General features: G+C 34.1%; 34 protein-coding genes, 2 tRNA genes and 1 pseudogene. 7 read left to right on the forward strand and 30 right to left on the reverse strand.

Going from position 1 to position 40,643, the window contains the following annotated elements:
- Window positions 1-109 precede the first annotated feature (109 nt).
- Window positions 110-195 (reverse strand) — tRNA-Leu (locus tag EGI26_RS07250).
- Window positions 196-255: 60 nt separating this feature from the next.
- Window positions 256-328 (reverse strand) — tRNA-Gly (locus EGI26_RS07255).
- Window positions 329-476: 148 nt separating this feature from the next.
- Between EGI26_RS07255 and hisIE the strand changes: the two genes are divergently transcribed.
- From hisIE to EGI26_RS07285, 6 genes are all read left to right on the forward strand, one after another.
- Window positions 477-1,076 (forward strand): bifunctional phosphoribosyl-AMP cyclohydrolase/phosphoribosyl-ATP diphosphatase HisIE, encoded by a 600-nt coding sequence (gene hisIE, locus EGI26_RS07260; protein WP_255077136.1) that lies wholly within the window; start codon window positions 477-479, stop codon window positions 1,074-1,076.
- The gene (locus tag EGI26_RS07265; RefSeq protein ID WP_255077138.1) at window positions 1,073-1,417 is read left to right on the forward strand and encodes a phage holin family protein; all 345 of its coding nucleotides are present in this window, start codon (window positions 1,073-1,075) and stop codon (window positions 1,415-1,417) included. The genes hisIE and EGI26_RS07265 overlap by 4 nt, the downstream gene beginning before the upstream one ends.
- Before the next feature lie 496 nt (window positions 1,418-1,913).
- On the forward strand, window positions 1,914-2,315 hold the full coding sequence (locus EGI26_RS07270) for a hypothetical protein (protein WP_255077314.1): 402 nt from the start codon (window positions 1,914-1,916) through the stop codon (window positions 2,313-2,315).
- Window positions 2,316-3,007: 692 nt separating this feature from the next.
- Window positions 3,008-4,447, forward strand: a complete 1,440-nt coding sequence (locus EGI26_RS07275) for a capsule assembly Wzi family protein (protein ID WP_255077364.1) — start codon at window positions 3,008-3,010, stop codon at window positions 4,445-4,447.
- Window positions 4,448-4,621: 174 nt separating this feature from the next.
- Window positions 4,622-6,616, forward strand: coding sequence for a T9SS type B sorting domain-containing protein (locus EGI26_RS07280; RefSeq protein WP_255077365.1), 1,995 nt, complete (start codon window positions 4,622-4,624; stop codon window positions 6,614-6,616).
- Between the two features lie 56 nt (window positions 6,617-6,672).
- A complete protein-coding gene (locus tag EGI26_RS07285) occupies window positions 6,673-8,130 on the forward strand; it encodes a capsule assembly Wzi family protein (RefSeq protein WP_255077366.1) in 1,458 nt (485 codons plus the stop codon).
- A gap of 759 nt (window positions 8,131-8,889) precedes the next feature.
- Here EGI26_RS07285 and EGI26_RS07290 read toward each other — a convergent pair.
- The 28 genes from EGI26_RS07290 to EGI26_RS07425 all read right to left on the reverse strand — a co-directional run bounded on the left by EGI26_RS07290 (window position 8,890) and on the right by EGI26_RS07425 (window position 39,373).
- The gene (locus tag EGI26_RS07290; RefSeq protein ID WP_255077368.1) at window positions 8,890-10,827 is read right to left on the reverse strand and encodes a nucleoside-diphosphate sugar epimerase/dehydratase; all 1,938 of its coding nucleotides are present in this window, start codon (window positions 10,825-10,827) and stop codon (window positions 8,890-8,892) included.
- 152 nt (window positions 10,828-10,979) lie between these two features.
- Window positions 10,980-12,353 (reverse strand): hypothetical protein, encoded by a 1,374-nt coding sequence (locus tag EGI26_RS07295; RefSeq protein WP_255077370.1) that lies wholly within the window; start codon window positions 12,351-12,353, stop codon window positions 10,980-10,982.
- A gap of 85 nt (window positions 12,354-12,438) precedes the next feature.
- Window positions 12,439-13,545 (reverse strand): DegT/DnrJ/EryC1/StrS family aminotransferase, encoded by a 1,107-nt coding sequence (locus EGI26_RS07300; RefSeq protein ID WP_255077375.1) that lies wholly within the window; start codon window positions 13,543-13,545, stop codon window positions 12,439-12,441.
- A 34-nt stretch (window positions 13,546-13,579) separates the two neighbouring features.
- Window positions 13,580-14,233: a metallophosphoesterase gene (locus tag EGI26_RS07305; RefSeq protein WP_255077376.1), complete on the reverse strand. Its 654-nt coding sequence runs from the start codon at window positions 14,231-14,233 to the stop codon at window positions 13,580-13,582.
- A complete protein-coding gene (locus EGI26_RS07310) occupies window positions 14,230-15,039 on the reverse strand; it encodes an NAD(P)-dependent oxidoreductase (protein ID WP_255077377.1) in 810 nt (269 codons plus the stop codon). The genes EGI26_RS07305 and EGI26_RS07310 overlap by 4 nt, the downstream gene beginning before the upstream one ends.
- A gap of 7 nt (window positions 15,040-15,046) precedes the next feature.
- Window positions 15,047-16,096 (reverse strand): ATP-grasp domain-containing protein, encoded by a 1,050-nt coding sequence (locus EGI26_RS07315; RefSeq protein ID WP_255077378.1) that lies wholly within the window; start codon window positions 16,094-16,096, stop codon window positions 15,047-15,049.
- 25 nt (window positions 16,097-16,121) lie between these two features.
- Window positions 16,122-16,736, reverse strand: coding sequence for a sugar transferase (locus tag EGI26_RS07320; RefSeq protein WP_255077381.1), 615 nt, complete (start codon window positions 16,734-16,736; stop codon window positions 16,122-16,124).
- Window positions 16,729-17,937, reverse strand: a complete 1,209-nt coding sequence (locus EGI26_RS21230) for a glycosyltransferase family 4 protein (protein ID WP_255077383.1) — start codon at window positions 17,935-17,937, stop codon at window positions 16,729-16,731. Before EGI26_RS21230 ends, EGI26_RS07320 begins: the two co-directional genes overlap by 8 nt.
- Entirely contained in the window at window positions 17,927-19,186 is a 1,260-nt protein-coding gene (wecB, locus tag EGI26_RS07330) for a non-hydrolyzing UDP-N-acetylglucosamine 2-epimerase (protein WP_255077384.1), read from the reverse strand. The genes EGI26_RS21230 and wecB overlap by 11 nt, the downstream gene beginning before the upstream one ends.
- Entirely contained in the window at window positions 19,176-19,538 is a 363-nt protein-coding gene (locus tag EGI26_RS07335) for a four helix bundle protein (RefSeq protein ID WP_255077385.1), read from the reverse strand. The genes wecB and EGI26_RS07335 overlap by 11 nt, the downstream gene beginning before the upstream one ends.
- A 115-nt stretch (window positions 19,539-19,653) precedes the next feature.
- The gene (locus tag EGI26_RS07340) at window positions 19,654-20,769 is read right to left on the reverse strand and encodes an NAD-dependent epimerase/dehydratase family protein (protein WP_255077390.1); all 1,116 of its coding nucleotides are present in this window, start codon (window positions 20,767-20,769) and stop codon (window positions 19,654-19,656) included.
- Between the two features lie 3 nt (window positions 20,770-20,772).
- A complete protein-coding gene (locus EGI26_RS07345; protein WP_255077395.1) occupies window positions 20,773-21,807 on the reverse strand; it encodes a polysaccharide biosynthesis protein in 1,035 nt (344 codons plus the stop codon).
- Between the two features lie 11 nt (window positions 21,808-21,818).
- Window positions 21,819-22,916 carry a hypothetical protein gene (locus tag EGI26_RS07350; protein WP_255077397.1) on the reverse strand — a complete coding sequence of 366 codons (1,098 nt, stop codon included), beginning with the start codon at window positions 22,914-22,916 and terminating at the stop codon, window positions 21,819-21,821.
- Between the two features lie 55 nt (window positions 22,917-22,971).
- Window positions 22,972-24,141: a hypothetical protein gene (locus EGI26_RS07355; RefSeq protein WP_255077398.1), complete on the reverse strand. Its 1,170-nt coding sequence runs from the start codon at window positions 24,139-24,141 to the stop codon at window positions 22,972-22,974.
- The gene (locus EGI26_RS07360) at window positions 24,141-25,427 is read right to left on the reverse strand and encodes a hypothetical protein (RefSeq protein WP_255077399.1); all 1,287 of its coding nucleotides are present in this window, start codon (window positions 25,425-25,427) and stop codon (window positions 24,141-24,143) included. Before EGI26_RS07360 ends, EGI26_RS07355 begins: the two co-directional genes overlap by 1 nt.
- Window positions 25,417-26,604 carry an N-acetyl sugar amidotransferase gene (locus tag EGI26_RS07365; RefSeq protein WP_255077405.1) on the reverse strand — a complete coding sequence of 396 codons (1,188 nt, stop codon included), beginning with the start codon at window positions 26,602-26,604 and terminating at the stop codon, window positions 25,417-25,419. Before EGI26_RS07365 ends, EGI26_RS07360 begins: the two co-directional genes overlap by 11 nt.
- Window position 26,605: 1 nt before the next feature.
- Window positions 26,606-27,250, reverse strand: a complete 645-nt coding sequence (gene hisH, locus EGI26_RS07370) for an imidazole glycerol phosphate synthase subunit HisH (RefSeq protein ID WP_255077408.1) — start codon at window positions 27,248-27,250, stop codon at window positions 26,606-26,608.
- Between the two features lie 3 nt (window positions 27,251-27,253).
- Window positions 27,254-28,102, reverse strand: coding sequence for an imidazole glycerol phosphate synthase subunit HisF (gene hisF, locus EGI26_RS07375; RefSeq protein ID WP_255077419.1), 849 nt, complete (start codon window positions 28,100-28,102; stop codon window positions 27,254-27,256).
- A gap of 6 nt (window positions 28,103-28,108) precedes the next feature.
- A complete protein-coding gene (locus EGI26_RS07380) occupies window positions 28,109-28,792 on the reverse strand; it encodes a cytidylyltransferase domain-containing protein (protein ID WP_255077421.1) in 684 nt (227 codons plus the stop codon).
- On the reverse strand, window positions 28,789-29,832 hold the full coding sequence (locus tag EGI26_RS07385) for a nucleotidyltransferase family protein (protein ID WP_255077423.1): 1,044 nt from the start codon (window positions 29,830-29,832) through the stop codon (window positions 28,789-28,791). The genes EGI26_RS07380 and EGI26_RS07385 overlap by 4 nt, the downstream gene beginning before the upstream one ends.
- Before the next feature lie 13 nt (window positions 29,833-29,845).
- Entirely contained in the window at window positions 29,846-30,910 is a 1,065-nt protein-coding gene (locus tag EGI26_RS07390; RefSeq protein WP_255077425.1) for an N-acetylneuraminate synthase family protein, read from the reverse strand.
- Window positions 30,907-31,761 (reverse strand): glycosyltransferase, encoded by an 855-nt coding sequence (locus tag EGI26_RS07395; RefSeq protein ID WP_255077427.1) that lies wholly within the window; start codon window positions 31,759-31,761, stop codon window positions 30,907-30,909. The genes EGI26_RS07390 and EGI26_RS07395 overlap by 4 nt, the downstream gene beginning before the upstream one ends.
- Before the next feature lie 8 nt (window positions 31,762-31,769).
- On the reverse strand, window positions 31,770-32,366 hold the full coding sequence (locus tag EGI26_RS07400) for a NeuD/PglB/VioB family sugar acetyltransferase (RefSeq protein ID WP_255077428.1): 597 nt from the start codon (window positions 32,364-32,366) through the stop codon (window positions 31,770-31,772).
- A gap of 22 nt (window positions 32,367-32,388) precedes the next feature.
- Complete coding sequence (locus EGI26_RS07405; protein WP_255077429.1) at window positions 32,389-33,378, reverse strand: NAD-dependent 4,6-dehydratase LegB; 990 nt, start codon at window positions 33,376-33,378, stop codon at window positions 32,389-32,391.
- Between the two features lie 72 nt (window positions 33,379-33,450).
- Window positions 33,451-34,479, reverse strand: a complete 1,029-nt coding sequence (locus EGI26_RS07410) for a GNVR domain-containing protein (protein ID WP_255077430.1) — start codon at window positions 34,477-34,479, stop codon at window positions 33,451-33,453.
- Window positions 34,480-34,486: 7 nt separating this feature from the next.
- Window positions 34,487-36,787, reverse strand: a complete 2,301-nt coding sequence (locus tag EGI26_RS07415; protein WP_255077432.1) for an SLBB domain-containing protein — start codon at window positions 36,785-36,787, stop codon at window positions 34,487-34,489.
- Between the two features lie 1,003 nt (window positions 36,788-37,790).
- On the reverse strand, window positions 37,791-38,336 hold the full coding sequence (locus EGI26_RS07420; RefSeq protein ID WP_255077439.1) for a UpxY family transcription antiterminator: 546 nt from the start codon (window positions 38,334-38,336) through the stop codon (window positions 37,791-37,793).
- Window positions 38,337-39,013: 677 nt separating this feature from the next.
- Window positions 39,014-39,373 carry a hypothetical protein gene (locus tag EGI26_RS07425; RefSeq protein WP_255077440.1) on the reverse strand — a complete coding sequence of 120 codons (360 nt, stop codon included), beginning with the start codon at window positions 39,371-39,373 and terminating at the stop codon, window positions 39,014-39,016.
- A 1,035-nt stretch (window positions 39,374-40,408) separates the two neighbouring features.
- On the opposite strand from EGI26_RS07425, the pseudogene EGI26_RS07430 reads away from it, so the two are divergent.
- Window positions 40,409-40,643, forward strand: a pseudogene (locus tag EGI26_RS07430) (transposase); the annotation flags it as partial.

A 40,643-nucleotide genomic window follows, 5' to 3' on the forward strand; every position in this document is an offset into this window, starting at 1 on the left:
ATGTACCGGGGACGGGACAGCGACGGCTGCCGATCGCCACCGTACGAGCAACAATACTCAAGTTAAAAAAACAAAAAAGGCCTTAGAAATTAATCTAAGACCTTCCGAGTACCGGGGACGGGAATCGAACCCGTACGAGCGATAAGGCTCACAGGATTTTAAGTCCTGCGTGTCTACCAGTTCCACCACCCCGGCGGGTGATATGCCCTAAGAAACAAAAAAGTCCCCATTTTCATAGGAACTTTTTATCTCTTGAGCGAAAGACGGGTCTCGAACCCGCGACCTTAACCTTGGCAAGGTTACGCTCTACCAACTGAGCTACTTTCGCTTTTAAAGAACCTCTTTCGTTCAATGTGGGTGCAAAGATAAGGGGTCTTTTTATATTTGTCAAGCCTTCTTTGAAAAAAAATATAATAATTTTAGAATACCACACACAATTAATTAGTACTTAGTATTTTTGCACAATTATTATTTTTATGAATAGACAAGCAGATTTTTCTAAAGGACTCCTTCCGGCCATTATCCAAGACTTTTACACAGGCAAAGTACTCATGCAAGGTTATATGAATGCCGAGGCCCTTGAAAAAACCATTAGCCAAGGCAAGGTGACTTTTTACAGCCGCTCCAAAGAAAGACTATGGACCAAAGGCGAAAGCTCAAACAATTTCCTCAACTATAAAGAGCATCAAGTAGATTGCGACGGAGATTCCATACTCATTAAAGCATTGCCCGATGGCCCCACTTGCCATACCGGCCACGATACCTGTTGGAATGAAACAAACAGCGGCAAGGTCATGTTTATTCAGCAACTAACCGAAATTATAAAGGACAGAAAAAACAATCCTACAGAGGCTTCTTACACTGCATCTTTGTTTAAAAAAGGAATCAACAAAATAGCACAAAAAGTAGGCGAAGAAGCCGTAGAATTGGTCATTGAAGCCAAAGACGATAACAAAGACCTGTTTCTGGGCGAAGCCGCAGATTTACTTTTCCATTATTTAATATTATTGGAAGCCAAAGAAATTAGCCTCGACGAAGTACTCAACGTATTAATAACTAGACATCAATCGAAATGACAAATTACATTGTAAGACTATTGCTTTGCGGCCTAATCATCCTGATTTTGCCCAATTACCTCAAAGGTATCAACGTAGATGGTTACACTACGGCTATAATAGTGGCATTGGTAATGAGTATCCTAAACACTTTTGTGAGACCCATTCTCAGCCTCATTTCTTTACCGATTACTTTTTTAACCTTGGGCTTGTTCTCCTTGGTTATTAGCGTGTGTATCGTTTATTTGTGCGACTACCTCGTGGATGGTTTCAAAGTGGAAGGATTCTTGCCACCGCTTATCTTGAGTTTTATCTTATCTATCGCCAATGGTATAGTTGGGGTGTTTCAGAAGGATAAGTGAGGTTGTTATTGGTTATTGGTTGCTGGTTACTGGTTGCTGGTTACTGGTTACTGGTACTTGGACAATGAGCACAATGAAATTCAGATGATAATCCCCTGGCACATCGACTAACACTTGTCACATCGAGCACAATGAAATTCAGATGATAATCTGAATGAAATTGCGACCGAAACACTTCTTGTCACATCGAGCACACCTGTCACATCGAGCGGTAGTCGAGATGAAGACTGAGATGTTATTAGGATGAGTAAGATGCTGACTGAGATGCTGATTACCACAAATTCAAGAAGCAAATTGAGATGTCGCTTAAAACTAGTTAACTTTGGCAGCAGAAAACGTGTTCTCGAACGGAACGCAGCCCGCTACCGCTCGAACTGACAGGTTAGACCCTTGAACTGACAAAAAAACGATATCAAACAGACAATGAATCGTATTTAATGATACTTTTATATAATTACACAAATGCTAGGCTTTTGCCTTTTGGAAAATTACTCAAATGTCTATTTTAAAATATCTAATCTCTTTTTCGGCTTTAATTCTTTTACAGGCCTGCTCCTACTCCAAGCCATTAGAAATCGATGGTTTTGATTCTGAACTTTTCAAAGGCGATCGAGGGGGTTGTGAAGGGAAAAGAATTCAACAACTGGCTTTATTGAAACAAAACAAAGACCGTATTCTGACTATCTCCGAAAACGAAATCGTAAAAACCATTGGGCGGTACGATTATCAATTGCTCGACAAAAAGTCTGAGAAATATGTCGTTTATTTCTTCGAGCGTGGACCGCAATGCCAAAACATCCGCAACACCACCACCTCCGAAGCCATGATTCTCCACTTTAACTCCATAGGCTTGGTTAAAGAAGTTGTTTTTCAGAAAGGTGGGGCGGATAGTATGTGAGTGGGCGTTATTCCTAAAACCCTAATTGTCTTCCTGGTTAATTATTGAGGATGTTTTTTCTAAACATTAAGTGCATTAAGATATTCTCAGTCGCTAAATGGCCTTAATTTTTAAATTTAAAGTTCTTTTTTCTAAACATTAAGTGCATTAAGATATTAAGTTCATTAAGATATTCTCAGCCGCTTAATGGCCTTAATTTTTAAATTTGAAGTTCTTTTTTTTAACATTAAGTTCATTAAGACATGAAGAGCATTAAGATATTCTCAGCCCCTTAATGGTCTTAATTATCTTAATGTTTTAATCGTTGAAGTTTTTTTTACCACAGAGTCCCCAGAGTTTAGCACTGAGTTACACAGAATAAGACTTGTGCCTATAAGTTTTATTTTATCACAAAGTACCCAGAGCTTGGCAAAGTGGAACACAAAGCTTAACATTCAATGCCTTGTGCCTTATACCCCATAGCCCCAATACCTCATTGCTTCATTACCAAATTGCCTCAATGCATCATTGCCTAAGTGCCTCATTGCCAAATTGTCTAATTGCCAAATTGTCTAATTGCCAAATCGCCTCAACCTACCGCATAATAAATTTTAGCTCTTACTTGGTCAAATCATAAAAAAAATCATTTATTTGTAGAAGTATTTCGTTTCCTTAAGTTCATCCAGCAGTTTCAAAATTACCTTGAGCCTTTTATGAGATATATTTTCTTTTTGTGGATGATGCTCTCTTGCTCCTCTTTGTTGCATGCTCAAAAAATCCTGCACGGCCATACCTATACTTTTAAGACAGGCCTATTGGCGGCCAGCAAAAAAAGCACCCCCTTTTTATTACATACCAATCAGTTTGGGCTTATGCCTACGCAGCCTGGGGTTGCCTATCTCTCAGCAGGCATCGCCAAGGATTATGACAGCTTACTTACCATAAACAAAAAACTAAAAGCCTTCAACTATGGCTATGCCGTTGAAATACATACCAACTTAGGTAACACCAAACAAATTCTCTTGCCCGAAGCTTACCTAAAACTACGTTTTAAGCATCTGGAGTTTTATGGTGGCAGGCGAAAAGAAATACAGGGACTCACCGACTCTACCCTCAGCTCTGGGGCTTATGTGTGGTCGAGCAATGCTTTGCCGGTACCGAAGCTTCAAATATCTACACCCAATTGGGTGGGCTTGGGCCAGCACAAACGAGTAGCCTACAAAGCGGGCCTATCACATGGCTGGTTTGGCACACAGGGCATTATCGAAAACTACTACCTGCACCAAAAATGGCTCTACTTCAAAATCAGCGATAAAAAACAAAAAGTACAACTGATGGGGGGCCTCAACCACCAAACCCAATGGGGTGGATACTCTGAAGAATTAAAAAAAGTTGGGGGAGAGTTTCCTCCTACCCTGAACGGCTATTTAGCCCCAAAGCCCTTTTACAGCTATCAATTTATTCTTTTGCCTTTTTTACAAAAGCTTGTGGATGTTGACCCTACCAAAGTACCCGGTTATGATGGAGGCCTGGCCATTGGCAACCAACTGGGCTCTATAGACTTGGCCGCTACCATCCACCAAAATTGGCAGTTTTACCACCAAAAACCCTTCGATTTTGCCCGTTCCCTGATAAACTTCAACAATATAGAAGATGGCATATACGGTATCTCATGGCAAAGCAAAAAGCCCAAAACTATTTTAAAACATATAGTAGGCGAGTTTATCTTTACCAAAAGCCAAGGTTTGTATCGATTTGGCAAATACCGACTCAGCAACTCTGGAGAATTCGACAATTATTTCTCCCACGGCCAATACCAATCTTGGAGCTACAATGACCGCATCCTAGGCACACCTTTTATCAGCCTTAATTCTAAAAACAGGACCATAAACGGAAACCGTATAAAAGCATTCCATTTAGCAGCAAGCGTGTATAACAAAAAATACTATGTTTTATTAAAAGCTAACCATCAAATCAACTATGGAATTTATGGCAACCCGCTCAAACTACAGTCTACCTCTCTTTTATTGGCCATTCAAAGAAAAATACCATATAACCTGACCCTAGAAATACAAGTGGCTCAAGATTTTGGGTACTTGCTTGGCAATCCTACAGGCATACATTTTTCTTTAAGAAGAAGTACCTTCTTCTGATTTTCTTGCTTAAGGTCATTTTAGACACCATAGACCTTCTTCAAATATTCCGCTAAATAAATTTTACCTAAACTTTCGCTCAAATTCATTAAATTCACGTTTATTTTTAAACTTCTTATTGAATTGAACAGGCAAAGAAAATTTACTTTTCGCTGTTGCAGGATAATCTCACTTATGTTTGCCTGTCAGTTTGTATATGGACAAGGACTCTGCGATAAAAACAATTGGCCAGCCAATGCTGTAGAGGGTGCATTCAAAATTGAAGGAGATATTACCGCAGGTTGCTCTCCGCTCACTGTAAAACTCAAAGACCTATCTGGCGGTACGGATATCCGATATGATTTTTATTACAACGGAAAAACTGCCAATGCCCTAGATAAAGTAGGTAATAAAGACTCCGTAAATGTCCTATTTGCCAATACCACTATAGAAGTTTACAGAATTCTACAATACGGAAAAAAAAACGGCAAAGATATGTACGCCTGCAAAACAGTGAGTGTAAGACCCAACAACAAACCTGTCTTTAGCTACAGCACTTGTAATGATAATTTCCTAAATATTATTATTCCGCAAGATCCCGCAAATGACTTTGATTTTTATACCATTGAATGGGGGGATAGCTCACCTATTCAAACGATTAGCAGTTTGCCTTTTTCTACGAATAAAACTTATGCGGGCACCTCTCCAACCAAAATAATTAGAATTAAAGGTGAGAATAATATACCGACAGGTTGTCCTCCTCCTCCTTTTCAAACCATTGTAATGAATTCGGATGGCAATATCCCGAAAATAACAGAACTGGAAGTGCTACCCGGAGGAAACAAAGCCAAACTTACATTTACAGGTACTTTTGATTCACACCAAATTTATCGAAGAGTTCCTTCTCAAAACTATAGCTTTCCGAATTATACCTACCAATCCAACCCCGGAACCATAACTGTAGATTTGATAAACAATCAGCAGACATGTTTTATGGTATACAAGTATGTTGCTTGTCCACAATTGAGTGGCGAAGTATGCAGCATTAAATTAGACTCCATAGAACCTATTTCGGTAAACTCCAATAGAATAAAGTGGCAAGAATTACAAAACAATCAAGCCTCTTCCATATTAAATACAGCTACGGTAAAGAATGTGGTGTATGACCTAGACTGGCAGATGATTGAAACTAACAGTATTTTGAACCAAAAAATCTACAGTATAAATTCAGATTTTGATCACCCTATATTAAAATGTGAAGCTCAATATTGTTATCAAGTGGTTGCCAAAGTTCAAGGCGAATGGAGTGTAAATCCAACGGTTCCCTACTCTTCTATTTCTAAGTCTGAAATAAAGTGCGTCGATAGAAAAAAAATCACAGCCCCTCCTATATCTGATGGAAAAGTGAGTGTTATAGATGATAAGCAAATAGACTTGTTGTTTCAAGATAATTCCAACTGGCCTGTTAATAAAGACAAATACTATCTTTACAAGTATCTTACAGGAGCCAATGCTAAAATTGACAGCATTGATGCTAGCCAAAATAAAAAGTTTAGCCTAAACGAGAATACAGATGCAGAAAGCTTTTGCTATAAAATCGGCTATATAGACAAATGTGGTAGTGTTTCGCATCTCTCGAGTCCCATGTGCACAATTTATTTGCAAGCCTCCGAAAACGATGAGCTTAATTGGTCGATAAACTCTCCGTTCGGAAATTCAGCCATTCAAAATTTCGAATTAATTAGTGTTGACGAGAATACATCAGCAGAATCCCTTGAAAAAGTTCTAGGCCCATTAGAGAAAAGTTCGACAGTAGATATAAGCAATAATGAAATTGAAGCAAAATATAAGATTCGGGCTCATGGAAACGGAAACTTGAGTAGTGTTTCAAATCAAATATCGATCCCAATAGAAGCTCTATTCTATATTCCTGACGCTTTCACCCCAAATGAAGATAACATCAACAACCTATTTGAAATTAAAGGTAGATTTGGTAGAGTAAACGATTATAATCTAAAAATATATGACCGTTGGGGAAATATCATTACTGAAATAAAAGATAAAACCGAAAGATGGGATGGAAAGCTTAATGGAACCCGATTGCCATTTGGGTCCTATTTGTACGATTTAAAAATTGGCTTAAATAGGGGTGAAATAATTCGTAAATTTGGTAAATTTGAAATTCTTTGAGTCTACCTATAGATTCTACTGGCATTTGTACATGTAAAACCCCTCAATAAATCAATTTGAAATCCAAAATATATACCATTACTTTCTTTTTGCTACTGTTATATAGCCCTATATACTCGCAGAAATTTCTACAAAAAACTCGGATACAAGCCTCCCTCGGTGGATTTGTTTCTAGTGATTCCACTACACCCTTTCTATTGAGAAGCAAACAATACGGACTAGTTCCTTTTAAATCTGGAATTGGTTATTTAAATCTTAATATTCATCAAGAATATGATTCTCTATTTACCATAGAAAAAAGATTAAAGCGATTCGGGTATGGCTATGGACTAGAAATGCATACCAACTTAGGTAAAGTCAATCAATTCTTATTACCAATTGGATATGTCAAAATAAGATATGGTGCATTTGAACTTTATGGAGGCAGAAGAAGAGAAATTCAAGGATTGGTTGATACTCTTGGTACCATGGGCAGTTATATTTGGTCAGGAAATGCTTTACCGATGCCAAAAATAGAGATAGCTATACCGAATTATACGCCCATCATGAAGAATGGCCTGATAGCCATCAAAGGCAATTTTGCCCATGGCTGGTTTGGCAAAGGAGATGCTGTACAAAACGTGTGGTTGCACCAAAAAAGTTTCTATGCCCGTATAGGAAAGCCTGCATGGAAAGTGCAATTGCAAGGGGGCTTTAATCACCAAGTACAATGGGGGGGGTATCCCACAAAACCCTTCTATGATGAGTTAAGCAAGAAGACCATTACCCGTTTCAGTACAGATTTCTCTACGTTTATAAAAGTAGCCACAGGGGTAAGTCTTAATAATAAAGGGCAGGGTCTAAATACGAACTCCCCAGCAAATGATGCCTTAAATAGGGCCGGTAATCATTTAGGTTCAGTGGATATTGGTTTAGACTTAAAACTCACGAATAATTACAACATATTAGTGTACCGACAAAGTTTTTATGAAGATGGGTCTCTTTTCTATCTCAATAATATTGCAGATGGACTGTTTGGGATAACCTTAAATAATAATCTTGGTAAAATTAAAAAAATTATATTTGAATATTTTAATTCAAAAAGTCAAGGTGGAGAGGTTTACGAAAATTTACCAGAATTACGGGGAATGGACAACTATTTTAATAATGGCACCTATCTAGATAGTTGGACATATAAAAGTTCTATTATAGGTACACCTTTAATTTTGACAAATTCGAGTAATAAAAACCATCAAACTAATGATATTAATTATGTTTTCAATAATAGAATCACTGCATTAAATATTGGTATTGGCTATAATATTTTATCATTTGAAAATTTCACGCAAATACTAAAGTCAAAACATTTTGGAAATTATAGCTACCCTTTAAAATTATCACAAACCTCAATAAGTCATACAATTAATAAGAAAGTCATGTCTTCTATTTTTAATGGAAAAATAGCATTGGATTTAGGAGAATTTTGGACAAAACAAATTGGTATTCAATTGGGATTGATAATACCCATCAAATAATATCAATAGAAGCTAAGACAATTTAATATTGAGACCTGTTTTAAATCTATTGTCATAAGCCTCCAAGTATATTACAAAAGAGACATTATTTTGAGTTACTTCGCAAATTACTTAAATGAATATTAAGATTAACGAATTCAGGATTTTATTTCTGGATTTGTAGTTTATCCTCCAGTTGAATTTCTAACATTACAACATTGGTGCTTTGAAGTCATTATTCTATGCTCTTTTGAATAATACAGGCAGCTTTATCTCCCGTTTTAATTTCGAAAACATTATCTAGACGACCTTTTTTATAGTTTGGTCAATCAAACGATAATTTTATGTTGAATATTCCAAAATATATCCACATACTTTACATTCTTGAAATTTTAACTTTGAATTTCTTGAGCATTAATATCTAAATTTTCTTTCTTATTTACAAAAGAGCCAATTAGCCTTATTCTTCTTTCAACGAAAAAAAAAATAGCTCTCGAATATTTTTATTTAGGATGCTTTTGTCCTTATCTTCAAAATCAGTTTGAAGGTTTTTGGATGAGCAAAACATTCATTTGAAATGCCTTAGATAAATCATATATGCAGACGGGTTTGTACATGGAACAATCAGCGAGTAGTATTTGAAATTATTAAGGTGCCTAGGTTGACTGACTGAGTTTAATGCATCGAAACTGTGGTATGGGCAGTTGTCAAAATTTAGGGGGCGTTATGGTTAACATAATTATATATTTATAAACCATCACCCTTTGAATTAAAGTTTGATTACTTAATCTCGAATTCTTTTAAAATGTCCAGCTTTTCAAAAGGAGAATTGTTACTTATGTATTCAGGAACAAGGTTTTTTAAAAAGCCAACAATTTCTAAATTAGACCATTCGTTCAGCTTCAAATCAAAACTATTCAGCTTCTTAGAGATTTGATCATAATCTTCAGGTACTATTTTCGCAATCATTAATTTGGGATTATAGGTGGCCAAATTGTTCTCTGCACTGCCAATCAATTCTTCATAAAGCTTTTCACCGGGTCTTAGGCCTGTAAACTTTATCTCTATTTGCTTATCTACTTCAAAACCCGACAGTTTAATCATCCTTTTGGCCAAATCTACAATCTTTACAGGCTCACCCATATCAAATACAAATACCTCACCCCCTTTGCCCATGGTACCGGCCTCCAGTACCAATTGACAAGCCTCAGGAATGGTCATAAAGTATCTGATAATATCAGGATGGGTAACCGTTACTGGGCCTCCTGCTGCTATTTGTCTTTTAAACAAAGGTATTACGGAGCCATTAGAGCCCAATACGTTCCCAAATCTTGTTACAATAAACCTGGACTCGTTCTTGTGAAAAGAATTTAAGGACTGTACGTAAATTTCAGCCAAACGCTTGCTGGCACCCATTACATTGGTGGGGTTTACAGCTTTGTCGGTAGATATCATTACAAATTTCTTGACTTTGTATTTCGAGGCCAGATCTGCTACCAGCTTGGTGCCGAACACATTCACCTCCACCGCCTTAAAAGGGTTCTTTTCCATCAAGGGCACATGCTTATAGGCCGCTGCATGAAAAACTACATTGGGAGAATGTTTTATAAAGAGTTTTTCCATTTGTACCTTATTGCAAATATTTCTGGTTTCTAGTACTAAGTCGGTCGCAGTGTTACCTTTTTGAGTCAACCTAGTTAGCTCCGTCTCCAAATCATACAAAGGAGACTCCGCTTGGTCAATTAGCACTAACTTACTCGGGCCGAATGGCAATATTTGCCTTACCAACTCACTGCCTATAGAGCCTGCCGCACCGGTTATAAATATCACCTTATTGCTCAGGGTCTCCATTACAAACTTGTTGTTTAATTTTATAGGCTCCCTCTCTAGCAAATCATCTATATTGATTTCTTTGATCTGATTGATGCTTAATTCACCATTGATCCAAGTCTTTACAGGTGGTAAGCTTTTTACTGTAATACCCAACTCCAAAAACTTATCTACTATCTCGTTTTTCCTATTAGACGTTATATATTGGATAGCCAATATGACCTCTACACTAACGTTTTGAAAATCGACACTGTTAATATAAAGTCTCAAAGCATCTTCCAAAGAAACCACCTTCGTACCCTCTATTGACTTCCCTATCTTGCTGCTGTTGTCGTCTATAAAACACAGTATCTGGTTCTTCTTCTTCTTGTCTTTGAGAATGGTATTCTTTGTAATCAAACCCAATTGACCCGCCCCATAAATAATCACCATTTGTTGTGATTTAAACGAATTGAGCAAATTATCAAAAATGGCTTTAATGATAAATCTACTGGCTATCAAGCCAAACAAAGCGATGAAGAAGTCTATGGCTAAAAGCGAATAGGGAATTTTTACAAACTTGGTATAACTACCCAAATCCAGTAATGACAATAGGACCAATTCAATGCTTGAAAGAACAACGGACTTAAAAAGTAGTTTTGCATCCTCTATGCTGGTATGCCGAATGATACCCGAAAAAGTATTGAGGTATAAGAAGGAAGATACTCTAACCAATATCACCGATAGCAAATGATATTTAAAAATCTGAGGGTCAATATAAGTCAATTCAAAATTAAAACGAACTGTAGTGGCAAATACAAATGATATACTGATGATAAATATATCCATTATCAAAATCAACCATTTCGAAACAAATCTCTCAGTATATTTAGATAAAATTTTAGACATAAGCCTTCGGATTAAGATTTAATATCAAAATTAATCAAAAAATAAGCTTTTATTAGAATAGTGGACATAGAATCCTATTTTTTTATTATTCGGCATAAAAAAATCCCAAGCAGTATGTAACTACTTGGGATTTTATATAATAAATCATCAAATTACTTTCTTTTCAGAGCTTCATTCTCCGCCTTCAAGGCTTTTACTTCCTTGTCCAATTCTATCATATACAAGGTAAGTTCCTCAATCTTCTCCATAAACATTTTAGAAGTTTTACCTACATCCAAACCCTCTTTAACCATTTGATCTGCCGAAGGTACATTGGGTAAATGCTTGTTTTTTAGGGTAAACTTCTCAACATCTTCTAATTTCATCATTTTGGCTTTATATTCTGGCTCAAAAACATAATCCGCCCAGTCAGTTGATGAAGTCCTTAAGGCAACTTTAATTTTTTCTGATAAAATCCCGTCTTGGACAATTAATCTATAGCCTGAAGGGGTAGGCATTGGAGTTAAAGCATCCCAATCACCTACTGCCAAAAAACCGGTTGTTTTAGAATTTATTTTTAAAGTGTTCAGAGCAAAGTCTCCCTTAATTAAAGGTGTAGTATTTGCAACCGAAGAATTTTGGATATATAATTGATTGTTTTCAGTACTAGTGGTTGAAGTATAGCCAGCATTGGACCCGATGTAAATATTATTATCGCCATTTTTGCCTCTACCAGCATTTGCACCGATAGCCATAGTATTTGAGCCAGTTGTAAGGTCCAAAAGAGAATTTATCCCTAGGGCCATATTTAACGAGCCAGTGTTTCCGGGAGCACCCAATGCATTAGTACCCACAGCCATATTAAATGACCCGCTTGTAAATCGTAACGAATTTGCACCTATGGCAACATTTTGCGAAACATTTACAGAGTTTTCCATTGCACTAACTCCTACTGCCAAATTCCATTCACCAGTCGTGAGCTCTTTAAGTGATTCGTAACCAAAACCTGTGTTATATCTATTTGTTGCAGAAGGTGCAACATAAGCATTTCCCGAATTTGAATATGTTTTCCAACCTGAATAGGCTCCTATAAAAGTATTTCTGTAAGTGTAGTCTTGTGTTAAATGTCCAGTCATAGCTCCATTCGTTTTAAGAATCAATGGTTGAGCATCCGTTGTCCCTAAAAAATTTGTTACAGGATTGGTTCCTGCATCACCTGTTTTTGACCAATTTTGGACATCTAAAGCCACCGATTTCGCATCATCACCACTTAGAGGCTTCCAATTTTTGCCATTAAAAAAGTAGAAACCAGTAACTTCATTTGTCTGATAAATCATTAATCCACTGGCTGGACTATCAATACTATTTCGTTGCTCAACAGATAGCCTTGGAATTAACAGACCTTTGCTTGTTGATTGAATATCCAAAACCGCAGAATTATCAGGTTGAGTAGTTCCTATACCAATATTTTCTACCGGGCTCTTCTTTTGTCCGAAAGTGATTGCTGTTATTAGCAAGCCACAAGAAAGTAAATAAATTTTTTTCATTTTAATAATTTTTTAATTCTAAATTGAAACATATGTAAAAATATAGGACTCTTCGTCAAGAATAAAGAAATATCTCACTTTTTTATTAAATGGAATTCTCTATTACTAAATTAATTACTCTCTCCAATTCTTCTATTTTTAAATTTGAACCTGACGGAAGACATAAGCCATTTTGAAACAATTTTTCGCTTATTCCATTTCCATAAAATGGATGTACCTGAAAAATCGGCTGCAAATGCATAGGTTTCCATAGTGGCCTTGATTCAATACCATGTTTCAAAAGTTGAATACGTATAAATTCTCTAATTTCATATCCTTCAAAAATCACAGCACTAAGCCAGCGATTAGAAAAATAATTTTCAGGCTCCTCCTGAAAAAGTCCTTTAAGTTTGATATTGTATTGCGAATAATTATGACGCCTTTTTTCGATCCATCTATCTAGAACTTCTAATTGACCTCGTCCAATCCCTGCAGAAATATTACTCATTCTGTAATTATAACCAATTTCCGAATGCTGATAATGTGGTGCTTCATCTCGAGCTTGAGTAGCCAAGAATCTAGCTTTAGCTATTTTCGAAAAATTTGCTGAAACCAACGCACCACCACCTGAAGTAGTGATAATTTTATTTCCATTAAATGAGAAAACGCCAAAATCACCAAAAGTACCTACTTTTTGACCGTTAACTGATGAACCTAATGCTTCTGCTGCATCTTCGATTAGTATTATGTCATACTTTTGACACACTTCTTTAATTTCAATAATTTTTGCAGGCATACCGTACAAATGAACCACTATACAGGCTTTAGGTTTCTTTCCTTGAGCAAGTCTATCTTGAATTGCCTTCTCAAGAAGCACTGGGTCCATATTCCAAGTGTCAATCTCACTATCAATAAAAATAGGAACCGCTCCTTGGTACAAAATAGGATTTGCAGACGCAGAAAAAGTAAATGTTTGACACAAAACTTCGTCTCCAACACTGACCCCAGAAAGTATTAATGATAAGTGCAATGCCGCCGTTCCTGAACTTAAAGCAGCAACATTATCAATACTCAGATAATTGCCTAATTCTTTTTCAAAATTATCAACATTTGGACCGAGTGGGGATATCCAATTGGTATCGAATGCTTTTTGAACAAATTTAATTTCATTACCACCCATATGGGGTGAGGACAGCCATATTTTATTCTCCATTAAGTGTTTTATTTTTTCTATTATTTGATAGTTACTAAAATTGTTTTTTGGATAAATAATAATCAATACAAATTGAAGAATACCTCTCTGATTTCATTTTATTAATCATTTTATTTATACCAAGATTAAAACTTTTCAATTCAACTTCTTTGCTTTTAGTATCCAATTTTATATAACAAGATTGATTTATAAATTGTCTGTTTTGACCTAAACTACCCGTGTTGTATATTTTAAATTTATTTTCCAATCTTTTAAATTGTTGATGAGAGTGGCCAATTATGTAATCATGTTTAACTTCTAAGTTTGATAAATCGGTGTCTTTAAAAACATATTGGTTAAAAATTGTGTGTTGAACAACAAAATTCTCAATGTTAATACTTTCTTCAAATGTATTAATAACATTTAATAATGATTTATTAAATTTATTGTAGCAATGATCAAAAAATGCCTTTGCAATTTGATTTTTACCATCATAGGCCCCTTCTAAAAAATATTTTTCATGATTACCTAACAATAAAGTCCCTTCTTTCTTTTCAGACAATAAACTTATACATTCATTACTCCAAGGGCCATAATTTACAACGTCTCCGTGACAAATGAAGCTGTCAAAACTATTTTCCTCAATAGAAAAAAGCATTTCTAAAGCTGGTAGATTTCCATGTACATCACCAAAAATTAGAATTTTCAATGCAACATTCTTTTTATTCCTTCCGAAATTGTAACTTTTGGAGACCAATTAAGTAAATCAAAAGTCTTTTGAGGATTAAAATGAAATGATTGCCCGATTTCCAATCCGCTAAACTCAATCTTACAATCCACCCATTTTGCTATTTCTTCTGCAATTTCTTTGTTTGAAATTGATAACCCTGTAACACCTAAATAAATTGAAGATTGTTCAATCATTGCACTTTTTAGACAGAAATTCACAGCATCATCAACATAAATATAATCTTGAACCCTACTTCCATTACCAAATAATACAATTTGGCCTTTATTTTTAGCACTATTAATTATTTGGGGAATAAAAGAATTGTTGGATATTGTCGCCCCATAAATGTAGGTAAAACGGATAATTGAAAAATTAGACATCCCACTTACAATAAATTCCCCCGACAGTTTTGAAAGTGCGTATAATCCAGGATTATTATATGTCGAGTTCTCGCTAATAATGTCATCATGAATACCATAAACATTTGTGCTAGACAAATATATAAATTTTGAATTACTAAATTTCAATGAATAGAGGTATAATAAATGATTAAGTTTTAGTAATTCTTTGTGAGTACTTGCATAATTACCAGGGGCAAAAAAAAAGAAATCCGGTTCAAGATTATAATTAAGTAGTTGTTCACTTGAAATTAACTTAGCAAATTTGTTAATATTATCAAATCGTTCGTTATACACTGCCAAAACCTCAATGCCTTGTCTTATTAATTCATTTACAATCCCGCTTCCTAAGAAACCGTTAGCACCTACAACTACAGCTATTGGCATAAAATGATTATTTTAAACTAAAATTATGAAAAACCGCATTAGGGTTCTCTAAAACTCCTTCATTTTTAAGATTAGAAAACTCTTTACTATCAATAAAAATATCAGACCAAGTCCTTAAAACCAATCCATGTTTTAGAGTTGGTGTATCGATTTGTCCACCAAATAATTCATGTTTCAAAATTGCTTCAACTTCATTAAAACCAAAAAAATGACGCAAAGGTGTTGTTCCGCTAAACCTCCCGTTTATTTCAAATATTACTGGCTTATCATTTAAAACTCTAAATTGAAAATTAACTGGTCCATCAGGATTTAGTTTTTCAGCAATAGGAATTATGAACTTATCATATTTAGCAGTTTCCTTATCAATATAAGCTCTGTAGGTATTTCCGTCTCTTAAATCTCTCTTCAAAGTTACTATTGCTTTACATTTCCCTTGAACTACTATACAACCCGAAGTATATTCCCCTTCAATTTCTGGCAAAAATTGTTGAACTACCAAGTTACTATTGATATCATATAGTTCCATTAATTCATTATGATTTTCTATTTTTTTTATTCCAATCGATCTAGCACCATCAAATGGTTTTGCAAAAAGAGGAAACCCAAGGTTTTGTTCAATTTCGATTAACTTTTTTTTATCATTCGCCATCACCGTATATGGAAATGGAAAATTGTTCATTTTAAGAAATTCAGCTGTTAAAAATTTATCATTTGCAATAGTAATGACCTCCTCATTACTTACAATTACTCTACAATTATATTTTTTTAAAAAAAAATCTTTATATTTTGACAAGATAAGTAATTCAACATCAGTTCCTATTAAAATTGCATCAATTTTGTGTTCAATTATAACGTTTTCTATAATTCCTATATAGTCTGGATCAACAACTTTGGGAATGATAATAGCATAATCCCCTAACCAATGTCCAGATGATTTAGGATCGGGATCAGCTGTAAAAACTTTTTTCGAGAAATCCGAAATCTGTAACAGTCTAAGGATTCCTTGGCCTAGCAATGCCCCCGCTCCCGTAACTAAAATATTTTTTTTAATGTTCATTTTATTATTCGATTTATTTAAAATATTATTTAGATTTTGATATTTCATCAAATCGGGGCATAGTAGCATGGTCTTTGGCCGATATATCTTCTGCCACAAATATTTTTTTTATTGTCATGATAAATATTTTAATATCTAATGTAAAGGAGATTGTATTCACATATTTCACGTCTAATTCAAATTTCTCATCCCAAGTAATTGAATTTCTTCCATTTACCTGTGCCCAGCCCGTAATCCCAGGCCTAACTGAGTGCCGTTTTTTTTGAATTTCATTGTAAAAAGGTAAATACTCCACTAATAAGGGTCTTGGGCCTATAATACTCATTTCTCCTTTTATGACGTTTACTAATTGAGGTAATTCGTCTATTGACAACTTCCTAATAACCTTACCTAATGGGGTCAATCTTTTATGGTCTGGCAATAAATTCCCAAATTTATCCTTTTCATCTGACATAGTCTTTAATTTAAAGATTCTAAAAATTTCCTCATTTTTTCCGGTCCTTTCTTGAACAAATAATGGGTTTGCTCTATATTTCAAGTACAATAAAACAATTACAAGAATCAATATTGGTGATAACAATATTAATGCAATTAAAGCCGTAAAAAAATCGAATGCTCTTTTAAAAAGAAGTTTATACATCTAATTTTGAAATTATTTTATTAAATGAGTGCCCAATCAAATAGTTGTTCTTCATATAATTGAATCCATTTTGACCCATTTCCAATCTTGCTGCTTTTTCAGCGATAAAATATTCTAAATGCTTATTGAATGTTACAATATCATTACTTGAAGACCAAAGACCAAAATGATTTTGAACAACTATATCTCCCAAATCTGTGTTGATATCTGTTGCTGCTAGCACCGGAACCTTACTTTCTAAATAAGAAAGCAGTCGGGATGGAAAATTAGGTATAGTGAATCTATAATCTAAAAATATTAATCCCACATCCACACTTTTTACTAACTCATCATACTCTGTTTTTGGCAAAGACTTCAAAAGCCTTATATTGTTAGCATTTGTCCTTTTCAGCCAACCTTCCAACTTGCTATATTCGGTACCGTCTCCAACTATTAAAAAAAAACACTCTTTTTTATTAAGATTGACCTTTAGTATTTCTATTAAAAAATCTATGCCTTGAGGTTTGCCTAGATTACCTCCATATAGAAATACCGTCGAATCTATTGGCAAATTAAATCTTACTCTTATTGTCTTTTTATCCCATTTTTGGTCAAGCTTAAGTTCCAAACTGTTAGGATTTAGCTCAATACTTGATGGGTTTAAAAAAGGATTATGATTGATTAAAAATTCAATATTCTTATCTGACATGCAACCAATTGTGTCCGATAATTTATACAGGCTGATTTCTTTTTTTCTGAAATATTTATAAATAATGCTTGATTTTGAAATCATATCCATATCAACTGCATTTTGAGGAAAAATATCTTTTAAAAGCAAATACGTTTTAGCACCAAATCTTCTTTTTAATTTATCGATTATTCTTGTCAAAGTAATCGGCGGTGTAGAATACAAAATTAAATCAACCTTAATATCTAAAAAAAACCTATCAATGGCTCTCAAAAATAAATATTCTAAACTCAAAGTTGAAACAGCTTTTTCAAAAAGATTTGTTTTCTGAATATTAAGCGTTCTAACATTTAATATTTGAACATTCTCTTCCTTCTTAAGAAACGTTTTTTTTCCATACTTACGCTCTATAGGGCATAAGACATAGACATTATATCCTTCGTTGTTGAATTTTCTTATTAAATCCGTGTAAATTCCTCTTTCGTGAATAGATTTAATCTGAACTAATGTAATGAATAGAATATTACCCTTCACTCCAAACTACTCTTTTAATATAATCAACATAAGATAAAATAATTCTAACGACTTTATCTGATACATTGGGCATCGAATAGTCGTTAACTTCCCTAAATTTACGGTCGCCTAAATACTGGCCTTCTAAAGTTAGGAGCCCTTGAAATACTCTTTCTGTGTTTAAACCTACCATCATCACTGAAGTCTCTTCCATGGCTTCTGGACGTTCATGTGCTTCTCTAAGATTTAGGGCAGGGAAGTTAAGAATTGACGATTCTTCCGATATGGTGCCACTATCTGACAATACTGCTTTGGCGTTCATCTGAAGGGCTATATAATCACTTAAGCCAAAAGGTTTTTCCAGTCTTACTAATTCGTGGAACACAATACCTTTTTGCTCAATCATTTTCCTAGTTCTCGGATGTGTACTCACTATTACTGGCAATTGATAGGTTTCAGCCAATTGATTCAAAATTAGAACCAAATTTGTAAAGCCTTTTTCCGAAGAAATATTTTCCTCTCTGTGAGCAGAAACCACAAAATACTTCCCCTTTTCTAGGTTTTCAAGTTCCAAAATATTTGAATCCTGAATTTTGGGGAGGTAATGATGAAGAACCTCGAACATAGGGCTACCTGTTTTGATAATTCTATCTGGACTCAGACCTTCTCTCAAAAGATATTCACGAGCAATACTGCTGTAAGTCAAGTTGATGTCAGCAATATGATCCACAATCTTTCGATTCGTCTCCTCAGGCACTCTTAAATCAAAACACCTATTGCCCGCTTCCATGTGAAATATAGGAATATGTCTTTTCTTAGCAGGTATGGCACACAAACAAGAGTTGGTATCTCCCAAAACCAAAAATGCATCTGGATTTTCTTTTTCTAATATAGGGTCAATGTTTATGATTATCTGGCCAATAGTCTCTGTCGCATTTTTCCCGGCAGCATTCAAAAAATAATCTGGTTTTTTCAAACCCAAATCTTCAAAGAATATCTGATTTAATTCATAATCATAATTTTGACCCGTATGCACCAAAACGTGTTCTATGGCTTCTGACTCATCTAATTTGGCAATAACTCTGGAAAGCCGAATTATCTCTGGTCTTGTTCCGACTACCGTTAAAACTTTTAGTTTAGTGACTGGTTGTTGGTGACTGGTGATTGGTGACTGGTCACTGGTTGTTGGTGACTGGTCACTGGTTACTGGTGACTGGTGACTGGCTGTTGGTGACTGGTCACTGGTGATTGGTGAGTTCTTATTTGACATTTAATTTTAAATATTTTATTAATCCATTCAACAGTTTTCCTACTGATTGAATTTTCTGTATCACTTCGTTGTAATCGTTTTGAGAAATAAACTTGAGGTTCAAAGCTATTAATAGCTGAGTGTCCAATTCCTGTTGACTTCCTAGTGCAATATACAAAAATTGGATAAATTCTTTTTCAGATTTTCTGGCTGCCCCCTCAGCAACATTGCTAGGTATGGAAACCGAAGCTCTTCTCATCTGGTTGGTTAATCCGAAGATTTCATCTTTCGGGAAATTGCTTGTAAAATGATAAACCATTGTTACCAACTCAATACTAAATTTCCAAACATCTAAATCCTTATGCGTCTTCATTTCCATTTACAAATCATCAGCAACGAATCACTAAAAACCAGTCACTAATCACTAATCACCAGTTACTAATTACAAATCACCAGTAACTAATCACAAGTAACTAACCACCAATAACCTAAACTTCCTCAAAATAGGTATCTGGATCTTCAGGATTATAAAATTCATTTATCCAGAAAATAGTGATTAATTCTTCCTGACCAATATTCTTGATATTATGGGTAAACCAAATGGGCATGTCTACAAATGACGGCTCATTTCCATCAAGCTCAAAGTCAAATACTTCTTCGGTTCCTATTCTACGCAATTGAATCAAAGCGTTTCCTTTGATTACTGCAAAACGTTCTATTTTTCTTGTATGGAAATGATTCCCACGCGTGATACCCGGGACAGTGGTGGAGAAAGACACTTGTCCACCGATGTTTAGCCTAATTAACTCTACAAATACCCCTCTTGGGTCTGTGTTTTTCTTGAATTTCTTTGGATAGAGGTTTCTATATTCAAAATAAGTCCTGAAAGTATTAAACAGGTCTAATTCAAACTTTGAGGCGAATGAAGGTATCTCAGCGTTTTGATGATACTTGCTTTCAAATCCTTGTAACAAGTTAAGAATTTCAGAGACCTTAACCTCATGGGTAGGAGCAATAGTAAGCTTTGTAACTAACGATGTTTCTTTTACTTGTCCTAAAATCTCTTGAACCAAATCACCTACATATATTAAATTAAGATCTCCATCAATATCAATTTTGGGATGAATACCCCTTGAAATTTGATAACAAAAAGTAGCTACTACGGAATTATAATTTGGTAAGCCAAACGGGCCAAAAACATTTGGAATTAAAAGACCCGTAAATTTAGCTCCAGCACTGCTCGCCCAAGTTTCTAACAATTCCCTACCCTCTTTTTTTGACTTTCCATAAAGATTGTCTCTCTCTTCTTGAATCGAAGAGGACATCAGCACATGAGGCTTGGCTTTGGTCCGTTTAAGTGCATCAATCAATTTCTGAACGAGAGAGAGATTAGTATCGTATATCACTTGGGCATCAGGGTGGCGATTCATCGCAGCCAAGTGCACAATGACATCACAGTTTGATACAAAAGCATCTAAGCCAACCTCATCCGTAAAATAATTCTTCTCAAAATTTACAATTTCGAAATCGGTACAATATTTTATGGTTTGGGTTAAATGGTATCCTACGAATCCGTTTTGACCTGTTATTCCAATTCTTAGCATATTCTATTCGGGATATTGTTCCACTTCCATGTTGCTAAATATATCCTTTTGAATTATAGGCAATTTAGCTAACAAAACTTTCATTCCCTCTACATCTAGCCTGCCAGTATTGTGGGAGTGATATTCTTCATGATTCACCAATTCTGGTGTGCCTTCTGAAAAGTACTGGTTGTAATTTAAGTCACGATTATCAGCAGGTATCCTGAAATAATCCTTCATATCTTCCGCCTTCACCATATCCTCTTTGTTTACCAAAGTCTCGTATAATTTTTCACCGTGTCGTGTTCCAATAATCTGGATTGGGTTATCAGCCTTATACATTTCTAACAAAGCTTTTGCTAATACCTCAATGGTGGCAGCTGGAGATTTTTGAACGAACAAATCTCCTTGGTTACCATGTTCGAAAGCAAATAACACCAAATCAACCGCATCTTCCAGGGTCATCATAAACCTTGTCATGTTGGCATCGGTAATAGATAGGGGTTTGCCTGCCTTTATTTGATCTATAAAGAGCGGAATCACAGAACCCCTAGAGGCCATTACATTGCCATATCTGGTGACACAAAAAATAGTTTTACTATCATCCAAATTTCTCGACTTGGCTATGGCCACTTTTTCCATCATGGCTTTTGATATTCCCATGGCATTTATAGGATAAGCTGCCTTATCGGTACTCAGAACTATCACTTTTTTTACGCCATGCTTTTCAGCTGCTGATAATACGTTGTCTGTACCAATGACATTGGTCTTGACGGCCTCCATTGGGAAAAACTCACAAGAAGGCACTTGTTTTAAAGCTGCTGCATGAAAAACAAAATCGACACCCTTCATTGCTGATTCAACGCTTGCAATATCCCGAACATCGCCTATATAAAATTTAACTTTAGGATTATTTAACCGTTTGCGTAAATCATCCTGTTTTTTTTCATCTCTACTGAAGACTCTAATTTCTTTAAAATGTTCAGTATTCAAAAACCTTTTTAAAACGGCATTTCCAAATGAACCCGTACCTCCGGTTATTAAGAGTATGTCAGACATTTAATGTTATTTTATAAAAAATCAATAAAAGTAAATTTTTCTTTTGAATTAACTAGGTAGTAAGCAATTCCGACGAACACCCAAATTTTGATATCTACTAGAAGGTTAGCTCCAAAAAAAGATCCAAATATGGAAACGCAAAATAATATAAAAAATGGGTTCTTTCTTAAAACCCACCCTTTTATAAAAATCTTGATAAACATTATATATAAGACCGCTGTAAATGGTATACCAAAAATGAAAATGTAAGCAATTGGCGTAAAGTGTGCATAATGTTTAATTTCAGAGTAGCCTCCAAATGGAATCTCCCATAAATATCTACCACCAAATCCGGCTCCAATTAACCATTTGATTGGGTTTTTACTATGATGTTCAATAATTCCCAATACTTCCTGCCATCTCCCACCGGTTGCAACGAGTGTCGAGTATTCATCCTCTGAGTTGAAACTTAAAGATGATTCCAATCTTACGAATGCACCTTGTTGTGCACCAATTATTATAACGGCTAAGAGTGCAATAAGAAATGGTAAGTACTTAAGTAATGACTTCAACTTAATTGGAAAAATAAATGCTGAATAGTAAATAATTAAATCCAGAAAAATATTTAAAGTTGTCGCACGTTTTCCCGATAATAGTACAAAAACTATTGATAAAAATATGAAGGTATACTTTGATTGATTTAATAGAAAAGGTAATAATATGTGAATATCTGTTCCGAATCCCCAATACGAAATTTGGCCCGTAATGAAATGAAAATAAAAGTAAATTAAAAGCACAATTAAAGTTAAGTAAAAACAGTAATTAAATATTCTTAATAAAAAGGCATAAAACTTAGTATTCAAAGACCTTGCAAAATGATAACCAAAAGAAATCCCAATTATAGGAATTGTTGCATAATACACATGCATTAGAAACTTATAATCTAAGCTATTCCCAAAAAATATTCCAAGAAAAATAGATAATATACCGGTAGCAATGAAAAGTATTGATATCGGTTTTAAAATAAGAACATTTTTAAGATGAAAAATAAAAATTACAGCAACATATAGAACAGGTGTAATTTTGATTAAATAAAAAACATCTATCCCCGTTAAATAATTTAAAATCAAGACAAAGGGTGTAATGAACTCAAATAAGTATAAACCCCAGAAAATGTTGAATAAATTAAGTTTTTGGATAATCAATTTTAAAAAAAATTAAATATAGGTTAAATATCCCTGTTAAAAGAAGTAAAAGACTAGATTTGAAAACCAGCAGAATAGGGCTAATATTGTGTTTTGCAAAATAATAACTAGTGGTACCGTCAATCGACAAGATAGCAATTAGAAACAGTGTACTTTGATTAAGTTTGTTTTTATATTGTAGTATAGGAGAAATTGTTGATATAGAGTAAAAAATACCTACAAATACTGAAGACGATAAAAAAAAGTAAGCAACATCTTCATAATTTGTAGCAATTTTTAAATATAAATTTAAAAGTATAAATGCTACTAATTCGATTACCACAAAAAGTAATAGTGCTCTTTTTAGACTTTCAAGTAAGTCATTTAGAAGGATTGTTTTTATATTTTCGCCTATTTTAACTAAAGAAACATAGCCTAAGATATTTACACCAATGAAGACAAATTGAGAAATATTAAATGCTAATGAATATGATGATAAAGATTCATTATAAAAAACTTTAATAAAATACCTACTTGAAAAGAAGAAAAGTGAAATTAGAATTGTTGAAATATTTATTAAAAATCCTTCACGAATTAAGGACAAATAAATCTTAAAACCTTCAAAATTAAAGTGGAAGTTATTCGGCAGAATGCTAATTTTAAGATTTAATCGCGTTATGATACCCCAAAGTATAAAACTCAAAAAGTAAGCTACAAATAGGATAAAATCATAGCTTTCGAAATATTTAAATCTATAATTAATTAAGCATAAAATCAATGTAAACATTGACAATAAAGGCTTGAAAATAATCGATATAAGAAAATGATTTGAAGTTTGAAGTTTTTTCTCGACTACGAAAGATAGGGAACAAAAAACGATGGGAATGAAAAGAAAAAAATTCCCTGTAAGACCAACATACAAAGTGGCCACTACTAATGAAGAGAAAAAAGCTCCTAAAAATAACTCTCCATAATAATCAATATTGGAATTATACTTTAAATAAACATAACCAGAGAAACTTCCTAAAAGAGCGTAAGGCGATAATAATACTGCCGATTTCAAATACTCAAAATTTCCAAAATTATTGCTTTCTATAATCAGAGGTAAAATTAAAATTTCTAATGCAATAAACCCATTAGTAAAATACCTGAAAAACAATAATTTTATCACTATACGACTAGGGTTGACCTCAAAATTCTTTCTACCAATTCTCTTCTCTCTTCTTTGCTGAGAGGAGTAGAGCTTCCATAAGCTGTATAGCTTGGAAGTTTATACCCTGAATAGTAACTTTCAGTTGTAATATAAACATTTTTGTTTGCCATTATAGCCTCAACCCCAGTTGAACCATTCCAAACAACCACATCATCTACAACATCAAATATATCTTGTGTACTTACATAAGGGTTTAAAAGTATAACACCTGGAAATTGTTTAATTTGCTTATAAATTGAAATGGGTCTAGCAAAATAGAACGCAGGATGCTCTTTGAGAATTACTTTTTTCCCTAACTCTCCAAAAAATCTTAAGACCCTAAACAATAATTGATAATAATTGGCTTTACTATAATTATCAGTCCAATAGTCAATTGTGGCCTCAGGATACCAATGCAGTGGAATATAAATGTATTCTGACCTACTTTTAGCAATCTGAGATAAAGTAATCTTATCAAAATATGTAAAAGCCAACAATTGCTTTGGATCGTAAAAATGCCTTAAGTAAGGTGCAAAGCGATATTCATACCCTAATTTACCTTCTAATTGATAATTGATAAAATATCTAAAAACAAACCTATAATAAAATGAGCAACCATTCCAGATAGCATTTAAAACAGCTTTCTTCTTGCTTATTGCCAAAGGAGATTTTTCTTTATTTTCTAATTTCAAAACAACTTTTTCAACTTCTTCTTCAGATGGAATTCTAAAATCACTATTCTCCCCGTATTTTGTAACTAATTTATAATCTGGAAATAGAAAAAAATCAGTTATACCAATACATTTAACATTAAAATGTCGTGCAAATCGAAACATTAAATCCATCACATAGTTGTCTACTGTTCCAGATACAATCAATTTCACTTTACTTTCACTGAAAAAATTTATAAAAAAATGAGATACTTTTAGAACCAATTCCCAAGCTTCATGCAGATGAATAGCTCTTAATCCCCTACATCTTGAATATATCTCCGAAAAATTCACTACCTCATCAATTATATTGAAATCTTTGATAGTTATCTCTGAAATATTTATATTGTCTATATCTATTAGTACATCAGCATCAATTCCATATTCAGAGATTGTGGCAAACTTAGATAAGTTACTAAACTTGCTCAAAAATGATTCAGGATAATACAAATCAAAATATTGCTTCTTCCCCTTAATTCTTATAAAAAATAATACCTCTCCATCGATGTATTCATTAAAAGGTTTATTCCCGGAATCATCAGTTTTACTTATCATCACAACCTGAATTATCAATTTTTTGCCTTAACTTCCATTCTTTATCAACCTTTTTCCAAAGGTGTTCTGGTCTCCAAGAATCTACGACTTCCCAAAAATATTCTTCCGTTATATCACAATATTCTAAAAATAATTTAAAGTGTTTTTCTGGAAATTCACCGTCATATTTGCCAACCAAGGCAACTGCCTCCTCTCTTGTTAAATGTCCATCCCTAACTTCATGTGCAGCGTCTGATGTCGCTCTTCCAATACCAAACTTAATAAACATCAAATAATAGTGAAACCCATCTATTTTATCGTCTAGTGAAGCATATTTTGAATAGGTACCTTCACTTCTCATTGGATTAGCTTTGAATCCAGTATGCTCTACACAATAATAAAAATTTTCTTGAGGTACCCATTTTATATAATGCCCCATGTAGTGTATTTCAAGTCCTAATTTATCTAACTTATCATTACTCGGGGGTAAATAGGGAGCCAATTCTTTTTCACTTATTCCATAATCTATGAATTTCTCAGGTGGAACACCAGACATTAAAATATTGGTATTTTTATGTTTCCAATCTCTAGTAGGAACAAAAGCATCTGCCATATTACCCCCATATTCAACTTCTGAATTTTCACCATAAAAAACTAAAGGAATATCATAATTAATTGCTGTTTGCAAAGGCATATTATTTTGACCAAAAATAAAAGGAAGAAATGGATCGCCCAAAACATCAAAAGCCAATTTCGTTAATTTTCTGTGTGCCTTTCCAGCGGGTGTTACAAGGATATTAGCCAAATCACCAATATGAATATGGTTTTGATGATTAATAAAACCAATCTCAGTATATACATGAGGGGCCCAAGTAACAGTCAAAGGATTCATTCCATACTTAAATTTCAGAAGGTGTGCTACAAAAGCACTGTCTTTTCCTCCACTTGAGGGAACAATTACATCATAACGGCCATCATTTCTTCTAAATTTATCGCATAATGCTCTTAAATCAGCTTCTCTTTGACCCCAATCAACGTGTTCTTTTTTATAATCAGAAAAATTACAAGCGGAACAAATTCCATTTTCATCGAAGGTTATTCGAGGTCTTTGGTTTGAAATTATGCATCTTTTGCAATACTTTATTTCTTTAGGTATTTCATACCCTTTTAAATAGTATCTCCATCCTGGGTTATTCATATCATTCATTATTTACAATTTTTTTAAAATTACTAAGCATATTCAAGCCCTGTAGAGAGCTTTTTTCTGGGTGAAATTGTGTACCAAATATATTACCCTTTTGAAAACTTGAACAGTAGGTCTTCGAACCATATTCAGTTAATGTAGTTATTATATTGTTATCTTCAGGTTCAATATAAAATGAATGTAAAAAATACATATATGCACCATTTTCAATGTTTTCAGTAAGCTTTGCTTCTCTACTACATACTTCAATTTTATTCCATTGAATTTGAGGTACTTTATTTTTTGTAGTATCTACCAAATTTGAAAATGGCAGAACCTTCCCTTCTACTATATCTAACCCCTTATGGAAACCAAATTCTTCACTTGAGGTCATTAAGAGTTGCATTCCTAGACAAATGCCCAAAAATGGTTTATTCGAATTAGCGTAGTCTATTAAAACTTCTACCAAATTAAGTTGTTCCAATTGTCTCATAGCTCCCCCAAAGGCTCCAACACCTGGGAGAATTATGGATTCCGCATTTCTTATTTCTTCTTTATCTGAAGAAATTTTAGCATCAAGTCCCACGTGTTTACAAGCCTGCACAACACTAAAGAGATTACCCATCCCGTAATCAACAATTATTACTCCTTTCTTACTCATTCTTTATATTCTAATGTCAATACCACTATCTCTTAGAAAGTTTTTTAAATCACCAATAAAAACTGACTTAATTTTCGTATTTGAAGCTCCGGATCTTAAAAAGTCCTGATTACCTTCAATCATTTCCTTTTTCGCGAATTTTAAATTTTTAAGGGTTTCGTAATGGAATAGTGAAGATATTGCAACTGCGTCAATTTTCGTTATTTCAATAACATCTTTAACATGATTTATATTTCCCGCTCCTCCATGTACAATTAAGGGTATTTTTATCACATTTGAAACCTCAGAAATTAATTCATAATTATATCCAGCTCCAGTCCCTTCATTGTCTACTGAGGTAATTAATAACTCTCCTGCACCCAGTTCTTCGGCCTCTAACGCCCAATCAACAACCTCCTTGCCTGTAAACTCCCTCCCATTATCAATGAAAGCGAAGTATTTGCCATTCTCTTGTCGAATTGCTTCAATTGCTATTACAATTGTTGAGGAACCAAATTTTTCTGAAGCCTCTTTTATTAGTTGTGGGTTCTTAATTGCAGCTGTATTTAAAACGACTTTATCAGCTCCTGCATTCAAGACGCTCCTTATATCATCGATAGTTCTTAAGCCCCCCCCTACTGTTAATGGAATAAATAACTCTTTAGCAGTTTCTTCTATTATGTCTTTTAGGCTATTTCTATTATATAAACTTGCAACGACATCCATATATAGTAGTTCATCGGCTCCACTTTCATAATAGAATTTTGCAAACTCCTTTGGTTCTCCTACCACTCTTAACCCTTCCAAATGAATTCCTTTTACAACATTAGGCCCTTTAATATCTAACCTGGGAATAATTCGGATATTTTTCATAAAATATTAATTCGATTTCAAAAGTTCTTCACAAATCATCCAATCCAAGCCAGTGTCTATGTCAATACTATATTTCTCTTCCATTAAGTATTTTTTTATTTTGCTAAACTTAACAATTTTCATTTTTTTTAGAGAATTTACACTTATTACATAAACTGCTCCATTATATTCATAAACTTTAGGACATTCTTGCCTACTTATATAATCTCCCTCTTTTGACTTTTTTAAATAGCCAGCATCTGTTTCTTCAAAAAGCACATAATACGGATTTGATTTAGTTTCCACAACAGATACAACCATATCATCATTAATCAAATCAAATTTAGAAATAGCCTCCGCAACATGAAAAACCTGTCTGAGCGGAGATGTTGGCTGAAGAACAACTACTGAATCATATTCAATACCTTCTTGGGAATAAAAATTAAGTGCGTGAATAATTACATCATTCGTACTGGAATTATCTTTTGCCAAGTCAGAAGGTCTCAAAAACGGTATTTCTAGACCAATTTCTTTAACACAATTTACAATCTGAATGTCGTCCGTACTAACACAAATATCCTTATCCTCCACAAATTGTCTTGCTATCTCAATTGAGTAGTGTATTAAAGGTTTTCCATTTAACATTTTTATATTTTTCCCTGGTAAGCCCTTTGAACCACCCCTAGCAGGAATAATAAATAATAATTTCATAAGTTTAAATGCTTTATATCCTCTTGTGCTTTTAAAAAATCTTCATGTTTACCGATATCTAACCAGTATTCAATAAGAGGATAAGTGACTACCTTTTTCCCAGCTAAAATAAGACTCTCCATAAAATCAGTCGCATTGCAGTAGTTTCCTTCAATTAAATCATCCAATAATTTACGCTTTACCAAATAAATTCCCGCATTGGAATAAAATGTATAAGTCGGCTTTTCTTTTAATGACAATATATTGTTATTTTCAGTTTCTAGAACTCCATATGGGATACTAACCTTATATGGGATAGAAGCAACTGCTAAATCTGCATTTAAATCTATATAATGCTTAAAAAAATCTTCGAAATTTATATTTGTTAACAAATCGGAGTTAGTAATTAATACATGGTCGAATTTAAAATTCTTAACCATACTTACAGCTCCAAATGTACCAATTGCTTTTTTTTCCTTGATATATTCAATTTCAATTCCTTTTGAAGAGCCATTTTCAAAATACGCTTCTATTTGTTCTCCTAAATAATTTATTGAAATTTTAATATGAAAAATACCAAATTTAATCAATCGATCGATATTGTGTTCGAGTATTGGTTTGGGACCAATATGTAACATTGGCTTGGGGCAATTATCAGTCAATGGTTTTAACCTTTCACCCTTACCACCAGCCATTATTATTACATCAATTGGCAAAATTGAACTAATTTTGCTAAAATCAACTATTTGTTGAATTCTATTTTGAGAATCTAATATAGGCAGAATGAAAATATTATTTCTTTTAAAATCCTCAATTTCTTTTATTTCAAAATTTGAAGACCTTAAAAATTTGAACTGTTTGTTCATAAAATTCTCAATAGGACTATCAGTTGAATGACCCTTCATTAAACCTCTTCTTAAATCGCCATCTGTCAATGTCCCTATTAAAACTTCATTGTCTACAATAAATAATATTAAAGTATCCAATTCATTTAATATGCTAATCGCTTCTTTAAAAGTTGTTGATTTATGTACAATATTCTTAGATAAATTATTCTTCATTTATAAGGATAATTTAAATTAAATCTGAAAATGATATTAGCATATCATTTTTCAAATCAACCTTAACCGTTCTTCCTATTACTGTTTTCAACATACCAGGCTCTATTCCTGTTCCCGGTCTTTTGAAATCCAAATCTTTTTCCTCAATTACGTCTCCTTCTTTTAAATTTCTTGTAGTAACAATACTTCTTCTAAATGAATTTTTCCTTACATCGTCCTCTACACAGGATATTCTAAAACTACCTAAAGCTTTAACTATCCTTTTGGATTCATTTGCAATTAACGCTAATTCATCTTTTGTTGCAGACACTTTGTGATCCCATCCGGGCATATTTTTGTCTAATGTGAAATGCTTTTCAATCAAACAAACACCTTTGGCAACGGCTGCTAAGGGAATAGAAAATCCTAATGTATGATCTGAAAAACCAATAGGATAATTTGGATACAAGCTCTGTAGCGTACTAATGTTATTTAAATTAACATCTGTGTCATTTGGAGGATAAATTGAAACGCAATGAAGAATGACAATTTCTTTATTTCCTGTATTTTCCACTGTTCTAATTGCTTTGTCAATTTCATGTAACTCACTTAATCCTGTGGATAATATTATTGGCTTACCTTTATTTGCGAGATACTCTAAAAATGGATAATTATTTAAATCCATTGAAGCAACTTTGATAAAAGGTGAATTCATCTTTTCAATCAAGAAATCTGCTTCATTCTTAGAAAATGGAGTTGATGTACAGTCTATACCAACTTCATCTGCAAACTTTTTCATCTCAAGAAGTTCTGATTCACTTATTGAATACTCTTCTACTATTTGTTCTAAAGTAAAATCATTTCTTTCTCTATAATCATCTGCAACGAAATAGTTATCTTCATAGGTTTTCCTTGAGAAAATTGATTCCTTACTCCAGCTTTGAAACTTCACACAATCAGCTCCAGCTTCTTTCGCTTTTATAATTAGCTCTTTGGCAAGATTCATATCTCCATTATGATTTGACCCCAATTCAGCTATGATATATGGTTCACAAAAATTAAATACTTTTTTCTTTTCTGTTAAGTTTATTTCATTCATTTTAAATATTCATTTAGATAATTTGTTTCTTCCCACCAGTAAAAACTTTTTTTCTGATTGTTTAAAAAATCAATATAATGTGCCGAATTTTCTATAGAACTCGAAAATTCTTTAAAGCCTTCAAACTTTTCAATAAATGAGCTTGGAATATTCTTGAAACAATCGTAATGCTGCACTTTTACATTTACTATTCTATTTAATGTATCCATTGACAATTCTCTATTTCCAATAATATTAGAGGAGTGTTGTCGATAAAAAGTTTTTACTTCTGATAAAAAAAAAGCCTTGTTACTACCAAAAATGGTGTTAAAAATAAACCAATCTACAGCTAAAATTTCGGTTGGTATCGATAATCCTAGCAACAAATTTACTTGAACTCCAGAATTTCCTAGACCAATTACATTTTTATCAAAAATAAAGTCATTCCCTATAATTCTATTACTTCGCAACCTATCACCCCACAAATTACGCTCTATAATTTCGTTTTTTTGATTTACGATGGTCAATTCATTAAAACAAATTGGAAAATGAGTTAGACTTTTTAGCGTTTCAAATATTCGATTGGGGCTGAAGAAATCATCACTGTCTCCAAAAATAATATACTCATATCCTAACTTTATAACTTGAGAAATCCCAAACTCTCTGATCTCACTAATCGACCCTTCAAAATCAAAAACCCTAAAATTTAAACTACAGAATTTTAATAAAATTTGGTCTATTTCTTTAACCCCGTCATTTATTATTACTAAATCAAAGTCTTTGTAATTTTGATTTTCCAGCGAAAAAAAAAAATCGTTTAAAAAGGGAAGATTTTGAGGAAAAACCACAGTAAAAAAACAGGCTTTGTTCATATTTACTCTTAGTAAAACAGGTCTCCCTTAGAAATATTTTTTAATACTTTGGAACCTAGACCAATAACAGAATCACTACCTATTGAAATGCCATTTTTAATAATTGAGCCGCTACCAATAAAAATATTATTCCCAATACTAATATCCCCATTAATTATTACGTTCGTGGATATGTGGCAATTATTTCCCACTTTAGAACAGTGATCTATTAAAACACGATTATTTATGATACAATTTTCTCCTACCACAACATTTGCCTGAACAGTTACCCCATGCATTATTATAGTACCTTCTCCAATTTCCGCTTTTTTAGAAACATAAGCTAATGGTGAAATTATAGTAGCAAATTTAGCATTCAATGATTTTAGATATTTAAATGCATTAATTCTAGGCAAGGGGTTTTTAATTTGTCCAATACAAATAATAAAAGATGCTTCATCTATATATTTTATTGCCTCAGTATCATTACCCAAATATGGCAAATCAATTTTGGTTGGAACAATATCCAAATATCCTAAAACATTAAATGAATCAAGGTTCTCAATTACATCCAAACACGCAATTGCGTGCCCTCCACCACCTACTAGTATTATATTGTTTTCCACTTTTAAAAGAAATTTCCTATGACTAGATGTTGTAAATATGATGTTTATATTGACTTAAGTTAGTTGGAATTCTAAACCAATCAATTGTCTCTTTTAGGCCCGCCTCTAGATTAAACTGCTGTTTCCAATTCGTTAATTGTGTTATTTTATTTTTTGAACCAAATAATCTAAATACCTCTGATTTTTTAGGTCTCAATCTTTCTTCGTCACAAACTATAATAGCTTTAGGGTTGATTTGCTTTATTAATTCTAGTGCTAAGTCTCCAACAGAAATTTCAGATTCAGTACAAATATTACACTCCTCTCCGATTAATTCATCAGTTTTTGCAATTTCAACGAAACCCTTAACAGTATCTTTAACATATAACAAATCTCTTGTTGGAGAAAGGTCTCCTAATTTTATTTCTGTTTCACCACTCAACAATTGAGTAATAATTGTTGGAATCACAGCTCTCGCTGATTGTCTTGGACCGTATGTATTGAATGGTCTAACAATTGAAATTGGAACATTAAAACTTCTGAAAAATGATTCTGAAATAGCATCAGAGGCAATTTTTGAAGCTGAATAAGGTGATTGAGGTTGTTTTGGATGTAATTCGGTTATTGGAACAAATAAGGCTGTACCATATACTTCTGATGTCGACGTAACAATGACTCTTTTTATGTCAAAATCTTTTGCCGCCTGTAATATATTTAAAGTTCCCTTTACATTAGTATCTATATATGAATCAGGAGAATGATAGCTAAATGGAATAGCAATCAAGGCTGCTAAATGATAAACAATATCACAATCTTTCATTGCTGTTCTAACTCCGTTACTATCTCGAATATCTCCAGAAAATATCTCAACTTTCGATAGTACTTTTTTCGGAAGTTTATCTAACCAACCCCAAGAATTAAATGAATTATAGTACACAAAAGCTTTTACAATGAATCCTTTTTCAACTAATTCTTCAACTAAATGGCTTCCAATAAATCCATCAGCCCCCGTAACCAGTACTTTTTTTTCCATATTATAAATTAATCTTGAAAGTTTAGAATAAAAATTAAATTTGAGACTAAAACGATTTCCTCGAAAGAGATATCAAATTTTAGTAATTTTTAAATAGTTTTTATTTATTACCACAACAAATATCAAAGAAACAAATAGTCCTACTATAAACGACGCAAATATTATTTTACTTCTTATAGGTTCGCTTGGTTTGTTAGGTATAATTGGCGGATCTAATACCTTTAGAATGGGAGTTTCTTGCTGAATTTTTAGCTTTGCCTCCTCGTATTTTTGCAAGAGGGTATTATAAAAAGATGAAGAATTTTGATATTCTATTTCAATTCGCTCTCTTTGTAAATCTGAGGAAAGCACTCGCAGAGCCGTTAACGGCATCTTATCCATATAATTCGCTTTTTTACTCTGCAAATTATGATACTTCCCCTCTGCCTTCATTAATTTTTCAGACAAAAAATTCAAATCTCTCCTTTGTTTCTCAGTTCTATAATTAATAATATATTCTTTTAAATAATTCATCGTAAAAGATGCAATGCTGGCGGCTACAACTGCATCAGGCATCTTGGCCGATATTATTATAATTCCAGTCTTTTTATCGTAACTGCAACTAATTCTCTTTTTGAGCTCGTTGACTGCTTCCTCCGATTTTTGACCTAAATAAACATTACCATCTATATTTTTAAAATCCAATTTTAGTTCCTTGTTCCCTTCATTTATAATTCTCTCAAAGTAATATCTTTCAAAATCAACATCCTTTTTCCCTTCTATCTTTACTTTAGTTCTGAAAAGATTCATAAAAAATTCTGTGCTTTGAATAACATCTGGATACAAATCTGGTCTAATTGCATCTCCACCAGCTGAAGGCTCCCCAAAATTAATTCCAGCTAAAGCTGCTAAACCTTGAAAATCAGTACTGGGAGCTCCATTTTGAATTTCAGGCAAAAGTTTACCACTTGATATAAATTCGTCTTTTTGAATGATTGAATAAATTACACCCAAAAGTGTAAAGATTACAATAACTAAAAAAAATCTACCTTTTTCCTTCTGAATTACCTGTAAGAATCCTTTAAGGTTAATAAAAATTTCGCCTTTACTATTCTCTGTCATAAAAAATTCATAATCTTATAATTGTTAACATAATTGTAGCGATTGAAACTAAAGCGGAGCTAACTGCAATACGCTCTGCCGGTGTCAATTTCTGTCTTTTCAAAAGTGGAACATAAATCTCGGCCCCATTTTCAATCTTTGGAAAGGACTTAATACCTGCAAAAGATTTGGTTTTACTTAAACGTCCGTTTCCGTATTTCACATAAATCTTCTTAACATAGGCAGAATCGTTTGTTCCACCAGCCAAACTTATATAATCCTTGAGTACTAAATTAGGTTCATAAGGAACTGTAATAGGATTGTACACATTACCAATTATCGTAACCGTTTCCTTTCTTCTTGGTATTTCTAAAATGTCTCCCGGGGTCAGCAATAAGTTTTGATTACCAGTTTTGTTATCAAATGCCTTTTTCAGGTCAATGCCCATTTGTATACCATTACGCGTAAACTTAGCACTGCCCAGATCCGCTTGGCCTTTGATACCACCTGCTTTTTCTATCAGGTCAGATATTCTCTCTTTTTTATCGTTGAGGGTATATGGTCCAGGATAATTTACTTCTCCTGAGATAGACACGGTCTTTTGTGGCTCGTATTGCGACATTTTTCTCACATATATTCTATCGAACGCCTGTAGGAGCATGTTTTTGTCTTTGTCTACTATACCTAAGGTGGGGCTTACGTCTATTTTGATAATTTGTACGTTTTGGTCTGCATCCCCACCATCGGCTTTTACACGCCGGGCTATTTCTATGCGAGAAGCATTGGCACCGTCTTTAAAACCTCCAGCCAACATTATGGCATCGGATACAGTAAGGTTATCTACAAAGTTAATCACCGAAGGCTTGTTGATTTCACCATCCAATTGTATCGTTCTTTTTTCTCTAAGTTCTTCGTAAGATTTTATCAAAAGGGAGTCGTTCTTTTGTAGAACTATATCCATACCCGTACCGTCTAATATTTGGGCAAGATTTAAAGGTATAAGCTCAGGGTCGGCATTGGGTCTTTCTCTGTACAACAAAGCTCTTTCCTTAAACGCCTCCGGTTTCAATCCTTCTGCCTGGGCTAAAAGCTTTTTGATGGTCATGTTGGGTTCTAACTCGTATTTACCCGCCCTAAATATGGCCCCTGAAACTGCCACTTTGTTTTCGTATCTTTCTAAAAGTGAATCTACTGTTATAAAATCACCTTTATAAAGCACAAACTTAGAAAATTCCTCTTTTTGTACCGTCAGAATTTTCTTTTCGGTATCGGTGGCCCTGTCTATTCGGATGGCCTTGGCGTAGGCTTCTTCATTAAAGCCTCCTGCAAAAGCAAGGACAGAGCTTAGGTTATCCCCATTTTTGAGTTCATATATTTTGGGATTTCTAACTGCTCCATTAATAGAAACCCTTTTGTCTACATAAGGTATCAAAACCACATCTTGGTCTACCAAGCCAATGTCGTCAGACAAATCTCCTTTCAATAGAAAATCATATAAATCTAAAGTTTTGACTTTCTTGCCTTTTCTAAACACTTCAATGTTTCTCAATGAACCAATATCCGTTGGCCCACCAGCGGCATACAATACATTAAAAGCCGTAGCCAAAGAAGGAACCGTATAAGTACCTGGAAAAACCGCCTCGCCAATAACCGTCACTTTTATGCTACGGATTTTGCTCAGCGTAACATCGGCACTGAGTCCGCCATTGCCCAAACCTCCAAAGAGGGTCTTGAGGCGTTGTACTATTTTTATTTTTGCCTGCTCCAAAGTTTGCCCAGCCACAAAAATGGGGTTGAGGTTTTCTATTTTTATGTTGCCGTCGGCATTGACCTTGGCATCATAGTGGGCATACGCATATCCTGTAATATCAATGCTCAGCTCGTCGTTGGTACCCAATACATAATTTCTTGGTGTGGCGATGTTGAGGTTCGGCTCGAAGTTTAGCGTTTGGTTGTTGAAGATATTCAAGCCAAAAATTTTCATTCTTTTAGCCTCTGCTACTTCGTCAATAATTTGTTTTTTGTTGTCTCTTTTAGAGCTTTCAATATCTGTAGAGTCCACCGTGCGGGCAGCAGTAGGTTTTACGTTCACAGTCTTTTTGTTGGCCTGCAAAGCCCTATCTTTAAACTTGGCGATGTCGCTAGCGGTATAGCCTTTGGCGGCAGCAGCGGCCATAAGTTGTTCCTCCGTCATTCCACTAGCTTGTGCCTGCTGCATAAACTTCTTTACTTCGTCGTCAGAGAGGTCGTCTACGGATTGGGCAAAGCTACTCCCTGAAAGCTGCAAGAGTAAAAATAATAAAAAACACTTTGTAATTTTTTGGAACATACAATTGGTTCTCCCTAGATTTTTTAAAATAAAATAAATTTAACGCAAAATTACTAAAAGACTTAAAATAAAAAGCTTAGAAACTCAAGTTTTTGCAAGCTTTCCACAGCTTCGCCCTCTCAGTCACATTTTTATGACCTCTTTTTTTGTTGTTTGTAATTGGTAATTGGTAACTGGGTATTGGTTACTGGTTACTGGTTATTGGTTACTGGCACTTTTAACCTTTTTATCCTTTTCTCAATTACAATTCTTTGTCTTCTCTAGCGTTTTCTGTCTGCTCGAGCGGTTTCTGTCAGTTCGAGCACACGTTTTCAAATGCTCAATACAACTCGTCCTAATAACATCTCAGTCTGCATCTCGACTCCGCTCGATGTGACAGGAGTGGCTCGATGTGACAAGATGTTTGTCAGTTCGAGCGGAGTCGAGAACACATTTTCAAATGCTCAATACAACTCGTCCTAATAACATCTCAGTGTGCTTCTCGACTCCGCTCGAAGTGACACATATTGTGCTAGATGTGGCAGCTATGTTTCAGTCGCAATTTCATTCAGATTATCATCTGAATTTCATTGTGCTCGATGTGACAGGAGTAGCTCGATGTGACAAGATGTTTGTCAGTTCGAGCGGTAGCGGGCGGCGTTCCGTTCGAGAACACGTTTTCAAATGCTCAATACAACTCGTCCTAATAACATCTCAGTTCGCCTCTTACTCGTCCTAATAACATCTCCGTCTTCATCTCGACTCCGCTCGATGTGACAGCTATGTTTCAGTCGCAATTTCATTCAGATTATCATCTGAATTTCATTGTACTCGATGTGACAGAGTGTTACTCGAAGTGATATGTAAATATCGAACTCATCATTCATAACTCATCATTCATAACTCATCATTCATCATTCATAACTCATCATTCATCATTCATAACTCAACACTCACAACTCATAACTCAACACTCACAACTAACCAGTAACCAGTTACCAGTAACCAGTAACCAGCCACTACCCTACTCCGCTTTCTCCAATATCATCTGATCTAGCTTTACTCTTAAAACCAGACCTAAACCTTCTAATGTCATGACCAAATGCTTGCCTTGTTGCTTCACAATCTTGGCTTCTTGGTTGATAAAGCTTCCTGAAAGAATTCTCACTTTCTGGTCGGCTTTGTAATAATCTACTTCTAACTCATTGTGATCAAAATCATTGAGCCAGCGTTTTATTTCTTCAATTTCTTGGTTTCTTACAATGGCTGGCGTACCACACCAATAGATATATCTAACCACACCAGGCACCGCAAAAACGGCCGCTCTGTTGGCTTCAGCAATATGTACAAATAAGTAGGAATTAAACAGAGGAACGTGAACCACAGTCTTTCTGTCGGACCACTGCTTGGTTTGTGCTTTTAAAGGGCAGTATGCTTCGATGCCTTGGGATTGGAGCATTTCGGCTACTTTTTTTTCATGCCTGGGCTTGGTGTATATAACATACCAGCTACGGGTAGAATTTTCACTGGGATGGCTATTGGTCACTTTATCTTTGTTATGGGTATCCATTTTTATTCAAAATGCACTTTCTGGTGCAAAGGTAAGGATTTTAGCTTAATTGTGATAATCCTATTTTCGAATTTTGATTATTCGGTAATGGGCGGCTAATGGGGTATACAAGTACTGAGGGGAAAAAGGCATCGAGGCATAAGGCAGTGAGGCATGATTCTAAATCGGGGCAACTCTGTGCAAAACTCTGAGCACTCTGTGGTAAAAATAGTACCTCAATAATTAAACATGAAGAAAATTAAGGAATTAAGGCCATTAAGAGGCTAGGAATATCTTAATGCTCTTAATATCTAAATGTACTTAATGTTAAAAAAAGGTGGGCTTCGAAATCTAAACATTAAGAAAATTAAGGAATTAAGGCCATTAAGAGGCTAGGAATATCTTAATGCCCTTAATATCTAAATGTACTTAATGTTAAAAAAAGATGGGCTTCGAAATCTAAACATGAAGAAAATTAAGGAATTAAGGCCATTTAGGGGCGAGGAATATCTTAATGCTCTTAATATCTAAATGTACTTAATGTTTTAAAAAAAGAGGGTTTCGAAATCTAAACATGAAGAAAATTAAGGAATTAAGGCCATTTAGGGGCGAGGAATATCTTAATGCTCAAAAATAGTGGATTCATAAAATGAGGGCATAAAAAAAGCCCATGAAAACTAATTCATGGGCTTAGGGTTTTATACGAGCTGACTTGGCTTTTGCCTTATTCGCCGTATGTGCGATTTTTTGGTGCCTCCCGCCATTTGGTATTGGTTCGAATCCTTGCCATACCTGGCGGCCACCCCTGTAAGCATACGTTCAGAAAAATTCCTAAGAACTTTTTCTTTTTCTGCCAAATTGTTTTTCAATTCATCCGCCAGCGATAAATGTGTGTTGTAGCTGTCGAGGACAGTAGCAACGCTATCTATAGCCGCTTGATAATCTAAAACCGTAAGACCATTTCCTAAGTCTAAATCTGCCGCAATTGATTTTACTGCTGAAACCCTTTGTGCGGCTTGTTCCAACGTAACCGAAGCTTTCTTTTTCCTGAAGCTCATAATGAAAAATAAATTTAAATGATAAAAAATAAAAACAACTAAAACAAATTGGTGGTAATCTTTATACAAAAAAGAAATATTAAGGCGTTGGTGTTGAGAGCACCAGCATTAGTATTTCAGACATATCCCCTCTCAAAAAATATGCTTATTTGAAATATTCTTACCGGTTTTTGCATATATCTACATAGTGGCAAAGCAAAATTCGATGGGCCATAGGATAATAAATTGTGTGTATTGAGATGCCTGATTTTGTGGAATTAAATCAAACAAACAACATTCAACAATGCTATTGTGGCTCTTGTAATTTGGATAGAAATTATCTGTTTTCGATATTTTAGGCTAAATGTTTATTAAGCCAAACAATGGGTAAGTATTTTCTAAAAAAAAGAAATTTGGCGTATTTATTCCTAAAATTTTGATACTATTTCCTGAGTAATAAGCAAGCTATATCAGTCGCAAAGCAAGCTTCGTTACCTACTATCACTCCTATGTTAGTTGCTAAACAAGCTTCGTTTGTTGTTGAGTAAGCTTCAATACTTGCTATGCAAGCTTTGTTAGTTGATACGCAAGCTTCATTTGTTACTATCACTCCTATGTTAGTTCTTAAGCAAGCTTAGTTAGTTGATACGCAAGCCTCATTACTTACTATCACTCCTTGGTTAGTGCTTAAGTAAGCTTTGTTAGTTGATACACAAGCTTCATTAGTTGCTAACGCTCCTATGATAGTTCTTAAGCAAGCTTAGTTAGTTGATACGCAAGCTTCATAACCTACTATTACTCCTTTGTTAATTGATAATAGCATCGTGTATACCATATATTCAACCGAGTCGGAAGATAAAATTTGCAAGCAATACTTTTGGGATTTTTTTTGTGTGAACTTAATATACTCCTTTTGAAAAGAAGCGTACATTTAGAATGAATATCTGAAAGATAAATTCATTTAAGGATTTGCAAAAAAATGCAATAAAACGGATCAATCCAAAAAGTTGGGGGGAATGAAAAAAGTTATTTATTTTGGGATCAAAATGATATATATTGAACCAAGACCTTATCCGATTACTTCTACCAGAAGGCTTATTTGAATATTTTGAAGTAGTTAAAGTAGAAAAAGTAGAAAATTCTTACAATATCCATATTACCGAACTCAACCTTATTCCCAAAGAGTTCGATGGTCAAAAGCTTGAATCCAAAGGTTACTTTGAGGAAGAAACAGTTAGGGATTTCCCACTTCGTGGCAAGGCTTGTTTTCTAAAAATCAAGCGACGTAAAT

The organism is Lacihabitans sp. CCS-44, assembly GCF_024343735.1.
In the GTDB taxonomy this organism is placed as follows: Bacteria; Bacteroidota; Bacteroidia; order Cytophagales; family Spirosomataceae; genus Leadbetterella.

Coding starts and splice junctions, on each gene's coding strand:
- hisIE (WP_255077136.1), top strand. CDS start 477: ATGAATAGACAAGCAGATTTTTCTAAAGGACTCCTTCCGGCCATTATC.
- EGI26_RS07265 (WP_255077138.1), top strand. CDS start 1,073: ATGACAAATTACATTGTAAGACTATTGCTTTGCGGCCTAATCATCCTG.
- EGI26_RS07270 (WP_255077314.1), top strand. CDS start 1,914: ATGTCTATTTTAAAATATCTAATCTCTTTTTCGGCTTTAATTCTTTTA.
- EGI26_RS07275 (WP_255077364.1), top strand. CDS start 3,008: ATGAGATATATTTTCTTTTTGTGGATGATGCTCTCTTGCTCCTCTTTG.
- EGI26_RS07280 (WP_255077365.1), top strand. CDS start 4,622: ATGTTTGCCTGTCAGTTTGTATATGGACAAGGACTCTGCGATAAAAAC.
- EGI26_RS07290 (WP_255077368.1), bottom strand. CDS start 10,827: ATGTCTAAAATTTTATCTAAATATACTGAGAGATTTGTTTCGAAATGG.
- EGI26_RS07295 (WP_255077370.1), bottom strand. CDS start 12,353: ATGAAAAAAATTTATTTACTTTCTTGTGGCTTGCTAATAACAGCAATC.
- EGI26_RS07300 (WP_255077375.1), bottom strand. CDS start 13,545: ATGGAGAATAAAATATGGCTGTCCTCACCCCATATGGGTGGTAATGAA.
- EGI26_RS07310 (WP_255077377.1), bottom strand. CDS start 15,039: ATGCCAATAGCTGTAGTTGTAGGTGCTAACGGTTTCTTAGGAAGCGGG.
- EGI26_RS07315 (WP_255077378.1), bottom strand. CDS start 16,096: ATGAACATTAAAAAAAATATTTTAGTTACGGGAGCGGGGGCATTGCTA.
- EGI26_RS07320 (WP_255077381.1), bottom strand. CDS start 16,736: ATGTATAAACTTCTTTTTAAAAGAGCATTCGATTTTTTTACGGCTTTA.
- wecB (WP_255077384.1), bottom strand. CDS start 19,186: ATGTCAAATAAGAACTCACCAATCACCAGTGACCAGTCACCAACAGCC.
- EGI26_RS07335 (WP_255077385.1), bottom strand. CDS start 19,538: ATGAAGACGCATAAGGATTTAGATGTTTGGAAATTTAGTATTGAGTTG.
- EGI26_RS07340 (WP_255077390.1), bottom strand. CDS start 20,769: ATGCTAAGAATTGGAATAACAGGTCAAAACGGATTCGTAGGATACCAT.
- EGI26_RS07345 (WP_255077395.1), bottom strand. CDS start 21,807: ATGTCTGACATACTCTTAATAACCGGAGGTACGGGTTCATTTGGAAAT.
- EGI26_RS07360 (WP_255077399.1), bottom strand. CDS start 25,427: ATGATAAGTAAAACTGATGATTCCGGGAATAAACCTTTTAATGAATAC.
- EGI26_RS07365 (WP_255077405.1), bottom strand. CDS start 26,604: ATGAATAACCCAGGATGGAGATACTATTTAAAAGGGTATGAAATACCT.
- hisH (WP_255077408.1), bottom strand. CDS start 27,250: ATGAGTAAGAAAGGAGTAATAATTGTTGATTACGGGATGGGTAATCTC.
- hisF (WP_255077419.1), bottom strand. CDS start 28,102: ATGAAAAATATCCGAATTATTCCCAGGTTAGATATTAAAGGGCCTAAT.
- EGI26_RS07380 (WP_255077421.1), bottom strand. CDS start 28,792: ATGAAATTATTATTTATTATTCCTGCTAGGGGTGGTTCAAAGGGCTTA.
- EGI26_RS07385 (WP_255077423.1), bottom strand. CDS start 29,832: ATGAAGAATAATTTATCTAAGAATATTGTACATAAATCAACAACTTTT.
- EGI26_RS07390 (WP_255077425.1), bottom strand. CDS start 30,910: ATGAATGAAATAAACTTAACAGAAAAGAAAAAAGTATTTAATTTTTGT.
- EGI26_RS07395 (WP_255077427.1), bottom strand. CDS start 31,761: ATGAACAAAGCCTGTTTTTTTACTGTGGTTTTTCCTCAAAATCTTCCC.
- EGI26_RS07405 (WP_255077429.1), bottom strand. CDS start 33,378: ATGGAAAAAAAAGTACTGGTTACGGGGGCTGATGGATTTATTGGAAGC.
- EGI26_RS07410 (WP_255077430.1), bottom strand. CDS start 34,479: ATGACAGAGAATAGTAAAGGCGAAATTTTTATTAACCTTAAAGGATTC.
- EGI26_RS07415 (WP_255077432.1), bottom strand. CDS start 36,787: ATGTTCCAAAAAATTACAAAGTGTTTTTTATTATTTTTACTCTTGCAG.
- EGI26_RS07420 (WP_255077439.1), bottom strand. CDS start 38,336: ATGGATACCCATAACAAAGATAAAGTGACCAATAGCCATCCCAGTGAA.
- EGI26_RS07425 (WP_255077440.1), bottom strand. CDS start 39,373: ATGAGCTTCAGGAAAAAGAAAGCTTCGGTTACGTTGGAACAAGCCGCA.